General features: G+C 55.2%; 43 protein-coding genes. 30 read left to right on the top strand and 13 right to left on the bottom strand.

Annotated features, from left to right (window positions below; all coding sequences use genetic code 11):
- Nucleotides 1–276: 276 nt before the first annotated feature.
- Nucleotides 277–1,449, top strand: a complete 1,173-nt coding sequence (locus HY30_RS08960; RefSeq protein WP_034739285.1) for an acetyl-CoA C-acetyltransferase — start codon at nucleotides 277–279, stop codon at nucleotides 1,447–1,449.
- A gap of 629 nt (nucleotides 1,450–2,078) precedes the next feature.
- Here HY30_RS08960 and HY30_RS08955 read toward each other — a convergent pair.
- A complete protein-coding gene (locus tag HY30_RS08955) occupies nucleotides 2,079–2,924 on the bottom strand; it encodes an IclR family transcriptional regulator (protein ID WP_081812145.1) in 846 nt (281 codons plus the stop codon).
- Between the two features lie 600 nt (nucleotides 2,925–3,524).
- On the opposite strand from HY30_RS08955, the gene HY30_RS08950 reads away from it, so the two are divergent.
- From HY30_RS08950 to HY30_RS08860, 20 genes are all read left to right on the top strand, one after another.
- Nucleotides 3,525–4,742, top strand: a complete 1,218-nt coding sequence (locus tag HY30_RS08950; RefSeq protein WP_034739283.1) for a CaiB/BaiF CoA transferase family protein — start codon at nucleotides 3,525–3,527, stop codon at nucleotides 4,740–4,742.
- Between the two features lie 878 nt (nucleotides 4,743–5,620).
- Nucleotides 5,621–9,097, top strand: a complete 3,477-nt coding sequence (locus tag HY30_RS08945) for an indolepyruvate ferredoxin oxidoreductase family protein (RefSeq protein WP_051615198.1) — start codon at nucleotides 5,621–5,623, stop codon at nucleotides 9,095–9,097.
- A gap of 68 nt (nucleotides 9,098–9,165) precedes the next feature.
- Nucleotides 9,166–10,356, top strand: a complete 1,191-nt coding sequence (locus HY30_RS08940) for a CaiB/BaiF CoA transferase family protein (RefSeq protein ID WP_206741446.1) — start codon at nucleotides 9,166–9,168, stop codon at nucleotides 10,354–10,356.
- Between the two features lie 10 nt (nucleotides 10,357–10,366).
- A complete protein-coding gene (locus HY30_RS08935) occupies nucleotides 10,367–11,161 on the top strand; it encodes an enoyl-CoA hydratase/isomerase family protein (RefSeq protein ID WP_034739281.1) in 795 nt (264 codons plus the stop codon).
- A gap of 26 nt (nucleotides 11,162–11,187) precedes the next feature.
- A complete protein-coding gene (locus HY30_RS08930; RefSeq protein WP_051615196.1) occupies nucleotides 11,188–12,378 on the top strand; it encodes an acyl-CoA dehydrogenase family protein in 1,191 nt (396 codons plus the stop codon).
- Nucleotides 12,378–13,721 (top strand): MmgE/PrpD family protein, encoded by a 1,344-nt coding sequence (locus HY30_RS08925; protein ID WP_051615194.1) that lies wholly within the window; start codon nucleotides 12,378–12,380, stop codon nucleotides 13,719–13,721. The genes HY30_RS08930 and HY30_RS08925 overlap by 1 nt, the downstream gene beginning before the upstream one ends.
- Nucleotides 13,722–13,740: 19 nt before the next feature.
- On the top strand, nucleotides 13,741–14,706 hold the full coding sequence (locus tag HY30_RS08920) for a hydroxymethylglutaryl-CoA lyase (protein ID WP_034739277.1): 966 nt from the start codon (nucleotides 13,741–13,743) through the stop codon (nucleotides 14,704–14,706).
- A gap of 10 nt (nucleotides 14,707–14,716) precedes the next feature.
- Nucleotides 14,717–15,136: a hypothetical protein gene (locus HY30_RS19990; protein ID WP_155839286.1), complete on the top strand. Its 420-nt coding sequence runs from the start codon at nucleotides 14,717–14,719 to the stop codon at nucleotides 15,134–15,136.
- Nucleotides 15,137–15,557: 421 nt separating this feature from the next.
- A complete protein-coding gene (locus HY30_RS19225) occupies nucleotides 15,558–17,273 on the top strand; it encodes a TonB-dependent receptor plug domain-containing protein (RefSeq protein WP_241765682.1) in 1,716 nt (571 codons plus the stop codon).
- The gene (locus HY30_RS08910) at nucleotides 17,209–18,321 is read left to right on the top strand and encodes a TonB-dependent receptor domain-containing protein (RefSeq protein ID WP_162176917.1); all 1,113 of its coding nucleotides are present in this window, start codon (nucleotides 17,209–17,211) and stop codon (nucleotides 18,319–18,321) included. Before HY30_RS19225 ends, HY30_RS08910 begins: the two co-directional genes overlap by 65 nt.
- A 7-nt stretch (nucleotides 18,322–18,328) precedes the next feature.
- Nucleotides 18,329–18,745, top strand: a complete 417-nt coding sequence (locus HY30_RS20680; protein ID WP_034739273.1) for a Zn-ribbon domain-containing OB-fold protein — start codon at nucleotides 18,329–18,331, stop codon at nucleotides 18,743–18,745.
- 1 nt (nucleotide 18,746) lies between these two features.
- Nucleotides 18,747–19,973 carry an acyl-CoA dehydrogenase family protein gene (locus HY30_RS08900; RefSeq protein ID WP_051615189.1) on the top strand — a complete coding sequence of 409 codons (1,227 nt, stop codon included), beginning with the start codon at nucleotides 18,747–18,749 and terminating at the stop codon, nucleotides 19,971–19,973.
- 79 nt (nucleotides 19,974–20,052) lie between these two features.
- Entirely contained in the window at nucleotides 20,053–21,222 is a 1,170-nt protein-coding gene (locus HY30_RS08895; RefSeq protein WP_034739271.1) for an acetyl-CoA acetyltransferase, read from the top strand.
- A gap of 45 nt (nucleotides 21,223–21,267) precedes the next feature.
- Nucleotides 21,268–22,191 (top strand): SDR family oxidoreductase, encoded by a 924-nt coding sequence (locus HY30_RS08890; protein WP_034739269.1) that lies wholly within the window; start codon nucleotides 21,268–21,270, stop codon nucleotides 22,189–22,191.
- An 11-nt stretch (nucleotides 22,192–22,202) separates the two neighbouring features.
- The gene (locus HY30_RS08885) at nucleotides 22,203–23,057 is read left to right on the top strand and encodes a MaoC/PaaZ C-terminal domain-containing protein (RefSeq protein WP_034739267.1); all 855 of its coding nucleotides are present in this window, start codon (nucleotides 22,203–22,205) and stop codon (nucleotides 23,055–23,057) included.
- Nucleotides 23,058–25,169, top strand: a complete 2,112-nt coding sequence (locus HY30_RS08880; RefSeq protein WP_081812143.1) for an acetate--CoA ligase family protein — start codon at nucleotides 23,058–23,060, stop codon at nucleotides 25,167–25,169.
- Nucleotides 25,170–25,194: 25 nt separating this feature from the next.
- Nucleotides 25,195–25,929 carry a hypothetical protein gene (locus tag HY30_RS08875; protein ID WP_034739265.1) on the top strand — a complete coding sequence of 245 codons (735 nt, stop codon included), beginning with the start codon at nucleotides 25,195–25,197 and terminating at the stop codon, nucleotides 25,927–25,929.
- Nucleotides 25,930–26,143: 214 nt separating this feature from the next.
- A complete protein-coding gene (locus HY30_RS08870; protein WP_034739264.1) occupies nucleotides 26,144–27,472 on the top strand; it encodes an MFS transporter in 1,329 nt (442 codons plus the stop codon).
- 99 nt (nucleotides 27,473–27,571) lie between these two features.
- Nucleotides 27,572–28,534 carry an oxidoreductase gene (locus HY30_RS08865; RefSeq protein ID WP_034739261.1) on the top strand — a complete coding sequence of 321 codons (963 nt, stop codon included), beginning with the start codon at nucleotides 27,572–27,574 and terminating at the stop codon, nucleotides 28,532–28,534.
- Nucleotides 28,535–28,892: 358 nt separating this feature from the next.
- Nucleotides 28,893–29,597: a GntR family transcriptional regulator gene (locus tag HY30_RS08860; protein ID WP_081812142.1), complete on the top strand. Its 705-nt coding sequence runs from the start codon at nucleotides 28,893–28,895 to the stop codon at nucleotides 29,595–29,597.
- Between the two features lie 243 nt (nucleotides 29,598–29,840).
- Here HY30_RS08860 and HY30_RS08855 read toward each other — a convergent pair whose 3' ends face one another.
- Genes HY30_RS08855 through HY30_RS08840 form a run of 4 tightly spaced genes read right to left on the bottom strand, consistent with a single transcriptional unit; the run spans nucleotide 29,841 to nucleotide 33,344 of the window.
- Nucleotides 29,841–30,251, bottom strand: a complete 411-nt coding sequence (locus HY30_RS08855) for a Zn-ribbon domain-containing OB-fold protein (protein ID WP_051615186.1) — start codon at nucleotides 30,249–30,251, stop codon at nucleotides 29,841–29,843.
- Nucleotides 30,252–30,256: 5 nt separating this feature from the next.
- A complete protein-coding gene (locus HY30_RS08850; RefSeq protein ID WP_034739257.1) occupies nucleotides 30,257–31,381 on the bottom strand; it encodes a thiolase family protein in 1,125 nt (374 codons plus the stop codon).
- A 10-nt stretch (nucleotides 31,382–31,391) separates the two neighbouring features.
- Nucleotides 31,392–32,171, bottom strand: a complete 780-nt coding sequence (locus tag HY30_RS08845; protein WP_034739254.1) for an enoyl-CoA hydratase/isomerase family protein — start codon at nucleotides 32,169–32,171, stop codon at nucleotides 31,392–31,394.
- A gap of 3 nt (nucleotides 32,172–32,174) precedes the next feature.
- Nucleotides 32,175–33,344: an acyl-CoA dehydrogenase family protein gene (locus tag HY30_RS08840; protein ID WP_034739252.1), complete on the bottom strand. Its 1,170-nt coding sequence runs from the start codon at nucleotides 33,342–33,344 to the stop codon at nucleotides 32,175–32,177.
- Between the two features lie 276 nt (nucleotides 33,345–33,620).
- Between HY30_RS08840 and HY30_RS08835 the strand changes: the two genes are divergently transcribed.
- From HY30_RS08835 to HY30_RS20675, 4 genes are all read left to right on the top strand, one after another.
- Nucleotides 33,621–35,651 (top strand): acetoacetate--CoA ligase, encoded by a 2,031-nt coding sequence (locus HY30_RS08835; RefSeq protein ID WP_051615184.1) that lies wholly within the window; start codon nucleotides 33,621–33,623, stop codon nucleotides 35,649–35,651.
- Nucleotides 35,652–35,934: 283 nt separating this feature from the next.
- On the top strand, nucleotides 35,935–36,975 hold the full coding sequence (locus HY30_RS08830; protein ID WP_034739250.1) for an alcohol dehydrogenase catalytic domain-containing protein: 1,041 nt from the start codon (nucleotides 35,935–35,937) through the stop codon (nucleotides 36,973–36,975).
- Between the two features lie 713 nt (nucleotides 36,976–37,688).
- Nucleotides 37,689–39,500 carry a pyrroloquinoline quinone-dependent dehydrogenase gene (locus tag HY30_RS08820; RefSeq protein ID WP_051615182.1) on the top strand — a complete coding sequence of 604 codons (1,812 nt, stop codon included), beginning with the start codon at nucleotides 37,689–37,691 and terminating at the stop codon, nucleotides 39,498–39,500.
- A gap of 44 nt (nucleotides 39,501–39,544) precedes the next feature.
- Entirely contained in the window at nucleotides 39,545–40,015 is a 471-nt protein-coding gene (locus HY30_RS20675; RefSeq protein ID WP_081812141.1) for a c-type cytochrome, read from the top strand.
- 593 nt (nucleotides 40,016–40,608) lie between these two features.
- Here HY30_RS20675 and HY30_RS08815 read toward each other — a convergent pair.
- The 5 genes from HY30_RS08815 to HY30_RS08795 all read right to left on the bottom strand — a co-directional run bounded on the left by HY30_RS08815 (nucleotide 40,609) and on the right by HY30_RS08795 (nucleotide 46,118).
- Nucleotides 40,609–41,382 (bottom strand): class II aldolase/adducin family protein, encoded by a 774-nt coding sequence (locus HY30_RS08815; RefSeq protein ID WP_051615180.1) that lies wholly within the window; start codon nucleotides 41,380–41,382, stop codon nucleotides 40,609–40,611.
- The gene (locus HY30_RS08810) at nucleotides 41,379–42,533 is read right to left on the bottom strand and encodes an alpha-hydroxy acid oxidase (protein ID WP_081812139.1); all 1,155 of its coding nucleotides are present in this window, start codon (nucleotides 42,531–42,533) and stop codon (nucleotides 41,379–41,381) included. Before HY30_RS08810 ends, HY30_RS08815 begins: the two co-directional genes overlap by 4 nt.
- Before the next feature lie 380 nt (nucleotides 42,534–42,913).
- Nucleotides 42,914–43,969 carry a phosphotransferase family protein gene (locus HY30_RS08805; RefSeq protein WP_034739246.1) on the bottom strand — a complete coding sequence of 352 codons (1,056 nt, stop codon included), beginning with the start codon at nucleotides 43,967–43,969 and terminating at the stop codon, nucleotides 42,914–42,916.
- 11 nt (nucleotides 43,970–43,980) lie between these two features.
- Nucleotides 43,981–44,718, bottom strand: coding sequence for an SDR family NAD(P)-dependent oxidoreductase (locus tag HY30_RS08800; RefSeq protein WP_034739243.1), 738 nt, complete (start codon nucleotides 44,716–44,718; stop codon nucleotides 43,981–43,983).
- 89 nt (nucleotides 44,719–44,807) lie between these two features.
- Nucleotides 44,808–46,118, bottom strand: a complete 1,311-nt coding sequence (locus tag HY30_RS08795; RefSeq protein ID WP_206741444.1) for an acyl-CoA dehydrogenase family protein — start codon at nucleotides 46,116–46,118, stop codon at nucleotides 44,808–44,810.
- An 82-nt stretch (nucleotides 46,119–46,200) separates the two neighbouring features.
- On the opposite strand from HY30_RS08795, the gene HY30_RS08790 reads away from it, so the two are divergent.
- The 5 genes from HY30_RS08790 to HY30_RS19685 all read left to right on the top strand — a co-directional run bounded on the left by HY30_RS08790 (nucleotide 46,201) and on the right by HY30_RS19685 (nucleotide 51,498).
- Nucleotides 46,201–47,145 carry a LysR family transcriptional regulator gene (locus HY30_RS08790; protein ID WP_034739238.1) on the top strand — a complete coding sequence of 315 codons (945 nt, stop codon included), beginning with the start codon at nucleotides 46,201–46,203 and terminating at the stop codon, nucleotides 47,143–47,145.
- Nucleotides 47,114–48,607 carry an aromatic ring-hydroxylating oxygenase subunit alpha gene (locus HY30_RS08785; protein ID WP_206741443.1) on the top strand — a complete coding sequence of 498 codons (1,494 nt, stop codon included), beginning with the start codon at nucleotides 47,114–47,116 and terminating at the stop codon, nucleotides 48,605–48,607. The genes HY30_RS08790 and HY30_RS08785 overlap by 32 nt, the downstream gene beginning before the upstream one ends.
- Nucleotides 48,607–49,131, top strand: a complete 525-nt coding sequence (locus HY30_RS08780; protein ID WP_051615178.1) for an aromatic-ring-hydroxylating dioxygenase subunit beta — start codon at nucleotides 48,607–48,609, stop codon at nucleotides 49,129–49,131. The genes HY30_RS08785 and HY30_RS08780 overlap by 1 nt, the downstream gene beginning before the upstream one ends.
- Before the next feature lie 199 nt (nucleotides 49,132–49,330).
- A complete protein-coding gene (locus tag HY30_RS08775; RefSeq protein ID WP_051615176.1) occupies nucleotides 49,331–50,635 on the top strand; it encodes a cytochrome P450 in 1,305 nt (434 codons plus the stop codon).
- Between the two features lie 128 nt (nucleotides 50,636–50,763).
- The gene (locus tag HY30_RS19685; RefSeq protein WP_162176915.1) at nucleotides 50,764–51,498 is read left to right on the top strand and encodes an alpha/beta fold hydrolase; all 735 of its coding nucleotides are present in this window, start codon (nucleotides 50,764–50,766) and stop codon (nucleotides 51,496–51,498) included.
- A 153-nt stretch (nucleotides 51,499–51,651) separates the two neighbouring features.
- On the opposite strand, the gene HY30_RS08770 is transcribed toward HY30_RS19685, so the two are convergent.
- From HY30_RS08770 to HY30_RS08760, 3 genes are all read right to left on the bottom strand, one after another.
- Nucleotides 51,652–52,686 carry an MDR family NADP-dependent oxidoreductase gene (locus HY30_RS08770; RefSeq protein ID WP_034739233.1) on the bottom strand — a complete coding sequence of 345 codons (1,035 nt, stop codon included), beginning with the start codon at nucleotides 52,684–52,686 and terminating at the stop codon, nucleotides 51,652–51,654.
- Between the two features lie 120 nt (nucleotides 52,687–52,806).
- A complete protein-coding gene (locus HY30_RS08765; protein ID WP_034739232.1) occupies nucleotides 52,807–53,736 on the bottom strand; it encodes an electron transfer flavoprotein subunit alpha/FixB family protein in 930 nt (309 codons plus the stop codon).
- Nucleotides 53,736–54,319: electron transfer flavoprotein subunit beta/FixA family protein (locus tag HY30_RS08760; protein ID WP_034739230.1), on the bottom strand; the 584-nt coding region annotated here is incomplete at its 5' end. The genes HY30_RS08765 and HY30_RS08760, both read right to left, overlap by 1 nt.

Raw genomic sequence — 54,319 nt, 5'->3', positions numbered from 1 at the left:
TCGCCTCGAAAAAGCTGATCATGGCGGGCGCAAAACTTGCACCCGCCACGCTTGGCGATACATCAATACCGATGAAAGACATTGCGCGCTGCGGTCTGGACACATCGTAGTATGATTGCGCGCCGACATGAAAAAGTCAGTAGAAAGACAAATTCGGTCTGCAAATCAGCATTCAAACAGCGGGTGCGAACTCGCAAAATATCAGTTCAGCCGGGACGCATACAGTCGTGACGCCCGTAATAATTCAAACAACCATTTTTTGAAGGAGTAAGAGAGATGCCGGACGCCTATATAATTGAATCAGCAAGGACCGCAGGAGGTCGCCGCAATGGAGCGCTTTCGGGCTGGCATCCGGCGGACATGGCGAGCGAGGTCCTGAACGCGCTGATTGATCGTTCAGGTGTCGATCCCGCAGCAATCGAAGATGTCATCATGGGGTGCGTCAGCCAGGCGGGAGAGCAGTCGTCTGCGCTTGGCCGTAATGCGGTGCTTGCGTCAAGACTTCCCCAAAGTGTGCCGGCAGTCACGATAGATCGCCAGTGCGGATCGTCTCAGCAGGCGTTACAGTTTGCGGCGCAGGCTGTGATGTCCGGTACGCAGGACATGGTGATTGCCGCTGGCGTGGAAAGCATGTCGCGGGTGCCGATGAATTCGGCGATCGATTTGTTCGCGAAAGCGGGTATCGGAGATGGGCCCTGGAGCGAACGAATCCAGCGCAAATATGGCATCAAGGAATTCAGCCAGTTTCAGGGTGCGCAGATGATTGCAGAAAAATACGGGTTCACCAGAGACGACATGGACCGGTTTGCGCTGGAAAGCCATCGACGCGCAGCACGAGCAACGGAATCCGGCGCGTTCAACTCTGAAATTGTACCCTTGCAGGTAACGGGCAGCGATGGTCCGGTCCAGCATAATCGGGACGAGGGTATCCGCTACGACGCAGATCTCGAGCGTATGGGATCCGTCAGGACACTCATGGAAGGGGGAACCATCACTGCCGCGAATGCAAGTCAGATTTGCGATGGCGCCTCCGGCCTGCTGATTGCGAATGAAGCGGCCATCAAGATGCACGGATTAAAACCGAAGGCGCGCATCGTAAGCATGCTCGTTACGGCTGGCGATCCTGTCATTATGCTTGAAGAGCCCATCTTTGCAACGCAGAAGGCGCTGGCGCGCCGGAATCTATCCATGGCGGAGATCGACCTCTACGAGGTGAATGAAGCATTTGCCTCTGTGCCTATGGCATGGCTTGAAACGCTGGGCGCAGATCCTGAAAAATTGAATGTGAATGGTGGGGCGATCGCGCTGGGTCACCCGCTCGGCGCATCGGGGACCAAGCTCATGACCACGCTCGTTCACGCCCTTCATGCACGCGGTTTGCGTTATGGTCTGCAAACCATGTGTGAGGGTGGCGGTATGGCGAACGTGACGATCGTTGAGGCGATTTGAAGAATGCACGAAGCAGCGTCCGGGCTCGTCGAGCCTGAAAGTCGGGAGCGCGGGGAATCTTGACGCAACGTGTTCAAGAGTCCCGACTCTCGCGTTCGCCAGCCAGGAATGACAATGCGATGGCAGCTTCAGTACCCGACGCATCAGCTGAAGTCCGAACTCCGGACCACGCTTCGAGGACAGAGTGAGGCAAGACGGAATGAATATGGCAGGTGCGCGTTCTCTTGTGTGTCCGGCGTTCAATACTTCCGCCAGTCGATCTCCAGGCGAGCCCAGTCGCTGAAGGTCACACTTAGTATCCGAGCGGTTGGGGCCTGCCGACGTTCTGCCAGCAACGGTATCTGGAGACCATCAACCGCCGGATTTGTGGTACTTTCAGTTGTCTTGCCTGGTACAAAACTGAAATTGCCAATCGGCGTCGATCCTTCTGGTCGAACCAGAAGTTTCCATATCAGTGATAAAGATATCTCCTGAGCATAGCTATCCGTTAGCCGGCATCTCGCAACGCATGTCGAAATTTTGCATCGCGCAAAATTCAGATCGCGGGAAACGAATCGAGCGGGCACTTTAGTTCGGGACTGATTGACTCAGAGGCGACCAGCTGAGGGCGGTCCTGTTCGCCTTCCCGATCAGGAGACAACGGTGCCTAACGGACCGAGCAGTTCGGCAATTCTGCGGGCACCATCGGTAAGAATGCGCACGGCCTCTTTGGGGTCTGAGGTGTTCAGGAACTCGTCAGTTGATGCCATACCCAAGGCCGAGTGTGGATAGCCTTGCTCGTTAGGGCCCTGCAATTGCGGTATCACCACCGCGACCGAATTGAATCCCCTCGTCCAGCCTCCTCGGGAAATGGCGTAGCCCAAAGACCTGATTTCCTCAAATTCCTTGACGAGCGCCTTGCGATCCAGGGCTGAAGCATTGGGAACAGTCTTGAGGATATGATCTAGCAGCGCGATTGGATCACGCTGGTGTGCAAGCAGCACCTTGCCCGCCGCCGTAAAGGCTGCGGGCACTCTGAGGCCCGCCCTTGTGGAAGAGCGGGGACCCTGAACTGACTCTGCCTTCTCAATATAAAGTATATCTGTTCCCGAGAGCGTTGTGACGAAGACGCTGTTGCCTGTCTCTGAGTTGATGTCTCTTATCGTCGGTCTGGCTGCGCGCCGGAGCATGTGCCGGTCGATGACGACGGACCCGAGCTCCCAGAGCTTCAAGGTTGCCTTATATCGCCGCGTGTCATCTTCCTGTGCCACAAATCCCATCTCAAGGAGGGTATTCAGGAGGCGATGAATATTGCTTTTTCCGTAGCCCAGCTCTGAACTCAAAGCCGATACGCCCAATGGCGAATTTGATTCAGCGAGCGCAATCAAGACAGACAAGCCCTTAACCAGGGTTGTATCCATTCGCGTTGAAGCCGAAGACTCTTCATCTTCGGGTAGTGCTATATCCAAAGTCGCCGACAGCTTCGTTTTCACCATGTATTCAGAAATCCTTCGTCCTTTTATACGTAAACCCCGTCGATGAGTCCCTGCATTCTCAATTAGAACTGAGGCCGCTTTCAAACACGCACGTGATCTTCGGCGTATGAAGGGTTAAATCTTGCCCAAGGGTCGAGAGTAGCTCACATAGTCGAACACTATTCCATGATAGCGAACATCATGGGGCAATTCAACACAACGCTCAAGAAATCGCTTTTGTGTGGAAGACTTGGGTCGGATGCAAGTTAATTGCCCGGCAGTCCGGACGTCGTGGCTGCAATCATTCATGCCTGTTTGCGTTCCTGGCAGCAGGATTTCAATACATTGCAGGGTATTCATCTGGTTTCTTCATCATCGCTGGAGCTATGGAGGAGACATGCCCTCCAGGCCCCGGGGCGAACTGGGCGAGGGTGCGGCGGTGAGCCTTAGGTTTCCGGACGGGGGCGATCAAACCTGTGATTGGAACGGACCCAAGTTCCAAACTTGACCTGCGGAATGCCAATGGCCTCAAAGGAAATATTCGGAACTGTTTTCTAAATTGCAGAACACCTATTTGTGAGCTAACGTCATGAGCAGCACAGTTTTCAGGAAAGCGGCGAAATGGCCACAGACAAGCAAAATGCAAAAAATCTACCCCTGGCGGGTCTGAGAGTTATTGACCTCGGTCAAGTCTATCAGGGTCCGTACGCAACGTTTCTAATGGCAAAGGCTGGGGCAGAGGTCATAAAAGTCGAGTCGCCGGAAGGCGAATCCGCACGGTCGCGAGCGGAAATCAATGAAGGTGCGATGCTGCCTTTCGAGATGCTCAACGCAAACAAGAAGGGGATTACGCTCAATCTGAAGACGAGCCGCGGGCGTGAGCTCTTCATGCAACTCGTATCGGATGCGGATGTTGTTCTGGAAAATTTCGCCCCGGGTGTGATGGACAGGCTTGGAATCGGGTGGGAGGTTCTCCGGCAGGTCAATCCACGCCTCATCTACGCGACTGCGACTGGCTATGGAATCTCGGGTCGAGACAGAGATGGCCTGGCAATGGATCTGACGATACAAGCGGTTTCGGGAATTATGAGTGTTACAGGCATGCCTGACGGTCCTCCGATGAAAGCGGGGCCGGCCATTGCCGATTTTCTCGGGGGCACACATCTTTACGCTGGCGTCATGACGGCTCTTGTAGAGCGCGCGCGGACCGGTCACGGACGGCTTGTCGAGGTTGCTATGCAAGAGACGGTGTTTCCGACGCTCGCCTCGATACTCGGTATGTTTCATGGCAAGGACCCGTCCATGTCTCTAAGAACCGGAAACCGACATAGCGGTCTTGCAATTGCTCCGTATAATGTCTATCGTTCTTTGGACGGTTATGTCGCGATCATCTGCGTCAAGGAAAATCACTGGCGCGCATTGGCAAACCTGATGGAGCGGCCAGATCTGATAGACGATCCAAAATTTGCGACAAACGCAAGCCGTGTTTGCAACATGGACGAGACGGACGCGCTCATTGAAGCTTGGACTTCCCAGCAATCCATGGCTGACCTGTTTGAGAAGACGAAAAGCCACAAGGTCCCGAGCGCGCCGGTGCGGACGATAAGCGAGGTCCTAAATGATCCGCATATGCACGAGCGGGGGATGCTTGAATGGGTGGATCATCCGCGCCTTGGACGCGTGGTTCTGCCCAACAGTCCACTAAGATTCGATGAGACGGACAAGCTTGAAACCCGTTTTGCGCCAACACTAAGTGAGCACACGGAAGAAATACTGAATAGGCTATGTGGGGTATCGAACGCCGAGCTAATGGAACTCAAGGAGCGCGGCGTGGTCTAAGGAAGTTGTCCGCCTGAAGTCTTTGCGGAGGAGCTCCTTCCCGAGGGGGGGGGGCTTTGCGTTCGCACGAGCGCTGAGCTCTTCTCGCAGGGCGGCGGCGTGCTCGGTGACCTCGCCAAGCCCCCTTGTTCCTTGGTCAAGGACGCAGGACTTGCAACAATTGAACGGTCGTTATTGTCACCACGGATCGCGAACTGCCTGGCGTGCACTGTCATAGTTTCCAGGAGAGCCGTCGCACGACCTGAATGTGCTGTGGGGAGTGTTTGGCGGAGTTGTCATCGCGCAATCTCTTGCCTCAGAAACGTGCTGCACGCGTAATCAGGCGCTGCGGAATGATGCGAGGCGCATCCTGAGCGCTCAATGGCGGCAAAATGCCGGGCCGACAGTCCGACGCATAGGCAGCCTGAGCGGAGCGATTGCATGCGTCGATCGGTTGGTAATGGCACACTTGTTTGATCGGCCCTTTCAATTCTTGGGGTGAGTGATCGACGGCCCTGAGGCCAGAACCCCATTCACATCGGGTTACCGAGTTCCAGGCCAGATACTGTGCCCGGTAATCGGCGACAGACGATTCGGGGACATGCCGCTACCCGGGGTGAAGGCGTATGCAGCCTCCGGCAGGCATTGGATGCGGGAGGCCGCATCTTCCGGCGGTTGCGGGCCGTGCCAAAAAGGGACAGGGAATCATTCTTGCAATGTAGGACAGTTTCGTACAACATAATGGTACTATTCATATTTAATGGGAAACTTGGCGACAGCGCCTGCCCCGGAGTGAAAAGACATCTGCGGCCTGAATCAGAATAGCTTGATCGCTATTCGGGAGCGTTAGGTGTCGCGGATGAACTCGGGTCGGGGCGCAAGATCAGATAGGAAGATTCATGATAAATGCAGGCGCCCCCGGGCATGTGTCACTCGATGATAAATACAAGTCATCTGAAGGGCGGATCTATTTGACGGGTATTCAGGCTCTGGTGCGTTTGCCGTTGATCCAGCGTAGCCGGGACAAGGCCAACGGGTTGAATACGGGGGGATTCATATCGGGATATCGGGGCTCCCCCCTTGGTGGCTACGATCAGGCATTATGGGCTGCCAAGAAACTGTTGGAAGCCGAGAACATTCATTTTGAACCGGGCGTAAATGAAGAACTTGCGGCTACTGCGGTATGGGGCAGTCAGCAGGTAAACCTCTTTCCGGGGGCCAAAGTGGATGGTGTATTCGGAATCTGGTATGGCAAGGCGCCGGGTGTCGATCGATCACTTGATGCGTTAAAGCATGCGAATTCCGCCGGAACCAGTTCGTATGGTGGTGTTCTAGCAATTCTGGGGGACGATCACGGGGGCGTTTCGTCAACGCTCGTGAACCAGAGCGAACAAGTGATGATCGCGGCAATGATCCCGGTCATCAATCCTTCGAGTGTCCAGGAGTATGTGGATTTTGGTCTGATGGGCTTCGCCCTGTCCCGATATTCCGGCTGCTGGGTAGGTTTCAAGGCTGTGGCAGAAACTGTCGAGAGCAGCGCTTCGATTTCCGTCGACCCGGAAAGGGTGACAATTGTCCTGCCCACTGACTTCGTGCCTCCGGAGGGCGGCCTTGGTATTCGTTCACCCGATCCGACAGTCGAACAGGAGCGGCGGTTGGTGGGGGCTAAGTTGAAAGCTGTCGCTGCATTCGCGCGAGCAAACCCGTTTGACCGATCGGTCTGGAACTCGCCGGGGGCTCGATTGGGCGTCGTGACAACCGGCAAGGCGTATCTTGATGTTCGTCAGGCGATGTCTGATCTGGGTATTGATGAGGCCCGTGCGCGCGAACTCGGGATTTCGATTTACAAGGTCGGGATGACCTGGCCCTTGGAAACGGAGGGGATAAAGCGCTTTGTCGATGGTCTCGAGGAAGTGGTCGTGGTCGAGGAGAAGCGCTCCCTAATCGAAGACCAGCTGATGAAGGCGCTATGCAATCTCCCGCGCCGCCCGATCGTCGTTGGAAAGCTGGACGAACTGGGGCGCGAATTACTGCCCGAGACAGGCGAGCTTGATCCGCTGGCAATTGGACTGGTTCTGGCGGACCGAATTCTTCGGATTTCCGACGATGCGGCAGTACGAGCCGCCGCTGGTGTGCTGGCTGACTTGGCTCAGCCGACAAGCGGCCAGGTGGTCAGTCTGACACGCACGCCATTTTTCTGTTCAGGTTGTCCGCACAATACTTCCACAAATCTTCCGGAAGGCAGTCGTGCGGGAGCCGGAATCGGTTGCCATGGTATGGCAATGTTTGTCCCCGAGAAGCGGACATCGACAATAACCCAAATGGGGGGGGAGGGAGCGAACTGGATCGGCCAGGCGCCGTTCAGCGGTGATGAGCATATTTTCCAGAATCTGGGCGACGGAACCTACAACCATTCCGGTCTCCTGGCGGTTCGCGCTGCGGCTGCATCCAATGTAAACATCACCTACAAGATCTTATATAACGATGCCGTCGCAATGACGGGCGGGCAGCCTCACGATGCGCCCCTGACAGTTCCGCAGATTACGAGACAAGTATCCGCGGAGGGCGCAAAAAAAATATATATTGTAACAGATGAACCAGACAAATATGGTGCTGGCGCTGAATTTGCGCCCGGGACGGTTGTTCGGCATCGCGATGATCTTGATACGGTGCAAAAGGATCTGCGCGAAGTGCGGGGCTTGACCGTATTGATATACGATCAGACCTGCGCCGCTGAAAAGCGGCGCCGTCGGAAGCGCGGGCTATATCCCGACCCTCCCAAACGAATCTTTATCAACGACCGGGTCTGTGAAGGATGTGGAGACTGCTCAGTGAAGTCCAATTGTGTCGCAGTAAAGCCCTTGGAGACGGAGTATGGTCGAAAACGGCAAATCGACCAGTCGGACTGCAACAAGGACTATTCCTGTGCAAATGGATTCTGTCCCAGTTTTGTAACTGTGTTTGGCGGTGACCTTAGAAAGGCGCCTAAAGCGCAGGTCGGGCAGGGGGATGAACTCTTTGCCGAAATACCCTTCCCATCGATTCCAGTGCTGGATCAGAGCTACGACATCTTGATTACCGGTATTGGGGGCACTGGGGTCATTACGGTCGGCGCGTTGCTCGGAATGGCCGCTCACATGGACGGACTGGGCTGCTCTGTGCTCGACAATACCGGATTCGCCCAAAAAAATGGCGCTGTGATGAGTCATGTACGGCTTGGACCTGACCCGGAGGAGCTTCACTCCGTACGCATTGGCAGAGGTCGGGCCGATCTGCTGATTGGGTGTGACATTGTGGTGGCGGGAAGCCAGGCTGCGCTATCCTGCTACAATCCAGAGACGACGAGGGCGGTGGTAAACGAGCATCTCCAGCCCACGTCAGACTTTGTTCGAGACAATGACATGGATTTTCAAACGTCTCGCATGCGCCAGTCCCTTGCCCAGGCGATTGGAGGAAACGTCGATTTCGTGAATGCGACGGCCATTGCATCGGCGCTTATGGGGGACGCAATCGCAACCAATGTCTTCATGCTGGGGTACGCGTGGCAGAAAGGACTTGTGCCCCTCAGGCTTTCAGCGATCGAGCAGGCTATCGAGCTGAATGGAGTCGCAATCCAGGCCAACAAGGAGACTTTCGCATGGGGAAGGCTGGCTGCGCATGATCCTGAGAAAATATCGGCCCTGCTGAAGCCTTCGCTGGCACCTGAGCAAGACCTGAATTTGTCGACACAGGCCATGGTCGATCGACGGGCGCTTGAGCTTGAGGTCTACCAGGACAGAGCGTATGCGGATCGTTACAGGGCCTTGGCTGACGCGGCATGCGCCGCAGATCCCGAGGGGGCTTTCCAAGGGCAATTCTCAAGGTCAGTTGCCACGAACTTTTACAAGTTGATGGCTTACAAGGATGAGTACGAAGTGGCGCGTCTCTACAGTGCGCCGGAGTTCCGAGAAAAGTTGCGACAGCAATTTCAAGGCGATTTCAAGCTGAAGGTCCACCTGGCGCCACCCTTGTTCTCAAGGCGGGACAAGGCGACCGGTCAACTCAAGAAGAGAATGTTCGGGCCATGGATGTTCCGGGTATTTCCCCTGCTCGCGAAGCTCAAGATACTTCGTGGCACCTGGGCTGATCCATTCGGCCACACGGATGAGCGTCGGACTGAGCGCGCACTGGTCGATGAGTACGAGGCGCTCATCAAGAAGCTGCTTGCGAACCTGACGGATAACTATTCGGTATCATGCAAGCTTGCGGATGTACCATCACGGATACGGGGATATGGGCACGTCAAGGACGAGAGTATCCGCTTGGCACGCGAGCGCCAAAGAGAGTTGATTGTCGCGCTTGATAAGAAAGTCTCGTCAATCCACGCGGTTGCGTAATTGGCAAGTTCGGCTTGCATGTTTCGAGAATGGTCATTATTGTCAGACAAAATCGTCTAGATATATAGATGGATAATGACCGCCTGTCCGCGCGGAAAAAAATTCGGAGTGATAAGATGAGTTCCAATACCTATCCATTGTCAGGCATCGTTGTGATCGAGATTGGCGGAAGTCTGGCGGCCCCTTTCGCGGGCCAGATTCTGGGGGATCTTGGCGCCGAAGTTATCAAGGTTGAGCGTGCTCAGGGCGATGATGCGCGAAAATGGGGGCCACCATACACCGCCTTTCCATCGGCAAATCGGAACAAGAAGTCAGTCGTTCTGGACTTGAGGAAGAACTCCGATCGAGAAAGCCTGAGGCGGCTCGTGAGTGAAAGGGCAGATGTTGTTCTGCAAAATCTTCGACCCGGCCACTTGGACGAAATAGGGATGGGTGCGGAATACTTCAGGGATCTGAAGCCGGGCTTGGTCTTTTGCAATCTCGGCGCTTTCGGGAAGGACGGTCCCTTTGCGCGGCGGCCAGGATATGATCCGCTGATGCAGGCATTTGCCGGCATAATGAGTGTCGTCGGAGAAGAGGGGAGGCCACCCGTCCGCGTCGGACCGTCGATTGTGGATCTGGGTACCGGCATGTGGGCGGTTATCGGTATCTTGTGCGCCCTCATGCGAAAACGGGAGACAGGTGTCGGCGCGACCGTCGATGTTTCGTTGCTCGAGACGGCGATAACCTGGATGATGGGCTATGTGTCGCGCTATTCTGCAACAGGCGAGGTTGCCAAGCCTATGGGCACCGGGCAGGCGGGAATAGCTCCCTATCAGGCCTACGCAGCTTCTGATGGGAGGTATCTGATCGTCGCGGCCGGAAACGACTCATTGTTTCAAAAGCTTTGCGGAGTACTTGGGCAGTCCCAATGGGCGACAGATGCGCGATTTGTTTCCAATGGAGATAGATTTGCAAACCGACAAGAGCTGAATGATCTGATTGCAACCGAGATAAAAAAGGAAACCATGGAGCATTGGCTCACGGCGATTGATGCAGTGGGCGTGCCTTGTGCTCCCGTCAATAATGTCAAGGAAATGCTGGAAAGCGAACAAACGAAAGCGCTCGATATCATAAGGACAATACCCGGTGGGGGAGAGATAGAACACGTCATGCTGCCGCTAAGCTTTGATGGAACCAGGCCGGGCGGGCGTACTGGCCCCCCCACCCTTGGTCAGCATACGAGTGAGGTCCTTGCAGAGCCGACCAAGGTCGGTTGAGGGAGGGGGCATGGATATTCCCGACTATGAGACACTGCGGGTGGAGCGAATCGGTTCCCACGTAATGCTGGTCACCATGAATCGGCCTGACAGGCTAAATGCCATTGATATGACTATGACGCGTGAGCAGAATGACCTTCTGACTCGTCTGCAATTCGATCCCGACTGGGTCCGATGCGTTGTTTTGACTGGCGCCGGCCGCGCATTTTCAGCGGGTGGAGATCTCAAGGACAGAAATACCCAGAGTATCGAGGACTGGACGCTCCAGCACGAGATTGGGGAGCGAATGTTGATGATGCGTATAGAGAGCAAAATACCCTGGATAGCAGCGGTAAACGGGATATGCTATGCGGGAGGTCTTGAGACCGCCCTGAGTTGTGACTTTATTTATGCTTCGGAAGATGCGCGGTTTGCCCTGACAGAATGCAAGATCGGAATTATGCCGGGAGGTATGGGCACGCAGAACCTGCCCAGAGCTGTTGGTGAGCGCAGGGCAAAAGAACTGATTTTGGCTGCCGTTCCGTTCAGCGCAGAAGAGGCGTGCCGTTGGGGAATGATAAACCGGTTATGCCCTCAGACTGAGTTGATCAGTGAGGCGCTTGCGACGGCAAAGAAAATTGCAGAATGCGCTCCGCTCTCAGTGAGACAGGCGCGTAAATCAATCCATTTTGGCCTGCAGACTGATCTGGCGACCGGCTATCGATATGAGTTGGAAGCATATTACAGGCTGCTGGATACACAGGACCGACGTGAAGGGATAGCTGCTTTTAACGAAAAGCGGGTTCCCGAATTCAAAGGCCGTTGAAAATATATATATAGGGAGATGATCAATTGTTGGGGCATCGAGAACCAATAGAACTTACAATTACTTCCGGTGAGGATTATCGGGAGATCCGCGAAGCAATTCGTTCGTTGTGCACAAAGTTTCCTCTGGATTACTGGCTCAAGGTGGAGAAGGCGGAAGCCTACCCTCAAGCCTTCGTGGATGCGCTGACCGAGGCCGGGTGGCTGTCTGCCCTGATCCCCGAAGAATATGGAGGGGCAGGGCTTCCATTTCGTGCTGCGGGCGTTGTCCTCGAGGAGATCATGGCCTGCGGAGGCAACGCAGGAATGATCTTTGCCCAGATGTATACTATGGGTACTGTTCTGCGTCACGGGAGTGCTGAGCAAAAGCAGAAATACCTGCCCGAGATCGCCAAGGGGAATATACGTCTCCAAGCATTCGGAGTGACGGAGCCGACGAGCGGGAGCGATACCACCAGTCTGCGAACCAGCGCTGTTAGGGACGGCGACAGCTACGTCATAAATGGGCAAAAGATATGGACGTCGAGAGCGCGCCAATCTGACCTGATGCTTTTGCTTGCCAGGACCACGCCCAGGAGTGAAGTCGCAAAAAAAACCGATGGGCTTTCGGTCTTCCTTGTCGATATGCGAGCAGCTGTTGGAAACGGAATGACAATTCAGCCCCTCGATGCCTTCATCAATCACCAAACAAACGAAGTCTTTTTCGATAATCTGCGAATACCAGCTGACAGCCTCATCGGGGAAGAAGGAAAAGGTTTCAAGTATATACTGAGCGGCATGAACTCTGAGCGAATCCTGGCCTCTCATGTGCACATCGGATCCGGCCGCTGGTTTATCGAGACTGCTGTCAAATATGCCAAGGAACGTATCGTGTTTGACCGGCCAATCGGCCAAAATCAGGGGATTCAATTTCCCATCGCCGAAGCCTACGCAAATGTCGTGGCAGCGGACATGCTGACCCGCAAGGCAGTTGCTCTGTATGATGTGGGCAAGGAAACCGGCGAAGATGCGAATCTGGCCAGGTTGTTTTCAGCCGAGGCGAACTGGCAGGCTGCCGAGGCATGTTTCCAGACCCATGGCGGCTTTGCGGCGGCCAAAGAATTCCACGTCGAGCGTCGCTGGCGCGAAGCGCGATTGGGACGTATCGCACCCGTTTCTCATAATCTGGTATTGGCATACATTGCCGAGCACGTCTTGAAATTGCCGAGGTCGTATTGATGTCCGGGCTAACTCAGGATTTGGCTGAGCTGGTCGCGGAAAGTCGAAAATTTGTTCTTCCTTTGGATGCAATCGCGATCGCGAAGCGGGGATTTATCGACGCGATTGCTACGATGCTTTCTGGACGGAACGAAAAAGTCGTTCTCACACTCTGTGAGCTTCATGGACGACTGGAGAGGGGTGGTTCTTCGGTCCTCATGGGTCTGGCCAGCGCAGATGTGCAAAGTGCCGTCATGATCAATTCAGCTTCAGCTCACGCCCTGGATTTTGATGATGTTGCGCTACTGGGGCATCCAAGTGCGGTCCTGGTGCCTGCAGTTCTTGCCGAAGCCGACAGGCTTGGGCGATCCGGGGCCGAGGCGGTTGCAGCTTATGTTTCAGGATATCAGGTTTGGGCTGAGCTTTGTTGGAGAGAATCCGACCCCCTGCATGCGAAAGGTTGGCATCCTACGTCGATATTTGGAACAATCGGGGCGGCAGCGGCGGTGGCAAGCTTGCATGGATTCGATGCCGTGACGGCACGTAATGCCCTTGCAATTGCTGCAAGCTTTTCCAGCGGCCTTGCGGCAAATTTTGGCTCCATGGCCAAGCCCCTTCAGGTCGGGATGGCCGCATCTCGCGGTGTGTATGCAGCAAGGCTCGCCGGTGCCGGCATGACGGGATCGGAAGATGCTCTCGAACATTACGCAGGCTTGCTGGCGGCGATCTCGCCCCGTGGAAACACGGATCGAAATTCCCGCATTCGACCGCAGGAGCGGCTTTGGATCTCGGAACTCGGGCTTTCGATCAAGAAATATCCTATCTGCTATGCAACCCACAGGGCCATTGACGGATTGATCGAACTCACCCGAGCCAATGCGATTGCCAGCGATGACATCGGCCAAGTTCGCGTAATCTTCAGCCCTACACAGGCGGCGTTGCTACGCAATCATCGTCCAAAAACGGCGCTCGAAGCCGCGTTCAGTATTGAGTTTGCCGCAGCTGCCGCAATCACAGCCGGACACATCGGTTTTGAACAGATGACCGACTCATATGTCGGCCGGGCAGATGTCCAGGGATTGATTGAGAAAGTCGAAATTGAGACAATCGACACCCATTCCCCGAACGAATTGGGACTGGCCCTTACAGAAAGGGTAATAGTCGTGATGCATGACGGACGGGAATTCGATAGCGGGGAGATCCGTTTTGCCCGGGGAAATGCGCAACTTCCATTGTCGGATGAAGAACTCAGTCAAAAATTCCACATGTGTGCACAGGGTGTCGATTGGATCGATCCGGATGCGTTGCTGGGCAAGCTACAGAATCTCGAGAATTTGAGAGCGACGACAGATCTAACAAACTAGAAAAAATGAGATTCAGATAATGTCAGACCGTCCCCAAAAGGTATTTATCGTGGAGGAAGGCCCCCGTGAAGGATTTCAGTTTGAGAGGGGACCTATACTCACAGAAGACAAAATTCGCCTGATTGATGCGCTTTCGACCACCGGATTGCGTCAAATTCAAACGGTTTCCTTCGTGCCGGCGAAGAACGTTCCGGGCATGGCGGACGCGGAACAGGTTGTGGCGGGTTTCGAACGTGTACCGGGCGTAGAATACACTGCGCTGTGGCTGAATGAAACCGGCTTGCGACGCGCTGTTTCAACGGGAAAACTGGACATCCATGGACATATATCGCTGTGTCTTTCTGGCGAATTTTTACGGCGTAACCAAAACCGGACCATTACTGAAAACTATGAAAAGCAACGGGAGATCCTTCGCACCTATCGTGACATGGGAATTCGTGTACGGATGGGTGCGCTCATGGCCGCGTTTGGGTGCAACTTTGCGGGGGATATTGATCCCAAGAACGTGGTCGAGATGATCGGAGACCTTCTGAGGTTGAGCCAGGAGGCTAACGTTACATTGGACTATATCACATTGGCGGACACGATGGCGTGGGCCACGCCGTCATCGATCCGCAGGGTCGTGGGTGCAGTACGAAGCCGGTATCCGGACTTGCAACTATGCCTTCATCTCCACGATACGCGTGGTATGGCCCTGGCGAATGCCTGGGCCGGACTGGAATTGGGCATCGACAGATTTGACGCCGCCGTTGCCGGACTGGGTGGATGCCCCTTCGCCGAGCATAAGGGAGCGGCCGGGAATATCTGCACGGAGGATCTTGTATTCCTGTGTGAAGAAGCCGGCATCGAAACGGGTGTGGATCTGGAGAAGCTGGTAGAGGCAGCCTTGCTAGCAGAAGAAATTGTCGGGCATCCGCTCCCTGGTTCGATAAAAACGGGAGGATCACTAAATCCATATAGGGCGCGCTCGGGCATGAATTCTTGAGCTACAATCCGTGGATCGGCTGAAGGGCGATACTAATCATCATGGGCTCGCGAGAGAGCCATCAAGACGCTGGTTACAAGTCATCCTTTCCGACGATGGCAGGGCTATTCATTGGGACTGCATCATTCCTCCGGAGCATGGCGACGAACAAATCGGTCACGGCCGCCTCGAATGGCACAATTCAACTCAAAACTGCAGTCCAGGCATGCAAACAGCCAGAGTGTGTTTGAACCCAGTGATGCAGCCGAACGGTCTGGCCATAGGCAGTGTCCAGAATATCTTCAACCGTATCATGACGGAATGGTCCATACGGCCGCTTTCAAACCTCAGACTGGCAATGACGCGATCTCGAGATCAGCCGATAGGCTCGGTCAAGAATCCGAATTCGCCAAGTGAGTTTCAGGAAGCAATCCCGAAAGACATGGAATGATTGTCTGAAATACGAAAATCCCACTCATATCCAATCGTTGGAGCAGGGAAATGTCCGGCTATCCGATATCGCTGGTTTCGCTGCTGCGCAAGCAATTCTCTCGCAAGTCTCGTGTCAGAATAAATAGTCTGAGCCGACAAATGTCCTCACCTGCATTTGGAGATAAAAAATGTCCTACAAAAAGGTTGATAAAATTGCTCGACGCTATTAGCCTCCAGTATGGCCGATATGCTATGAATAGAAACACATTCCAATTGCCAGAAAAGTATTTCTAATATAGTAAAAGTAGTTTCAGGAGGTGTGTGCCTGAAAAAAAACGAAGAGTGGAATAGTCCACCATCGTGCCAAGGGAGGTCGAAAAGACATGAGGCGAGGAATTTCGTATAAGTTTTGGCTTGGCTGCGGAGCCGCTGTATTGACCATGGTCGGTGCGGCGAGCGCGCAAGAGACTGATATCGCGGGGGAAGTGACGGCAGAGCAGATCGGAACCAGTACCGATGATGGTGAAAATGCCAGTCGGGAACTGGACAAGGTCATCGTAACCGGTAGCCGCCTGCGTTCGGGCCTGGAGACGCCCGTTCCGGTGACGATGCGCAGTGCAGAGCAATTGCAGGCAGCGTCTCCCGGCCTTCTCAGTGAGGCTCTTCTCCAGCTCCCGGTGTTCAAGGGATCCTCTCGCGCATCCAACGGAACGCAGTCGTCGGCCCGGGACAATGGGGCCACTTTCCTTAACCTGAGAGGAATCGGAAAGGAGCGTACACTGGTCTTGCTTGATGGGCGACGCTTTGTCTCATCTAGTGAAGGCGGTGTTCCGGACGTCAATCTGTTTCCTGAGGGGCTTGTAAAGCGGGTCGAAATTGTCACCGGCGGGGCATCCGCAGCCTACGGATCCGACGCAGTATCTGGTGTTGTGAATTACATTCTGGACACGGACTATACTGGCTTGAAGTTCGAAGGGGAAGGGGGTATTTCCGGAGAAGATGATTCGGGTCTCTACAAGGCTACGTTGACCGGAGGGCAGGAGTTTGCCAACGGGAGTGGGCATATTCTCTTCAGTCTTGAGGCCTTCAATCAGGATGGCACAAACTGGGATGCGCGCGACTGGAATGCTGGGTGGGCGCTTGCGGCCAATGATTCTCCGCCGCCTTCGAGAGTCATCGCGGCACCGTATAATCTTCAGATGTCCAATGGGGGCGCCATTCTGTCCGGTCCCCTCGCTGGAACAATGTTCCTGCCCGGTGGAGCGACTGCGCCGTACGACCCCGGGACCAACCGCAGCTCAATCTATCAGGTCGGAGGGGACGGCAACAGGCTTCCCTACGATATTTCAGCTGGAGTTGAGCGAAAAGTCGCGTTTGCGCGAGGTGAGTACAATACGGGAGGCGTGACCCTTTATGCCGAAGGCACTGTAGCGGAAGTCGTAACCGGATATGATCTTCAGTACCCAAACTATTTTGGTGGTACGTCGTATACGATCTTTAATGACAACGCGTTTCTCTCAGATGCGGTCAAGGCGGATATGGCTACGGCCGGTATTGAATCGTTCCGCCTATCACGCGCGAATCAGGACTGGGGCTTCATGATTTCGGAGAACACCAGCCAGACTTGGCGCGTTATGGGCGGGTTCGATTGGGACCTGGGTGGGGATTGGGAGTTGGGCGGCTATGCAATGGGCGCCGAAAACAATCTGGTCGCGCGAACTAATGGCAATGCCATTACGCGCAATGCCATTGCTGCCGCAGATGCAGTCCTGGATCCGGTAACGGGTGAAATAGTCTGCCGTTCAACACTGGCCGGCTTTGATCCCGGCTGCGTGCCGATGAACCTGTTTGGCGAGGGATCTCCATCCCAAGCGTCGATTGATTACACAACAGGTGCTGCGGTCAAAGATCTCACCCTTGAGCAACAGATCGTTTCGCTGACGCTCCGAGGTTCTCCTTTCACACTTCCGGCCGGCGACGTGAATATCGCCACGGGGATCGAATATCGGAAAGAAACGGCGACTCAGACGGGAGACCCGATCTCGGCACGAATAGACACTGATGACGGCCTTCGGGGGGGCAATCAACCGATTGACGAGCGGCGTGCCTGGCGGCTTCCAGCTGTCGAATCCTCAGCCACTGCGGGGGACTTATGATGTCAAGGAATTCTTCGTCGAGGCCGATGCGCCTCTGGTGATCGACAAGACCTTGATGAAATCCCTGTCGCTCAATGGCGCAGTGCGTATTATTGAATATAGCACGGTCGGGGATGTCACGACGTGGAAGGCGGGAATTAGTTATGAGCCGTTCGACGACTTGCGGCTCCGCGCCACACGGTCCCGGGACATCAGGGCTGCCAATATTCAGGAACTGTTCACGGGGGTGCAGAATGCTCTGGCGGTCGTTCGTATCAATGGAGGTACGTCGAGTGCATTGGGGCAGCGGAGGGGCAATCCTGACCTAAATCCCGAAATTGCGGACACCGTCACCTATGGGTTGGCCTATCAACCTGCCTGGTTGCAGGGTTTTGGTGCGACGGTAGACTACTACAGCATTGATATTGAGGGTGCCATCCAGCAACTTTCGAATCAGCAGACGGTTGACCAGTGCGACAATGGTTCGCAGCTCGCATGTGCTCAGATCACCACCAATTCGTCAGGCTTGATTATTATCGATACCCCCTATCTCAATTTGGCGGGTCTCAAGGCAAGTGGTGTAGACTTGGAGCTGAATTATGCTGGTGATCTTGGATCAGGCAAGTTTGGCGCTACCGGCTTGGTAAGTTATCTGGATACGCTTGAGACGACAGTGCCAGGTGCGCCATCCGTGGACCGGGCGGGAGATATCGGAGCCAGTGGGACGCCTCATTGGTCCGGAAGCCTTCTTCTCAACTACAGCCAGGGGGCTTGGGATTTTTACCTCCAGGAGCGCTTCATCGGTTCGGGAAGTTATGACAATACTCTTCCGCCCAATTCGTTGGCTGACGATAAAGTCGATCCAGTCTTCTATACTGACATAACAGCGAAGTACGCCTTCGATGCAGGAATCGGAAAAGCGGAATTGTTCGGGACCGTCAATAATCTCTTCGATAAAGACCCTCCCATTGTGCCGTTCTCTCCTTACGGTGTGTACCGTTCCACAAATCCCGGCCTCTATGATGTTGTTGGCAGGTATTTCACGGTTGGCTTGAAACTGAGGTTTTAAGCAAGCGATGCAAAGCCAGTATGACAAACCCGTCCCACATATAGACGAAGAGAGCCGCCCATACTGGGCGGCTCTCAAGAGGGAAAAGCTAATATTGAAGCGATGTCTGGCGTGCTCCCGGCATCACTTCTATCCCAGGATACTCTGCCCACACTGCCACTCCTGCGAACTGAAATGGTCCGAAGCGTCCGGACTTGGGACAATCTATTCGTTCACGATAGCGCGCCGCGGAGCCGGCCCTGCCTTTTCTGCTGATGCCCCATATGCCGTTGCGATCGTGGAGCTCGATGAAGGGGTTCGGATGATGACAAATATCGTCATTGAAAATGTGGACATTCTGGCGATCGGGCAGCGTGTAGGGGTCATCTTTGAGCACGTTACAGAAGATGTGACTCTGCCAAAATTCAAATTGATTGGGAGTTGATGTGAAAATAGATCCAGATCACGTCGCGATTGCGGATTCCATCATTCGCTTTATCGACCGGGACGTCGTTTCGCTTGAGGAGAAGCATCACGCGCTACTGCGGGATGATCGTTCAATGTTCGATTCGGACGGACGTTATGTTCCCGAAATATTGTCCCTCAGGCGACAAGTCAGAATGCGCTCTGCCGAGCTTGGATTCTATACACTCTTTGGTTCTGAAAAACTGGGCGGCTCCGAGATGGGAGCGTGCGCCTATGCGCATATACAAGAAGTATTATATCGCAAGTATGGACCAAACAGGACTTTGATCCAGCATGTGGTCATACCGTCTCCCTTTACCAATGGGCTTTCCCCCGTTCTTTGCCAGCTGGCACCCGAAGTGTTCGAGCAGTATCGCGAGGGCGTGTCGAGTGGGGACAAAACCCTTTGCTTTGCTTTGAGCGAACCGGATGCGGGCTCGGATGTGATGGCAATGAAGACACGCGCTGTGAGAGATGGAGATGGCTGGATTATAAATGGCACCAAGCAGTGGATAACAAATTCGCCGTATGCGGATTACGCGATGGTGTTCGCGGTGACCGATCCTGAAAAAGTGGCGCAGCGCAGAGGCGGTATTACGGGATTTTTCGTAGACACACGGGCGGACGGCTTTTCGGTTCCGGGTATCACCAGAGTAATGGGACATCTCGGGGGCGAAACCGGCATCGTCGTCCTCGACAATGTTCGGGTCCGTGATGATCATCGGCTGGGCCCAGTCGACCGTGGCCTGGCAGTCGCCATTAGTGGCGTGAGCGCAGGACGTCTCGGATTGTCAGCATTATGTTTAGGCCTGGCGCGCTGGGCTCTGGACATGGCCACGGAGTATTCCAGGATCCGGAAGACATTCGGTGTCCCTATCTCGGAACATCAGGCGATTCAATTCATGCTTGCAGACAGTCTCATGGATATCTATGCGGCGAAATCAATGCTTCACGACTGCGCAGCCAGCATAGACGCGGGCGACAACGCAGTAGCCAAAACAAGTATGGTCAAAGCCTTTTGCACCGAGATGGTCGGACGAGTCATCGACAAGAGCATTCAGATACATGGCGGGATGGGCCTGACAAACGAGCTCCGTCTTGAGGAAGGCTACCGGCTCGCGCGGCAGGTTCGAATTCCCGATGGGACAGGCGAAATTCAGCGCCGCACAATTGCGCGCCAGTTATTGTCCGACCAAGTAATTCTCTAGCCGAATAAGCCTGCTGGCTGTCTCATGCCAGAATTATAAAAACTACGTATACGGAATCCATAAAGCCAAGGAAATTGTTGTGACAAAAAGAGAAGCTGTGATCATCGGAGTAGGCGATGTCCCATTGAAGGAGGGGAAGGTGCTGGAGCCGATGACGCCTCTTCAGGTGCAGGCGCTTGCAGCCCATAGCGCTTTGCACGACGCTGGGATCGAAATGCAAGATGTGGATGGGCTTTTGGTTGCGAACACCTGGGGTATACCTGGTGCTGGCCAGGTACCCACTATCACCATGGCCGAATATTTCGGTATCACACCGCGGTTCGTGGATGGAACAAGTATCGGAGGTGCGGCATTTGAAGCCCATGTCGGTCATGCCGCGCTTGCCCTGGAAGCGGGCCGATGCGAGGTGGCGCTGATTACATATGGGAGCACCCAAAAAAGCGAGCGCAGCCGGTCTCTGGCTGGCCGGCCAGCGTCGCTTACGATGCAGTATGAGACACCTTGGGGGATGCCGACGCCGATAGGCGGATATGCATTGTCTGCCATGCGTCACATGCATGAATTTGGAACGACATCGGAGCAACTAGCAGAAGTCGCCGTCAGTGCTCGAAAGTGGGCTTCGCTGAATCCCGACGCCATGATGCGGGGGCCGTTGTCAGTAGAGGATGTATTGAGTAGCAGGATGATTTCCGATCCGCTCCATCAACTAGATGCTTGTCTTGTGACCGATGGCGGCGGCGCCATTGTGATGACGACAGCTGATCATGCACGGGCGCTCGGAAAGACTCCTGTTTTTGTCCGGGGGTGTGGAGAGGCCAACACGCATCTTACCGTTTCGTCGATGCCGGATATGGCCCGGCTCACATCCGCACAGATTGCCGGGCAGCAAGCTTTCGAACGTGCTGGTGTTACGCATTCAGCGATCGACGTTGTCGAGGTGTACGACTCTTTTACAATCACTGTCCTGATGACTTTGGAGGCATTGGGATTTTGCCAAGCAGGTGAGGGGGGAGCATTCGTATCCAGCAGCAGGACCGCGCCCGGTGGCGCGTTTCCCATGAATACGAATGGGGGCGGACTGTCGTACGCCCATCCAGGCATGTACGGCATTTTTCTCCTGGTGGAGGCGGTCCGGCAACTGCGGGGAGAATGTGGTCCGAGGCAGGTCAAGGATGCAGTGAATGCGCTCGTTCACGGCACGGGCGGTACGCTATCGAGCGGCGCAACCTGTATCCTTTCCTTGAAATGATTCAGGGCAAGCCAATCAACATCAACACGAAAGAGGAGCCAATTGGTGGCTAAATCCAGAAGCGTAGAAGGCAAAGTGGCCGTTGTAACCGGCGCGGGACGGGGTATCGGCAGGGGCATCGCTCTCGAACTTGCGGCCGAGGGGGCGATGGTCGTGGTCAATGATCTCGGTGGATCGGTTGGAGGGCAGGGGGCGGACGAAACTTTGGCTCAACAAGTCGTTGATGAGATCAAGGACGCTGGCGGTGTCGCCGTTGCCAATACAGACTCTGTCTCCAATCCCGATAGTGCGCATCAGATTGTGACCTGCGCGATGGACACGTTCGGAAGTATCGACATTGTGGTCAATAACGCGGGCATCCTGCGGGATCGTTTTTTCTTCAATATGTCGATTGAGGAATGGACAGCCGTAATTGATGTGCATCTGAACGGAACATTTTATGTCTCGCGTGCCGCTGCCGGACATTTCAAAAATCAGGGTTCAGGATCGTATGTGCATATGACATCGACCTCGGGCTTGCTGGGGAATTTTGGTCAGGCCAATTACGGTGCGGCCAAACTGGGCATTGTGGCACTTTCTCGAGCAATAGCATTTGACATGCGGCGAAACAACGTTCGCTCGAACTGCATCGCACCGTTCGCGTGGAGTCGCATGGGAGCCACAATAAAGGCGGAAACGCCCGAGAAGCAGGCTTGGCTTGACAAGGCAAAGGCGGCTTTGGATGCGACGAAAATTGCTCCTATTGCTGTGGCGCTAGCGAGTGAGGCGGCTGGAGAGGTCACGGGCCAGGTGTTCGCGGTGCGCGGCAATGAAGTATTCCTGATGAGCCAGCCTCGCCCCGTTCGCGGCATGCACAGGGAGGAACGATGGACATCGGATGACGTATCCAACCGGGTGTTCCCTGCAATGAAAAGTGCGTTCACCCCACTGGAGAATTCGGCGGAAGTGTTCTGTTGGGATCCAATTTAGAGGAGTCAGAAATGCCGATTGACTATGACAGGTTGATGGCTTGGAAGCCTGACGATGTGGTCCAGAGTTACTCGTCGCGTGATACAATGCTGTATGCACTGGGGCTTGGGCTGGGTAGCGATCCGACCGACCGCAACGAGTTGAGGTTTACATATGAGGAGGGCCTTCAGGTCCTTCCAACCTTCCCAGTAGTTTTGGGTACTCCAAGCACCTGGTGGCGGGAGACCGGGATGGTCGACTGGCAACATGTTGTTCATGGCGAGCAGCATTTGAAATTGCACGCTCGCTTTAAGCCGGAAGGTGAGGTGATCGGGAGTACCCGTGTCGTTGACATTATCGACAAGGGGCCGGGGCGAGGTGCTCTCTTGTATACGGAGCGAAGTGTCAGAGATGCGCAAACCGGCGAGCTTCTGGCAACGGCTACATCAACGTCATTTGCGAGAAAGGACGGTGGGTTTGGTGGTGCGTCTGGTCCAACGAAAGAGGTGCATTTGCTTCCGGATCGCGCGGCGGATTTTGTTTTTGAGCACCGAACATCTCCTCGTGCAGCGCTGATCTATCGATTGTCTGGTGACTATAATCCCCTTCATGCCGATCCTGATGTGGCGGAGACCGCAGGATTTCGCCAGCCGATACTGCATGGGTTGTGTACGTATGGAGTGGCAGCCTGGGCGATTGTTTCTGAGATTTGCGAGGGGATCCCGGGCAGACTTAAGTCCATTGGGGTGAGGTTTTCGTCTCCGGTTTATCCTGGGGAAACGCTTCAAACGCAGATGTGGGTCGACAAGTCAGTCGTCTCGTTCCGGACAAGGGTTATCGAGCGAGACGTCGTTGTCCTCAACAATGGTCATGCGGAGATTATCTGAATGAGTTCGAGTGAAATGCGAGGCGCTGCCTCATCATTAACGCCCCTGTTTGAGCCAGAAAGTGTCGCAATCATTGGAGCATCAAATGATCCGAACAGAATCGGTGGCAGACCGCTACACTACCTTTTGAGGTCCGGATATGTGGGGAAAATTTATCCCATAAATCCCAATAGAAAGGTGGTCCAGGAGATCCCGGCCTATCCATGTATATCGGGGGTGCCGGGATCGGTTGACCTGGTGATGATTGTTTTGCCCGCCAGTGAAGTGATTGATGAATTGGAGAAATGCGCAAAGCTGGGCGTGAAAGTGGCGGTAATATTATCATCTGGATTTGCAGAGCTCGGTGAAGAAGGCGCCGTCCAGCAGTCCCGTTTGTCAGAGATCGGAAGAGCATACGGAATACGTATCCTGGGGCCGAATTGCTTGGGGGTCTTTAATTCGTCGATAGGTTTCTTTGCGACATTCACAGCTGCCTTCCATCACCAGTCCGCAGTTCCTGGGCCGCTCGCCATCGTCAGCCAAAGTGGCGCTTGCGGGGGACATCTTGCTTATCTCTGTGGGCAACGCGGAATTGGAATACACTATTGGGTAACGACGGGAAATGAAGCTGACATTGATGTATCGGAATCCCTCTTGTGGCTCGCTCAATCCCCGAAGGTGAAGGTTATCCTAGTATATGCCGAAGCAATACGTAACGGTGACCTTTTTGTCGAAGCGCTTGAGACGGCTCGTCGAAATGGCAAGTCAGTCATCATGCTTAAAGTTGGTCGCTCGGTCGCCGGCGCGCGGGCTGCAGCTTCGCACACGGGCGCTCTTGCAGGAGAAGACGCTGTATATGATGCAGTATTGAGGCAGTTTGGCGTATGGCGTGCCGAAAGCGTGGAGGAGATGCTGGATGTAGCCTATGCGTGCCTCGGGAACAGATTTCCCGCGTCGCGTCGAATTGGCCTTGTGAGTGCGTCAGGTGGAATCGGCGTTCAAATGGCAGATAAGGCTGAAAGACTGGGAATGGATGTGGCTGTGATGCCTGAAGCTGTCCAGAAGAAGATGAAGGCTCTCATACCATTCATCGCGCCGGCCAATCCCGTGGACGTGACGGCCCAGGTCATCAATGATATGTCGCTGTTTCAGCAGTGCCTCGATCTCACTCTGGATCGGGGAAACTATGATTCGGTCATCGTGTTCTTGTCGAGCGGACCGGCATCGGCCGCAATGCGCGATCAACTGTTGTCCATTTTTAAACCCCTTCGCATCCGGTACCCAGAACAAGTAATCGTCCTCTCAATGGCCGCTCCCAGAGACACTGTAGAGGCATTTGAGAAATTGGGTTTGATCGTATTTGAAGACACGGACCGGGCACTAAATGCCATGGCGGCATTGGCATATTTTGCCGAGAGTTTTGGCGACACAGTCAGCAAGGAGATCGATAATGCGTCGCTCCCGGAAAAGTGCGAATTTCCCAGCGTGCTGAACGAGCATGTGGCCAAATCCATTCTTGCGAACGCAGGTATTCATCCTTGGCCAGAAGTATTGGCGCTGGATTCTGATGAGGTCGGCAGGGCTGCTGAACACTTCGCGCGACCAGTCGCTCTGAAGATAGTTTCACCAGACATTCAGCATAAGACAGAAGTACAGGGCGTGGCGCTGGGTTTAACCAGTCCGGCCGACGCGGCGGCCCGGGCTTCTGAGATGCTGAATCATGTTCGCAAAGTGCGCCCGGACGCGAAGATAGAGGGGTTTCTGGTTTCACCTATGCGAGGTGACGCCTTGGAGATTAGCTGTGGTTCGTTTCGAGACCCGGTGTTCGGCCCTGTTGTGATGTTCGGGTTGGGAGGCATCTTCGTTGAAGTCTTGAAAGACGTCGCATTCCGGCGAGCGCCATTTGATGAGGCAGAGGCGCACCGGCTCATCGATAGCATTCGGGGTCGATCAATGCTTGACGGAGTGAGGGGTGGGGCAGCTGTCAATCTGCAATCAGTCGCACGCACTCTCGCTGCACTTTCCAAATTTGCATATGTGAACCGGGAACAGGTTAGCGAGATTGATATCAATCCGCTTTCCGCCGCGAGCGATGGAGCATACGCGTTGGATGCTCTGATCGTCCGGGGGTAGTTGGAAACTGGTATGGAGAGAGAAGATGGTTGTTTTTGGAACGGAAGAGAACTTCAAGACGAACCGTCGTCCGATTAGTGTCGGCGATGATACCTACTACAAGTCTGAATGGATGGAAGCCGGAGACGATCCGATCTTGTCGCCGACGATCTTCATGATCGAGCAGCCGGCAAATACGACGCTCGTGGCGCACTTTCACAGGCAGAACCAGTTCCAACTCTTCGTGGATGGATCCGGAAGCATTGGTCGCTATGGCATTGAGGCTGTTACTGTGCACTACGCGGGGGCCTATACGCCCTATGGCCCTCTTTTGTCGGGACCTGACGGGCTGAAATACCTTACCATACGGCCTGTTCGTGAAAGCGGCGGCTTTGCTGTGCCTGATGAGGTCGCAAGCATGAGGCGAGGGCCGAAGGCGCATGCGCAAGCAGGTCCTATTACCGTGATGTCGTCAGAAGAGCTCCTGACCCTGACAGCGGCACGCGAGGATACCCTGATTCCAACATCCAGTGACGGAATGGGTATAGCGGTTCACACCCTGCCGGCCCATGCTCCGTTTGCAGCTCCCGACATGGACAATTCTCAAGGCGTGTTTGTCGTGGTCCTGGCCGGTTCCATCGTAGCCGATGATAAAAATCTGCAGAAATGGGAGAGCCTGTTCATCACGCCGGGCGAACCTGTTCTGTGGGCAGTGGCGGGAAATACTGGGGCGCAGGTCGCCCTACTTCTGTGCCCGGAACTGCATGAGGCTTACCGCTAGTTTTGGCCAATGCGCGGGAAAGTCGGTCCGCTTGATTCAGACCATGGTGAAAAATCGTTCCTAAGACACCTCAGACGTCATGTGATGGAAGGCCAGAACTGGTAGGGCGACGGAGCGGAAATGTCCTGACCTATATATCTGCGATGCCCAGAAGGGCATTCGCCAAATTCCAGAGCCAGCCTTTGGCTGGTGACAACAGAGAAAGATATCAGAGATGACGCGTACAATAGGCATGGCGGCACCGAAGGACAAACTCTATGATCCGCATCGGGATGCTCTGTATCGAAAAGTGGCGTTTCGACTGATGCCGCTACTGATCATATGCTACATGGCCAACGTCATTGATCGAACAAATGTTGGTATCGCCCAGGTCCACATGAGTACCGATTTGAACTTCTCCAACACTGTCTACGGGTTCGCGGTGGGGATATTCTATCTCGGGTACATATTGTTCGAGATTCCCAGCAATTTGTTGCTGGACAAGATGGGGGTACGCAAAACATTGCTTCGCATCATGGTTCTCTGGGGTGCGATGTCTGCCTGCACAATGTTGGTCCGAACCCCCTTGGAATTTTATATCGTGCGTTTTCTTCTCGGATTGGCTGAGGCGGGATTTTGGCCCGGCATGCTCCTTTACCTTACATATTGGTTTCCGTCAGGCCGGCGGACACAGATGATCTCGATATTCATGATGGCTATACCGATTTCGGCGACCGTTGGCCCGACGCTTTCAGGCTGGATTATCCATGAGATGGAGGGGGTAGTAAATATGCATGGATGGCAATGGATGTTCGTGCTGGAGGGTATACCCGCCGTCATATTGGGCGTAGTCGCATTCCTGTATCTCGATGACCGGCCAAGTGACGCCAACTGGCTTTCCAGTGAAGAAAAATCTTTGATTGAAGAAGATCTTCAGGCGGAACAGTCAACCAAAGTTCATGGCGAGACCTATGGCTTGGTTCAAATGCTGCTCGATTATCGGGTCTGGGTTCTGGGTGCAATTACATTAGGCACCTATGCCTTATCGAACGCCATTACATTCTGGAGCCCGATCATAATTCAGGAGTCGGGCGTAGAATCGATCGTGAGCATCGGGCTGCTTACATCAGTTGCTCCATTTGTCGGAGCGTTTGTTATGCTGGCTGTGGCGCGCAGTTCGGATCGCTTGCGGGAGAGACGTTGGCATTTCTCCATTGCCATGTTTTGCGCCTCCGCTGCTCTCATTTCATTGTCGATATTTTATAGCAGTCCACTGATCGTTATTGCGGCCATCACCGTGGCGACCGCGGGATTTTACGCTGGAGCAAGCGTCTTTAGCGGAATACCTGCCATCTACCTGTCGAATCGTACACGAGCGGGTGGGATAGCGATGGTGACCACAATTGGTGCGATGGCGGCCATGCTGTCTCCAATCATGATGGGATGGATAAGAACGTCCACAGGAAGCTTTAGCCTGGGGCTTCAAATCAGTGCGGGGGTGGTATTCACTGCGGGTGTAGTCTTGTTGCTGGCCGTTCCCGCACGCTCATTGAGAGAAAGTTGAGGACGGATTATCGGGACGTTCAGGATCACGAGCATTTCAGGTATTGCTGTCAGGCTTGAGCGCATGCCCAACAATAAGAAGTGAAAGGACACTGTGGCGATGAGCGCAGACCCGCTAATTTCCTCTGCATTTGGCTTTTCTAGCACTGCTAGGGAAGTCGTTGCAGGACGTCAGCTTGACGGACTGACGGCGATCATAACAGGTGGTGCGTCAGGAATTGGTCTAGAAACGGCAAGGACGTTGGCCGAGGTCGGTGTAAAGGTTGTTATTGCTGCACGGAATCGCCGCCTCGCGGAGCGGGCTGTGAGTGACTTGCAGAATACGGCCCAAATTGAACCCTGTTGGGAAATGCTTGATCTCTCCAGCTTGAGTTCGGTGAGAGCTTTCGTCGACCGTTGGGATCGGAAGCCCCTGCATATCCTGATCAACAATGCGGGAGTTATGGCTTGTCCGTTATCCTACACGCAAGACGGGTTTGAAATGCAGATCGGGACTAATCATTTCGGCCATTACTTGCTCTCGATTCTCCTCCGCCCCGCTTTGGAAAGGGGGGCGGAGCAATACGGCAAGCCGTCCCGGCTTGTATCAGTATCGTCAGGCGGGCACAGACGATCGCCTGTAGATTTTGGCGATCCGAACTTTTTGCGGCGAGCGTACGATCCCTGGATCGCCTATGGTCAATCCAAGACAGCGAATGCCCTGTTTGCATTGGGATTTGATCACAGGTTTCGCAGTGCGGGTATAAGGGCCTTTTCTGTATCTCCAGGCTCCATTCTGACCCCGCTGCAAAGGCATATGACGAAGGAAGAGCTGATCGCCAGGGGGGCAATCGACGAAACGGGACGTCCCAGAGCTGGGTTGAAGTCGCCACAGCAGGGCGCAGCCACTTCAGTGTGGGCTGCTGTCGGAGACGAGTTAGAAGGCGTCGGAGGGGAATATCTCGAGGACTGCGCGCAAGCTCCGCCATTCTCGGATGCGTTTCCACGAGGGGTCCGGGATTATGCAAGTGATCCTGAAATTGCAGACAGGCTATGGGATCTTTCCGCATTATCGGTTTTTTGATTGAGCCCTCCTGGCGGCGAAAAGCCTGCCGCCATCACCCAATTTTGCCGGTTTGAGGCGAGGCGGGGTGACAGGCGTGTCTCCCGGAATAATTAAGAGAGAGTGTGGGACATAGATTTCTGTGGGACATAGATTTCCATGCTCAAATCACACCTCGCTACAGCGACGTGGTGCCTTACTTCAGATTCCAAGAACCTCGTGACAGCACAGGGCGCTGCCAACAATATTGTCTATCATTTTAAGCATAATTGAATGTATATGCTGCACAAGCTGATTGTTTATTGCTGACCTTGGCAAGGTCGGAACAAAGGACTTGCGATGAATTTGCGGCAGCAGAGACGCATGACGAGTAGAAATTATGAATGAAACCAATTCACGAAAAAAGGTGCCCATTAGCCCACAGCTGAGTTCAGCTGATCAGGTGGCAGAAGAAGTCGTTCGGCGTTTGTACTCAGGCCGATATGTTGCGGGACAGAAGTTAATTGAAGCAGATTTGGTTGAGGAGCTTCATGTCAGCCGGGGCACAATCAGGGAAGCGTTACGGCGCCTGAGCGCTGAAGGTGTGGTATCCCTGACGCTACACAGGGGCGCTTATATCAGGGCTTTTTCCAAGAATGACGTTCAGAATATTCTGAACGTCATTGAAGTTCTTTTAGGGCTGGCAGCAAGAACAGCTGCCAAGAAAACGCATTCCGCGCGTGACAAGAAACAATTGGAGGCATACCTCCTGGCCATATTAGAGCCCCAGAAAAATTACTATGATGTGGTCAGGGTGCAAAACGCGTTCTACCGGTTCCTGATTTCCAGCAGCGAGAATGAGGAATTGGAACGCGTGCTCCCAAGCTTGAATTTCCATTTCCTGAGGCCAGCCTACCTGGTTCACTCTCCGCGCGTATATCCCGAGCGATTGAAAGAATTTGAACTGATCGCGACCGCCGTGCTTTCCGGCGATGCCAAGCGGGCGGAACAGACGGCACGAAATCATGTAATCGCCATCGCGAGATCGTTGAGAGAGCTCCCGGATGAAGCCTTCTCAGGCTCCACAGGAATAACCAAAACATGATTCGTTTCGGCCTTTCCAAGCGACTTGGGTTTGGGCGCTTCCAAAATAGTCCCTGTCCTTCTCGCCAGACGAGAATCTACCTGCAGCGGACGGCACAGTTTTCCGGAAGACGGTCCGTAACCGGCGTTCTGCTTCAGGAGCGTCCGGCGAAACGAGAAGCGGTGAGAATAAAAAAGGTCGCGCCAAAAGCAGCGCGACCTGTAAGGGAGGAAAAGGTCGATGTCTGAGACTGGAGCGACCGCTTTAAAGTTTCGGTTGACGTGAAAAAACAGGAATTCTGAGATTTCCCATGTCTTGAAACCGTACAAACAGGGGCAGATTGATTGTCAGTGCAGTGTCTGGATCAGGTTCTACGATGTTCGAGATCATCCGTGGTCCTTCTTCCAGCTGGACGAGGGCCACAGTGTAAGGAAGGCGATCTGCAAACGCGGGGTGAAATGCCCGGTGGTATATGACCCAGCTAATCAGCTGAGCCTTGCCGCTTGCCATTCTCCATTCGAGATCAGCCGCCAGGCAATTGGGGCATTCCGTGCGAGCTGGGAGAAACGAGTGCGCGCAGCTGTTGCAGGCCATGTATCTAAGCTGACTCTTTTCGGCGGCTTCCCAGAAGGGTAGCGCATGTTCCGGAATGGCTGGTATCGGAAAATCGGTCATGCTGTTTATCCTCCGATTATGAGAGTGCCATGCGTTTGCATGATACCCCCTTGGCTGCTGACAATGCAGGTGTTCGCCTTCCTGGCTTGAAGATTGGCATTTCCGCGAACCTGCCGCACACCTTCCAATACCAATTGCATTCCAGGCATGCCGGTTTCAGACAGCAATCCTCCCGCAGTATTCATGGGGAGATCCCCATCGATCTCGATGCGCCCCTCTTCGACGAAGGCCCCTCCCTGTCCTTTCTTGCAAAACCCGTAGTCTTCCAGGGTCATTATCGGAACGATCGAAAAACAATCATAGAGCTGCGCGACGTCTATGTCTTCAGGAGCAAGTCCTGCCGCCGAGAAGGCCGTGGTCGCCGATACGGTGGCACAGGTAGTTGTCAGATCCTGGCGAAGGCGCACGTCCCACGAGGATTGTCCAAGCCCAAATCCCAGGATCGGTACAGGCGCCCTTACCGCAAGCTGCATTGCACGTTCAGCGCTCATCAAAACAATTGCAGCGCCGCCATCGCTGACAAGTGCGCAATCGCTGCGCCGGAACGGATCTACAATATAGGGCTCATTAAGATAATCAGCCATGGATAGTGGTTTGCGCAATTGGGCAGAAGGATTTGCGGCGCCATGACGACGCGCAGCAATGGGAACGGCGCCTAATTGCCGAGGCGTGGTGCCATATTGCTCCATATGCCGTCGCGCGATCATGGCATAGGCTGCGGGCACGCCGACATATCCGAACAGTCCATCCGTGCCCGTAGAGCTTCTGTAGACTTCCGAACTGCCCGTTCTGGGATTGTCGGCAAAACAGATAACGACGATATCACAAAGTCGCGCTTCAATAGCCAGGGAGGCATAGGAAATCATTCCAATCACTGCCGCACCGCCCTGATCCCAAGACATGCCGAGTTTGGGCTGCAGGCCCAAGGCCTCTGCTACGATTTGGCCCGTCATGAGTTGCGGGGCGGACGTAGAGGGCTTCACCAACAATGCGTCCACCATGGTCTTGTCGACATTCGCGTCGGCGAGCGCATTTCGCGTGGCTTCGACAATCAGAGATGTTGCCGACCGTCCTGACAGCGCGCCGAATGCTGTATGTCCTATGCCTGCAATGACGGTTCTGCCCCTCATGACGAATATCCTATCGCGATTTGAAATGTGGAGGACGTTTCTCCGAAAAGGCTGCCGCTCCTTCCCGGGAGTCATCCGTCTGCGAGAGCAACTTTCCGATCAATTGTTCAAATCGTAAGCCGACTGCCAGCGGAACGTCGCGCGAGCGCAGCGCTAGTTCCTTCGAGGCCTGCACAGCGAGCGGCGCGTTCACCGCAATACGCCGCGCGTACTCCCTAGCCGCCGGCAAGACGTCAGCAGATGTCGGAACGACCTTGTTGATCAAGCCCCAGCGTTCAGCTGTCTGGGCCGAAATTCCGTCGCCGGTCAGCAGCATTTCCATCGCAATGGGGTAGGGAAGCTGACTGATAATCCGCTGTGTGCCCCCGTTCGCTGCGATGACCCCGCGCTTGACTTCGGAAACACTGAATGTCGCGCTTTCGCACGCAACCCGGATGTCCGTTGCAAGCATCAAGGTCACGCCTCCGCCGAGACAATAGCCGTTAATTGCGGAAATGACGGGTTTCCACACTTCCAGTCCGCGATTCAGCAACTGGTCGACCTGGGTTCGCCACACGTCACTCCACGGACGTGCCTTGGTCAAGTACGTCTTAATATCGGCGCCGGAGGTAAACGATTTGTCGCCTGCTCCGGTAATGATTGCCACCCGGATATCGTCGTCATCACGCACGCGGGTCCATGCATTTGACAGGCCCTGATAGTGTTCTTCATCCATGGCGTTCATGCGCTCTGGACGATTGATGGTAATGACGGCGATACCCTCATCATTGAGTTCGAAGTCGATGGCCATGGTCTATGCCTTTGTTCCAAGCAGGTGACGCGCTACGACCATTCGATGAACTTCGGAAGGTCCTTCGCCAATTCTTTTTATCCGAAGTTCACGATGCCAACGCTCAAGAGGCAATTCGTGCGTAACGCCCATGCCGCCAAAGATCTGTATACAGCGATCCACAACCCGTCCGGCGGTTTCCGTTCCCGTCACTTTGGCAATGGAGCTTTCGACCTGAAAGGGTTTTCCCATATCGAGTGCCCAGGCGGCCTGATAAACAAGCATTCTGGCAGCCTGAAGTTCCATTTCACTGTCCGCAATCATCCATTGGATGGCTTGTTTTTCTGCCAGTGTGGAGCCGAATACGGTTCGCGATTTTGCCCAGTCGATTGCAAGTTCCAGAGCATACTGTGCGGTCCCGATACAATTGGCCGTATAGGGAATTCGATTTATACCAAGAAAGCGCGATAGTATCTTGAAACCCTCGCCTTCTTCGCCAATGCGCTTGGAACTTGGAATTCTGCAGTCCGTGAAGAAAACTTCCCATGGGGAATACGACCGTATCACGTCGATTTCCCGGAAGCTGACGCCCGGATTGTCGCTGTCGACAATAAAGGCTGAAATGCCGCCCCGATCTCCCGGCTTACCGGTCCTGGCGAACACGATGCCCCAATCGCTTATTCCTGCCGCAGTTATCCAGGTTTTGGTGCCATTCAGAATATAGTCGTCACCATCACGGATGGCTCGCGCTTGAATCGCGCGCGCTGGATCCGATCCTCCCGAAGGCTCGCTGATTGCAAAATACCCTTTCCTGTCACCTTTGACGCTTGGAATTCCATATTCATTTATCTGTTCGGCCGTACCGGCCCAGATAATCTCAGGGGGATCCATTCCGAACGCACCCGCTGCCCAGACATATGAACCCATTCTGCACCGGGCGGCCTCTTCTGCAACGACGGCGTAGCCGAGCGCATTCAATCCGGCTCCTCCATATTGTTCAGGCGTGCCAAGTGCCCACAATCCCATCGCCCTGGCCTTGTCCTGGAGAGGGTTCAAAAGGTGAGGGGGGAGCTTGTATGCATCGTGCTCGACCTGGTCTTCAGCCGTTCGGACATCTTCCGCCATGAATCGCCGAACATTGTCCCGAAGCAACCGGTATTCCTCTGGCATTTCCCAGGCGCCGAACGCATTCATACTGGCTTCCTCTAAGTTTTTTGGTTAGGTATTCCCAAATGTGGAATAGCGTTCTAAACGCTAGCGTTTTAGCCGTCGATGTGTCAAGATGCAGACAGGGGAATTGTAACTTCGATAGGGGATCACTGCGGAATCCGTTGGCCAAGTACTTCTGGAGCCGATGATCTGAATGTAGCTGAGGAGATCGACAGGCCGAACGTCATGAATGAACAAATCAGGCAGAGAGTTCCAGTTTTGTCGGGGCACAAAAGTAATAACTATTAGCAGGATATTCAGATGACTGACCGTGTAGGCAATGGGAATGTAACGTCAGGTGTGAGGGAGGGAGACCGGCTCTGGTCCCCCTCGGCTGAAAGAGTTGAAGCAGCCGAGCTGACAAGGTTCATGCGGTGGCTCGCACTGGAACGCGGCTATTCCTTCCCCGACTACAACGCACTTTGGACTTGGTCGGTTGACGACCTTGAAGGATTCTGGAGCGCAATTTGGGAATATTTTGACATAATCTCTGACGAACGTCCCGAGAGTGTCGTGATCGGTGAAGGCATATTCGATGCAAAGTGGTTCGTCGGGACACACACTAACTATGCCGAGCATGTCTTGAGGCACGAAGCAAAGGCTGAACCCGGCGAAACGGCTCTTTGCCACTCAAGTGAAATCAGACCGATCGCGCAAATGAGCTGGCAGGATCTCGGTGGACGGGTCCGGAAACTCGCGACAAAAATGCGCGCAATGGGCATCATCCCGGGTGATCGGATCGTGTCATATATGCCCAATACGCCCGAAGCGGTCATCGCAATGCTCGCCACAGTTGCAATTGGCGCGGTATGGTCATCGGCCGCTCCGGAATTCGGCCACAAGACGGTTGTGGACCGGTTCAGTCAAATTGAACCAAAGCTCGCGTTCGTGTCCGATGGATATAGCTTCAACGGGAAGGTGTTTGATCGCCGAGACGACGTCTCGGCGATCGTGAATGCCCTTGATCACCTCAAACATGTTGTGTGGTTCGACTATATGGGTTTCGGATGCGCTCTGTCGACCGATGCCGAAATCATTTCCTTCGATGCGATGATTGAGGGCCCCCCGGTCATGCGGGAGACTTTCCAATATGAACGTGTTCCAGCAGATCATCCGCTTTGGGTATTGTATTCTTCAGGGACGACAGGATTGCCAAAAGCGATTGTCCACGGCCACGCAGGCATGATTGCCGAGCACCTTAAGGTCATGGCGCTTCATTGCAATCTTGGTCCCTCAAAGCGCATGTTCTTCTACACTACGACAGGCTGGATGATGTGGAACTCGGTGATCTCTGCACTGATCACAGGTGCCTCGGCAGTCCTTTATGATGGTAGTCCGGTTCACGGTGGAGTTGACATGCTGTGGCGGCTGGCCTCCGATACTAGGACGACCTGCTTTGGCGCAAGTCCGACACTTGTCGACAATATGAAAAAGGCAGGTGTCAGGCCGGGTAAATCTTTTGATCTGTCGGCAATGGACATGGTGCTTCTTGGCGGTGCGCCTGCCACTCCGGAAACCTTTCAGTGGTTCTACGAAAATGTAGCCGAAGATTTCTGGGTGAATTCACAATCGGGGGGCACTGACCTGTGCAGCGGATTGGCTGTCGGTCTCCCCATACAACCAGTTTACGCCGGCGAAATCCAGTGTCGTGGTCTAGGGATCGCGATGGAGGTCTGGAACGAAGGTGGTCGTTCAATTCTGGACGAAGTAGGTGAGTTGGTCGTCACGCGGCCATTTCCTACAGCGCCACTCGGCTTCTGGGGGGACGATAGTCGCTCTCGATATTATGAAAGTTACTTCGGTACGTTTCCAGGCATTTGGCGACATGGCGACCTTGCCAAAATAAATTGCCGGGGAGGTGTCTATGTATATGGACGGTCGGATTCCACGCTCAATCGGTTTGGCGTGCGCATAGGCACTGCTGAGATCTACCGGGTGCTGGAGCGGGTTTCGGGCGTGAAAGATAGTCTCATCATTTGTGTGGAGACTGATGGTGGAGGCTTTTATATGCCTCTCTTCGTCTCATTGGATGCCAATACGACTTTGACCGACGCGTTGAGGAAAGAAATCGTCTCACGGTTACGAGTCGATGCCAGTCCCCGGCACGTGCCAGATGAAATTCATGCTGTCCCCGAAATTCCCTACACGCTGACTGGAAAGAAAATGGAAATTCCGATCCGCAAGTTGGTCATGGGAATGGATGTCGACAAAGCCGCAAGTCGTGATGCAATGGCCAAGCCTGCCGCACTGGACTGGTTTATTGAATTCGTGAGACAGCGTGCAGGCCGATGACCAGTTGCAGACAGATCACGCGGTGCGCTTGCAGCGAGCGATCGCCATCATCTGTGTCGGTGAGAGCCCTTTGCGAATCCGTTCGGAAGTAATGTCACTTGCGGACGTCTGCGTAGCTACTGGCAAACCTTCGATACGACCTGGTCCGCACAAGACGCCCAACCGTTCCGACGATTGCGTTACGACCGTTAACAGTGCTAATAAAAGACAACAAAAATGTAGGACAATAAAGGTCCTTGGTGACCGCAGACTATAGGCGAGACTGCCTTGAGGGAGAACAGCTTTGAAAGCTTTGGTTTATCGTGGTGCATATACGATAGAATTGGAAGACGTGTCGGATCCGAGCTTGATTGACGATCAGGACGTCATTGTAAAAGTCGAACTTTGCGCGATCTGCGGCAGTGATCTTCATATTTTTCACGGAGAAGGATTTGTTCCGGGCACAGGGTATTGCGTCGGTCACGAAGCAGTCGGAGAAATTGTTGAAATTGGCCGCGGCGTATTCAATCGCAAGGTCGGTGATCGCGTCATGATCTCTGCGGCTCCGGGGTGTGGGGCATGTTTGCGCTGTGTGAGGGGAGACACCAGAAACTGTCTTGATGGCAAGCAGAACGTTTTTGGTGTCGGGACGGGACTGGGGGGATGCCAAGCTCAGGGTGTGCGTGTGCCCGCAGGCGATTTCAATACGGCACTGATTCCGGAGGGTGTGAGTTTGGTTCAGGCGCTCATGTTGACGGATGCCCTGCCAACCGCCTGGTTCGGCTGCAAAAGCGCTGACGTAAGTCCTGGCGGTACGGTCGCAATCATTGGGGCGGGACCCATCGGGCAACTCGCAGTGCTTTGCAGTTTTGTGCTCGGAGCGAGTCGCGTCTTCGTGGTAGAACCAAATCCGGATCGGCGACTCTTTGCCGAGCAGATCGGAGCACAGGCGTTTGCGCCCGACGACGCCGTGGCGCTTATCGAAGAGGCGACGAAAGGGCTAATGGTAGATTCTGTAATCGAGATCGTTGGAACAGAACAAACGATCAAGCTCGCCATCAGGCTCGCACGCAGAATGGGGTCTGTTGCGGCCATTGGGGGAAGCCGGCTTAAGCATGTGGCCTTCCCGAATCGATATGCCTTTAGCAAGGGTTTGACATTTAGAGTGGGTACGACGTCAGTGCCGCTTTACTGGCCCGAGCTGATACCCTTGGTACAAGCAAAGCGCTTGACGCCGGAAAGCGTTGTTACACATCGGATGTCGCTTGATCAGGGGGCGGTCGCTTATCGTCAGCTTGATGGGAAACTTGATCGGATACTGAAGTCGGTTCTGTCATTAAGCTGAATATCTGAGCGCTTGGATGTGGGTGTATTACCTCCCACGATCTGCCTCCGAAAATGACGTCCGAGGCCGGAGTCACACGGCCTGAAGAGCCGACCGAATGCGCATTCAATGCCGCTATCACTGAACAGTTCAGGCTGCAATGAAGGAGCCAGCACTGGTTCTTGCGCCTCGCTGATACGAGGGGAATCTGGAAGTTTTGGCATGGAGACTGTTGCACGGTAAATCATGCAAGGCGAGATCGGGAGAAAAAGTGGGTTGTCACCGGCTCAGGGACACAATGAACATCTCCGGCCACACAATTTTTGGACTGCCTTTACCCAGGCGTGTCAGGTGATTCTGCTTTATGGCGCTGGCGACATGATAACCGGCGCGGCTAGAGCACGCTCTGGTACGCACGTTCCGAAACTGCCGCTGGCGGGCATGGAGAGAATGCGTGTTTCGCTCGAAGGGATGTGGATCCAGTCGACCTGGCTCAAATGCAAATCCGTCAGCGCGTTTGCGACGAGATAGGTGTTTCCAATTATGTCGGACCTGGCCCGCGGATCCGAGAGTCCCGTCGGCATGGACTCGGATGTGGCGCCATCGACTCCTTGACGTACGACAAGATCGTCGTACAAAAAAGGGTGGGGGTAGGCGTCACTTTGCTGCTGCCTTCCACACATAATTAATTGGCTAGGCTGGCCTTGAGACCGGCTCGCAGAAGGAGGAAGACAATGAAGGTTTCAGCCTGCGCCGCCCTGGCACTCATCTCGATTTTAGCTCCCTTTGAGGGCGCCCGCGCGCAGGCTCCTTCCGACTGTCCATATTATGTCTGCGCCGGCGAAGCCGATGCTTATGCTGGCAGCATCGCACGCCAGCGGGAGCGCCTGCTGTCGCAACTGACGCCGGTCACGGACGCTATGCTGGAGGAGCCGTCTCCGGGCGATTGGCTTAACTGGCGGAGGACGCAGAATGGCTGGGGGTTCAGTCCGCTTGAACAAGTTAATCGAGACACTGCGTCTGAGTTACAACTGGCGTGGTCGTGGTCCATGGAAGCTGGACCCAATGTCTCGACACCCATCATCCACGACGGCGTGCTGTTCGTTCAGAATTTTGGCGATCGGGTGCAAGCCCTCGATGCGGCTACGGGCGACCTGCTGTGGGACAATAACCGCGCGACTCGCAAGGATAGCGGTCGATTTCGCGGCAAGAAATCCATGGCGATTTACGAGGACAAGCTCATCATCGCCACGGAAGATGAACATCTGGTGGCTTTGAATGTGCGCACTGGCAAGGTTGTATGGGACCAGCCTGTAGCATCGGCAGAACAGAACTACCATTTCTCCGGAGGCCCGATCGTGGCGAACGGTAAAATCGTCGCGGGCTTGAGCGGCTGCGTTCGCAACCAGCCAGGCGGATGTTATATCGCCGGCTATGAAGCAGAAACCGGACATGAGCTATGGCGCTTCTATACAGTTGCAAAGCCGGGAGAGCCCGGAGGCGAGAGCTGGGCGGGACTGCCACTGGAGGAGCGTCGCGGCGGGTCAGTCTGGATGCCGGGCACTTACGATCCCGAGCTGAATCTCGTCTTCTACGGGACTGGGCAGGCAACACCCTATAACGCAGTTCAAAGGGGAACGGAAACTGGCGGTTCTCAGACAGGTTTGCTATTTACGAACTCCACCCTGGCGCTCAATCCAGACACGGGAAAGCTTGCCTGGTTTTATCAGCATCTTCCCAACGACACCTGGGATCTCGACTACGCGTTTGAGCGCCTTGTCATTCCACTGACCGTCGACGGAGAAAAACGAAAGGCTGTGGCTACGATCGGCAAACTGGGAATCGTCGAACTTCTTGATGCCGCGACGGGAGAGTTTCTTGCGGCGAATGATCTAGGCATCCAGAATATCATCAAATCGATCGACCCGGGAACGGGGGAGAAATTCATCGACGAAAGCAGATGGCCTCAGTCGCTGGACTCCAAACTGTCTTATTGTCCGGGACCTGGTGGAGCGCGCAATTGGCCGGCAACATCCTACGATCCCCGCACCGAGATGCTGTACGTGCCAATGAATGAGCATTGCGCGGTCGCGGTCGCGGCGCCATTGGAGCCGGGGGAAAAGTATAACGGTGGAGCGGGAAGCACCTACATCTTCTCGCCGACGCCGAATAGCGATGGAAGGATTGGCAGGTTCGAAGCCTACAGTTTTTCCGCGATGAAGAGCCAGTGGCGCTATAGGGAGCGAGCGCCACAGGGGGCAGGGGCACTCGCAACAGCTGGCGGCATTGTCTTCGGCGGATCCCTGGATCGGCGGTTTCGCGCTATGCAGAGCGAGACCGGTGACGTGCTCTGGGAGACGAGGCTTTCGGCGGCAGTCAACTCGCTGCCCGTAACATACGAGGCGAATGGCAAGCAGTTTGTCGCCGTGATGACTGGGTCGGGAACCACGTTTGAAGGGGCATTCGCTGGAATGCTGCCGGAAGTTCGCAATCCTCCCACAGCAAGCGCCACACTGTGGGTCTTTTCAGTTGGGGAAAATCAATAGTGTGCAGCACAGGAATCGTTCTGAACCGACATGAGAATGAATTGATGGGAAATATTTTTCGGGGATTCGACAGCTTCACGCGCACTTATCGACAGCGATCCGCGATGGCATTGGGCATGATCTGTGGTATCGTCCTGTCGGTTGCTGCCCACGCTGATCCCTTGCCGACGGAAAGTCCTGATACAGTTGTCTCGTACACCGTGGAGCAAGCAGGCCGTGGACGTAACATATTTCGAGAATCATGTTCCCAATGTCATGGTGATAGCCTCAACAATGGCGAATTCGGCCCGCCGCTTACGGGAGGGAATTTTCGGCAGCACTGGCGCGGAAAGCCTATTCTCGATCTCTACGAGAGAGTACTACACACCATGCCCCCAGCAGCCCCGAACTCGTTGGGCGAAGATGCTTACCGGGATGTCATCGCGTATATTCTACAGGCCAACAGGGTTCGGTCTGATGGCTCCGAAATGCCGGATTCCAGGGAGGGTATGCATGCGCAAATCATTCCTCAATAGTGCGGACGAACACAAAGACCGAATGTGCTCACCTTCTACAGGAACGAAGCAGGCCTGATGGCCTGCAAAGGGGGCGAACGGGTTCTGCCGTGGCTTCGGCATATGGTGTGGTGAACTCGCCTTAACATGTCAGGACATGACTGCCGGGGTCGCTCGAATCGTGTCTGTTCAAGGTTCAACATTGATTCCTGAAAGCATCAGGCACAGGAGACGCGATCTGAAACATAAGCTCGGAGTTTCGATCGTGTGAATGTCTTCAATTCAGATGGCAACCAGGTCACCCGTGCGTTCTGTCATCGCTCCGAGATCAAGCCGATCCCGCACTTTAGAGCGATGGCCAAAGTCCTATTAAGATCCCTGCAAACGTCGCGCTAACGCATGGATTACGGACAGTGGAGCCGAGATTCTCGACCGGATCACGCATGCGGAATTCTCCAGGTCGTTTCTGCTTCGGGGCTCGATAACGTCAGAGCCGGTGAATGTCGTACGCGTCGTTGAGCCTGTGAAAGAGATCAGGGCTACTGTAAAATCCGCTCGTCAATTCGGTCGCGGAATTCAACTGACGAGGTGAAAATGGGCAGATGCCAAGGGACTCAATCGAGCAGGTCCGGCTGTTCGCCAGCAAGTTTCTCGAAGAGCATCTCGAAGACAACCCGCCCTGCATAGGGAGATCCATTAACTTCGGCGGTGCGGCGCGCAGTTGCGGGATCGATTGGCTGTGGTTTTCCGGCGGCTTCGGCCAATAGTTGCACGCGACAGACATCATCCATGGAGATGAACCACCAGGCTGCTTCTTCGACGCTCTGTCCCACAGTCAGAAGGCCATGGCTCTTGAGGATCGCTGCCTTGGCGCCCCCGAGGGTTCTGGCAATCCGCTCGCTCTCATCGATTTCAAACACCGGTCCGGCGTAGGAGTCGAAAAGGACATGATCCTCATAGAACGCGCAAGCATCCTGAGTCAGTGGATCGATCAGCTTGCCGAGGGTCGAGAAAGCGCGGCCATAGACTGAATGCATGTGCACCGCGGCCACCACGTCCGGCCGCATTCTGTGGATGACAGAGTGTATGGCAAAGGCCGCCGGAGCGAGCGGACGTTCCCCTTCGAGGACCTCACCATTCTCGTGGACGAGCAGGAGCCAGGAGGCCCGCATATGACTTAAAGGAACTCCTATCGGATTGACCCAGAAGCAGTCAGGGCGCCCCGGATCCCGGGCGGTGACATGACCGGCCAGACCACGGTCAAAACCGTTATGCGCGAAGGCTCGGCACGCGCCGGCAAGGCGTTGTTTGCGGTGCGCGCGTTCGTCGGCAATCGAACGGACCGGTGGGGTTGGGGTCAGCGACAGGTTGAACTCCGGTGGACTCATTGCGCGCGCTCCTGGCATATGCGGACCAGTAAGTCGGGATCCAGTCCGGTCGCTTTTTGACAGCCCAGCATGGCAAGGTCGCGGTGTAGCTCGTCTTTCAGGAGCCGGGCTGCATGCCGCACGCCGTTCGTTCGCGCCAGTGCCATGGCGTAGTAGAAAGGCCGGCCGACAAAAATCAGCCGTGCACCTAGCGCCATTGCCTTGAGAATATCTGAGCCACGCCGGATTCCACCGTCCATCATCATCGGAATGTCTGGCGCAGCCGCCACCATTCCAGGCAATGCTTCCAGCGCGGTCGCGGCGCTGTCGAGCTGCCGGCCTCCATGATTGGACGCAATGATTCCGTCGATACCTTCCTGTCGTGCGCGCTCGGCATCTGCGGGGTGCAAGAGACCCTTGAGGACGAGATGGCCCGGCCATAGGGCTCTGACGGCAGCGACATCATCCCAGCCTAGTTGCGCGCGTTGGCGGGAGACGGGTGAGCCACCCATGAGCGGGCCTCCACGCTTGGGTCCTAAGTTCTCGTAGTGGGGCACCCCATCGCTCAGCAGTGTTCGCATGAGCACGTCGAGAAGCCATCTGGGATGACGAATGCCGTCAAGGGCGAGGCGAATGGACGGACGCAAGGGCAATGAAAAGCCGAGGCGTTCATAGTGACTGCGGTTGCTCATCACCGGTACGTCCACGGTCACGACCAGGACTTTGAAACCGGCCGCCCAGACACGGCGAACAAGCGCTGCGGCTCTTGTCCTGTCGGCCGGCATATATGCCTGAAACCAAGGCGCTCCGCCCAGAGGCGGAATAGCCTCCATAGGTGTTGACGAGGCGCCGCTAAGCAGCATGGGCAGACCTTCCGCCGCAGCTCCAGCCGCCAAAACCTGGTCTCCGCGAAAACAGCCTAGCGCTGCGCCGCCCATAGGGGCGATGCCGAAGGGGGCAGCATAGGTGTGCCCGAATATGGTGGTGGTCAGGTCAGGGACCAGAGCGCCGGCGAGCACCCGCGGACGAAAGGCCCAGCAATCAAAGGACTCGAGATTGCGTCTGGAAGCCCTGTCGTCCTCGATCCCTGTGCCGACATATCCGAACACTGAGCGCGGAAGACGATTGCGTGCCCGGTGCTCGAAATCACCTAACGACCTAATGGCTGACATCGAAACCCTAACATTTTGTGAGTCGCTGCAGTGTGGCTGGCGGTTTCATGAGACCTTTAGTGAGGCAGCTCAGCGACCATAGGCAATTCTTGAATCCGGTGTGATACACCTCAATATTCCTTGCGATATGATGCGGAGACTCCCTGGTCGACAATTGGCCAATAATTCCATTATTTAGAAAAGAATTCCATTATCAATAAGCTTTTGTAAATGGAAACACGGCTAGACGTCAAGTGTCTGCATTGAAAATTCTTAAATGCACTCTGCTGTCATTCCGCTTGCGGGATGTGCCGAGGGGGTGAGCACACGTCCTGTTCGGATCCACATAAAATCTGCGTATTACGTTCAGTCCGCTGAGGAGACTGGCGACAAGCCGTGATTCACAGCCAGACGCGGCGTTGCGACCAGACAAGTCCGCGCTGCATCAGTGCGACTGCGGCAGCGTGAAGTTGATCACCCGTTTCGCGTGGGGCCTTCCCGGTACATGCGCGAGCGTGGGTTCCTTCAAGGATGATTCCGAGTTTGAAACACGCCAGAACGACATACCAATTGAAACCCGAGAGGTCCCGGTCCGACTGGTCTGCATAGTGCGCGATCAGTTCATCAACTTGCGGAAATCCGTCCCAGGGTTCAACTTGCAAGACTGGAAGTTCGGGAGCGTAGCCGCGCCATGTGGCGACAATCCAGGCAAGATCCAGCAACGGATCACCTATCGTCGACAATTCCCAGTCCACGATCGCTGCGAGTTTCGGGCTGTCATACCGGTACATGACATTCGCCAACTGGTAGTCGCCATGCAGTATGCCGGGCTGATAGCCTGAAGGGATATGGGTTGACAGGTATTCGGACAATGGCTCGACACCTTCCAGGCTCTCAGGGCCTGGCCACCCCGCTTGGCGTGCGTATGACGAAAGTTGCTCCTGCCATCGAGAGACTTGCCGTTCGAGAAAGTTCTCAGGCCTCCCAAATCCCTCTAGCCCCACGGCGAGATAGTCTAGGCGAGCCAGCGCAGCGGCGCCGTCCACCAGCGAAAAGCCCATGCGTCGCCGCATGGCCGGATCGGACCGGTGCGGTTCCGGCATGCCGTTCACGGCATTGAAGCCCGAGATGGGTTCCATGAGGTAGAAGCAGGCACCGAGTACGCTTTCGTCGCTGCAAGTCGCCATGAGCGCAGGGTGGGGAACGTCACTGCCCGCGAGCGCGGCAAGAACCTGCGCCTCCCGCATCATTGTCTTGTTGGCTTCGGGCCTTGGGTTCAGAGAGGGGCGCCGCAAAACATACTGCCTGTCCAGACGCTGAAATCGGGTGATCAGGTTTTGAGTGCCGCCTGCAAGAAGAGTTACGTCTTCGATCGGTCCGCTGCCGAGGCCGCGTGAATCCATCCATTCGGCAAGCCGATCAATCTGGATGCCCGTCTTGTCTGTTTGTGTGTCCATTCTGTCAGCACTCAGAGCAACATGCCGCCGTCGGCCAATAGCGTCTGGCCAACAATGTAGCCACCCATCGGCGAGGCAAGAAAGAGGGCGATGGCCGCCATTTCCTCGGGCGTACCAAACCGCCCCAGGGGAATGTTGGATTTCGCTGCTTCGGCTCGCGATTCGTTTTCAGTCGTTACACGCGTCATGCGCGTTGGCACAAACCCGGGCGCGATGCCGTTCACGCGAATCCCGTCAGCGGCCCAGGCCTGGCCAAGAGTGCGGGTAAGCCCCAGCGCGCCGGCTTTGGAAGCATTATAGGCAGGGTTGCCGCGCGTGGCGTGGAAGGCGGCCGATGAGCTTACAATGATAAGTGAACCGCCGTTCTGGGCAAGCTGTTCGCGGAACTTCATCGCGCAGCTCATCAAGCTGGTCAGGTTGACGTCAAGTACGCGCCTGAAACCATCGATCTCGAATTCCTTGCGTCCGTAGAGGACGAGGCCCTGGCAAAGGACAAGAATGTCCAGTTTTGAGAAAGGGGGTGCATAGGCCTCGACCTTGTCGGACTGGCTGACGTCCATGCACGCATAGTGGAGGCCCTTGAGATCGGATGTCGCTTCGTCATCATAGTCTGTCGCGGACGGCCGCGTGCCCCAGACAAAGACGTCTGCGCCTTTCGAACGGAACGCCTGGGCAGTTGCATTCCCAATGCCGCTCGTGCCGCCGACAACCAGGGCCGTCTTGCCTTCAAAATCTATCGTATAATCCATGCTGGATCACTCCTTTCGTCTGCACCGCTCCGGAGGCGGAAGCGGATGCCTATACCGGCACGACACCGGCGCGTGTTGCATCAATCGTTTCAGTCAGCAGGATATTTGAGGTCTGCCTGCGCTTTGGCCCTGTGGTGGATATATTCAGGGAACTGATCCTGCGATGGCTCGACATCGCGCAGCATTTCCTTGGCCACGGTGAGTTTGTGGACTTCGGTCGGGCCATCCGCAAGACCGATCATGTAGCTATTCATGAGATGGTATGAAAACGGCATTTCGGTCGACAGGCCCAGGGATCCGTGCAGGTGGAGGGCAGTCGACGAAACATCATGCAGGACTTTGGGCATCATGACTTTTACAGCAGCAATATTCTGTTTGATCGCTTTCCAGTCTTTCGATTCGTCCGCCAGCCAGGCTGCCTCGAGTGTCAGAAGCCTGAACTGGCGAAGTTGTATCCAGCAATCTGCCAGCCTTTCCTGAACCATCTGCTTTTCCGACAGGCGTTCGCCTTTGGTAAAGCGTGACGCCACGCGCTGGCATGTCAGATCGAGGCATTTTGTTGCCTCGGCAAGGGCCCGCATCGCATGGTGCAAGCGGCCGCCGCCCAGCCGAACCTGGGCCACGGCAAAGGCATCACCGTTCTCTCCGAGCATATGGTCTTTGGGGACGCGCACATCATTGAATCTCAGGTGCGCATGTTCGGGTTCGGCTTGGCCGAAATAGGTGTAATCGCGCACAAACTCAATGCCCGGTGTATCAGCGGGAACGATGAACATGGACATGCTTCGATAGGGATTTTTCGCGTCGGGGTCTGTCACCGCCATGACAATGAAAAAGGCTGCAAAGCGCGCATTGGATGCAAACCACTTTTCCCCGCTGATGACCCATTCGTCACCCTCGGCAACCGCCCGTGTCTTCAGCAGGAGAGGATCTGAACCGCCGTGAGGCTCGGTCATTGCGAAGCAGGACACGATATCATTGTTCAGGAGAGGGCTTAAGAAGCGTTCCTTCTGCTCCGGCGTGCCGTAATGTGCCAGAATTTCGGAATTTCCGGTATCCGGCGCCTGGGCGCCGAATACGATCGGGCCGAACCGGGAACGTCCGAATTGTTCGTTCATAAGTGCCAGCTTGAGCTGACCATAGCCCTTTCCGCCGAGTTCTGACCCCAGATGACACGCCCAAAGCCCGCGCTCTTTGACCTGCTCCTGCAGGGGCCGAACAAATCGTTTGAAACGCGCGTCGTGGATATTCCATTGGCTGCCAAGGATTGAATCCAATGGTTCGACTTCGGAATCGACAAATTTTCTGATCCAATCCAGTTCTGATTGGAAATCCGGGTCAGTTTGAAACGACCACATGGCTTCTCTCCTATTTCGGCGCAACATCGGGCAGGGTGCCATTATGGTGATGGCCGAGTCGAATCGGAAATCGCTTCACAATCAATCCAGAATGCTTATAGATGTGCCCAATTGAACCTGACGTATGGGCGTGCAAGTGGACCTTAAGGCATCCCCATTTCGGGCATTCCTGAAAATTGCCGAGGTAGGGTCTTTCACCAAGGCGGCGAATGCGCTGAACGTCTCGCAGCCAGCCTTGTCGGCCAGTATCCGGGAAATGGAGCGCCAGCTCGGGTTTGATCTCTTTGATCGTACAAGCCGCCGGGTTGATCTTACCAAGGAGGGGCGCGCATTTATTGCCAACGCCCGGAGAATCGTACTCGAAACCGAGTGGCTGCATCAGAAGGCTGAGGAGATCCGGACCAACGCGTTGAGACTGGCGGTCCAGCCTCACTCCGTATTCTTTCCTGTGCGCACGCGGCTGACGGACACGTTTCTGCAAGCGCATGCGCAAGCGAACGTAGAGATTCTCGCCCTCGGCCATGTGCGGATATTCGATGCGTTGCGCGAGGATGACATTGACCTGGCAGTCGTTATCGAACCGCAATCAAGTGAGATGGACGGACCGGGACGGGACGAGGACCTCGAGCGATTGGTCATTCGCAGCCGACCGGTGAAGCTCCTGGTACCGGAAGAGCAATCGCTGAGCTCCGCGAAGGCGCTCCATGGCGCCGATCTGATGGGGGTTCCCGTCGCAACCATCAACAGGCTTCACGGGGTCGCCCTCGCTGAAACAGTAGCGCGAGCGCTGGTGGGTGCCGGGGCTGAGCTGGTGCGGCCGCCCGAAGCGGACGTGTTTTCGCTCGTGAGGCACGCATGGCTTACGCGCACTATTTGTGTTGACCTCGGCTGGTTCGACATCGAGCCCTGGTGCGGATACCTGGCCGGAAAAGGCCGCCTGGCGTCGAAGCCGATCCCCGGGCTCGGCCTCGCGACGCAGCTGACCGTGCTGAGGCGCCGGCGCGAGCAACGTCCAGCGGCATTGCTGTTCTGGGAGCATGCGCGGCAATATCAAATTGACCGCGGTTGAGAGGCGATACCTGCTCCAAGGCCGTCAATCTGAAAACAATTTGCATAAAGCGCATGTTTTAGTTAGCCTGTTCTCAACGATTTGGCGGTGCCGCGCACAGCGTGGTGCGCGGAGAGAGGTACGGTACCTGCGAGTGCCCGGCCTGAAGCGATTAGGGAGAAGAAGTATGGTGACGTTGCTGAAGGCAGTTCCTGAAAAGACCGGTACGTGGGTTGTTGAGGATCGGAACAAGGGCGTTTTCAAAGTCGCTCGCGAAGCCTTTGTAAGTGAGGAGGTTCTTGAAAAGGAGCGCGAGCGCATTTTCGAAAATTGCTGGCTCTATCTGGGCCACGCGTCCGAACTAAAACAAGCCAACGATTATCTGACCAGGAATGTTGCCGGGCGCGAACTCATCTTCAATCGCGACCGGAAGGGCACTTACAACGCGTTCTTTAATGTATGCCCTCACAGGGGTGCCATGGTGGCCCGGGAAAAGTGCGGCAGCGCACTCGGCTTCAAGTGTTTCTATCATGGTTGGGCATTCAACAATAATGGCAAGTTTGCCACGCGAATGGGGGAGGGGTTCTACCCGGAAGACTTTGGCAAGGACGGGTCGGTCGATCTCGTTCGGGTGCCGAGGCTCGAAGAGTATCGCGGTTTCTATTTTGTGAATTTCGATGAGCGGGCTGTCAGCGTGGAAGAGTACCTGGCTGATTCGAAGGAGATCATTGATCTCGTGGCCGATCAGTCGCCAAATGGCATGGAAGTCGTCGGGGGCGGGCAGGAATACAGTATCAATGCCAACTGGAAGCTCCTGATGGAAAACAGCTATGATGGCTATCATGCTGAAGACACGCACGCGACCTATTTTGACTACCTGTCTGACTATATTGGCGGCGCCGCCAATGACGATCTGTCAGCGGCCAAAGTGGAGTCGCGCGCTATTGACCTGAAGAACGGTCACGCGGTGATTGAAGGCAAGGCTCCTTGGGGGCGTCCTATTGCAAGAACCATCCCGGCCTGGGGAGAAGAAGGCGCAGCGGACATTCGCGTGATGCGGGAAGAGCTTGAGCAGCGCCTTGGGGCCGAGAAAGCGCACAGGATCGCCGACGCCGACCGTAACATGGGCATTTTCCCCAATCTCGTGATCAATGATATCATGGCCATCACGATCAGAACTTTCTATCCGGTTTCATCCGGTCTCATTCACGTCAACGCATGGGCGCTGGCGCCGATCGGTGAGCCGAGAACTCATAGAAAACGCCGGCTCGACAATTTCCTCGAATTCCTGGGACCAGGCGGGTTCGCGACGCCGGATGATGTGGAAGCGCTGGAGAGTGCGCATCGCGGGTACGGGAATGCGAAGTACGCGCCCTGGAACGATATCTCCAGAGGGCTCCTCAAAGACAAGCCGACGAATTTCGATGAGGAACAGATGCGCTGTTTCTGGCGGGAATGGGCACGCCGGATGGAGGATCAATAATGAGCAAAGTGATGACAAAGGAAGGCTCAATTTCAGTAGAGCCTGTACTGAGCCGCAGCGAATACGAGGATTTTCTCTATCACGAGGCTGCGCTGCTGGATGGCTGGCAGCTTGACGAATGGTTTGCTCTTTTCATCGAGGGGGCAAGCTATGAAGTTCCCACTGCGGGCGCTCCGGATGACGCAGATTCGGCCGAAGCGCTTTTCTACATTGCGGATGACTATTTCCGTCTGGGTCACCGCGTAAAGCGTTTGAACAGCAAGCAGGCGCACTCCGAATGGCCGCGTTCCAAGACGCTGCATACCGTCACCAATGTCCGCATCCTCGGTGCAGACGCTGACGGCGTGAAGGTCACGTCGTATTTCGTGACTTATCGTACCAAAAACAATGTGACCCATACTTTTGTCGGCCGTCATTATTACGTGCTTCGTAAAATTGAGGGTCAAGTTCGCATCGTTTCGAAACGCAGCATGCTCGACATAGACAATCTGCGACCTCAGGGGCGCGTGAGTATCATAGTCTAATACAGGTGCGCTCGCTACGTCATGGGCATACGCCTGTTGTTCAGTCGGGGATCGCGAGTGTGTTGCCGCAGTCCAGCAGACTTCTTTTTCGCGATCCGGGGTCGGTATTGTCGGCAGGAGGCTGAGCGATCAGCGCCCTTTGTTGTTGACCGCTGTGCGTCCTCCGCGACCAGGGAAGTGCGCAGAAGGGGAGTGTAATATGCTTGGAACATCGGAGCCAAATTCGGTCCGTATCCCGAATGACAAGGTCTCAACTCTGGTCGACCCGCAAGCATATGCGGATGGCAAGATTTTGGACACCTACAAGTGGCTTCGGAAACACAATCCGCTCGGCCTTGCGGTTGCTGAGGGTTTCGATCATTTCTGGGTCGTCACGCGGGCGGTAGACATTCGCTATATCAGTCTGAAGAACGACCTTTTCCATTCAGGGGACACTCAATTCTCTTTCATGGACAAGGGGAGCGACGAACGTATTCGCGAAATCACCGGTGGTAGTCCCCACCTCGTCCATTCTCTCGTGTCGATGGACCCGCCGGACCACGTGAAGTATCGCTTTATTGCGCAAAGCTATTTCATGCCGCAATCCGTACGGAAACTGGAAGATCGGGTAAGGGAGATCGCACGCGAATTCGCCGACAAGATGCTTTCGACCGGAGGAGAATGTGACTTTCTGACGGAAGTCGCATTGAATTACCCGCTTCGGGTCATAATGAGCATTTTCGGCGTACCCGTGGAGGATGAGCCGATAATGCTGAAATTGACGCAGGAGCTGTTCGGCGCTCAAGATCCAGAAGTCTCCGGCGCAGGCAAGGTGCTCAGCGCAGAAGAACAGGCTGAATACCTTAGCAAGACCGTCGAAGGGTTTCACGCGTACTTTCGAAATCTCAGCAAGGACCGGCGCGCCAATCCACGTGATGACCTAAGTAGCGTGATTGCCAACGCAAAGGTCGACGGAAAGCCGATCCCGGAACACGCCGAGATGGGCTACTATATTACCGTGGCAACCGCAGGACACGATACGACGTCCACATCGACAGCAATTGCCATGTCGCAATTGGCGGGAAATCCTGATCAGTTTCAAAAGGTAAAGGCTGATCCGTCTTTGATTCCGCAGCTCGTTGATGAAGCCATTCGCTGGGCAACGCCAATCAAGAGCTTTATGAGATCCGCAGTTGAAGATGTAGAGGTTGCCGGGAGGCATCTGTCCAAAGGCGACTGGATTATGCTTTGTTACGGTTCCGGCAACAGGGATGAGGCAGTGTATGACGATCCGGACGCCTTCCGCGTTGACCGGACGCCCAATCCTCATGTGTCATTCGGTTCCGGTCCGCATATCTGTCTCGGCATGCATCTCGCGAAACTCGAAATGCGCGTTCTTTTTGAAGAACTTCTTCCGAGACTGAAATCAGTGGAACTAAACGGGACGCCCAGGATGATACCCTCTCTTTTCATCACCGGACCGAAAGCAATCCCGATAAAGTTCGTTGCCGAGTCCGGCGTTTAGCAGAGACCAGGTGCTGGACGTCCCCCGGTTTCGTGAACACCGCAAAAGCGGATTCTGTCAGGACTTGGTGAAGGCAATGACAGACGCCAAGGACGGCTGACAACCTGTCATTCAACGAGGTGCTCAATTTGACATTTCTGCTGGTACACGGTGCATGGCATGGGGCCTGGTGCTGGGATCCATTGGTCGAGGCCCTCGACAGGCGCGGATCGGCGGCCGTTTCTATCACGTTACCCGGCCATGGTCCGGAGGATCGCCCGGGCTGGGATATATCGCTTGGACGCTACGCTGCGGCCGTGAACGAAGCGGCAGCAAAGCTCGACGGCGAGGTTCATGTCGTGGGGCATTCAATGGGAGGAGCGATTATCTCTGCTGCTGCGGAGGCAGAACCAAATCATTATTCCTCATTGATTTATGTCGCGGCATTTTTGCTCCGCTCTGGTGAACGTATCATCGGGGAGGCGCGAAAGCACGGCAACAATGATATGAGTGAGGCCGCCACAATAGATTTGTTACGAGGGCGATCATCTTTGAAATACGAGCACATAGAAAAGTATTTATACAATACCTGCTCATCAGATGACATTAAGATTGCCGCCACGCATTTAGTTGCCCAATCATTGCGACCGCTCCTGGGAAAGGTCAGACATAGCCCGGATCGGTGGGGGCGGTTACCGCGTCACTATATTCACTGTACGCAAGACAATGCGATCCCTCTCAGTCATCAAGAACTGATGGTTGACAGGTTGCCATGCACTAGCGTTGCCTATCTGGATTGTGATCACTCGCCGTTTCTTTCGCAGCCCGATATTTTGGCAGATTCACTAATCAGTACAAAATCCGTAGCACGTGGTTCGCGCTGATCTTCTTCATTGAAAACACCTTTCCGCTCTCACTCGGGGATCGAAGAAGACGTCTCTCTCAATTGGCCAGGAACACGAATCCGGCAGGTGCTCGCAGACTTTTTGTCCGTTTTCCGGACGAAGCGGTCCGACTGATCGGTCTTGATGTCACATTCAAAGGCGCACGTTGAGCTTGCCGTACCGATTACCTCTCAGGGTTCCATTGATGAGCGTATCCGGAAGTTTTTCGAATCCCTCCACAATTGTTGTTGGAGCCTTGATCTTTCCCGCTTTCAATAGCGCCGCCAATTCTCCCTCCGCGCGCAATCGCTGGCAATAGTAGTCAAATACGAGAAGAAACCTTGGATGCAAGTTGCGATCGTCGCAAATCTTGCGAAGGGTCGGCGTCATTGCCTTGCCAAGATCTACAGGCGCATCGAGGGTCGCGCTGTCATATGTCGAGACGTTGCCGTAATGATACCATCTGGCTCCGGGTTTCATCAACGGTATCGTTGACTGCGTCACGATGCCCCCAACCGCGTCGGAGAAGAAATCGACGCCATCCGGGCAATTGAGTGCCAAATCTGTCGCCGGATCGTTGCCTTTATAGTCCACAGCAGCGTCAAATCCGAGTTCCTCAACGAGCCACCGACACTTTTCGGAACCTCCACCAAAACCAATGACGCGACAACCTGCGAGCTTTGCGAGTTGACCGATAATAGCACCGCATGCGCCTGTTGCGCCGCCCACAACCACAGTTTCTCCTGCGTTCAAGCGACCAACCTCCTGGAGGCCAAAATATGCCGTCAGGCCGGTCACGCCGAGGATTCCGATCAACTCTTCATCGCTATAGCCAAGCGAACATTTATAGACATACTCAGAGCGCTCATAACTATTGACGATCGCATAATCCTGCCAGCCCAGGTCGCCGTGAATCACATCTCCAATGCGAAAGCGCCGATCGCGGGATGCGACGACTTCGCCGATTGCGAAGCCTGCCATTACGTCACCGGGGTCCAGTTTTGGGCGATAGTTTTGCATAACAAAGTAAGTGCGATTAGCCGGATCCGTCGATACAAGGCGATTTCGCACAAGCACTTGACCCTGCTTCGGGTCAATGATGGGAATTTCGCGGTACGAGAAATTTTCTGCAACCAGTTGACCGGTCACCGGACGAGCATAGATCCATTGTCTGTTGGTCTCAGTCATTTTCTATCCCTGTAGTCGATGTTCCGGTTCGGTGATTTACGTTAGCGCGGTCGTTGGCGGTTGCTTCATGGTCGCGCTGGGTTAGGGGGCAGAATTCGAAATGCGTTGTGTATCAGGCGCCTAGAGGGCGTCGGTCAGTTCCGGAACGGCGTTGAAGAGGTCTGCCACGAGACCGTAATCGGCGACCTGGAAGATCGGGGCTTCCTCGTCCTTGTTGATCGCGACGATGATCTTGGAATCCTTCATGCCGGCGAGGTGCTGGATCGCGCCGGAAATGCCGACGGCGATGTAGAGCTCGGGCGCAACGATCTTGCCGGTCTGGCCGACCTGGTAGTCGTTGGGCGCGTAGCCCGCATCGACGGCGGCGCGCGAGGCACCGACAGCGGCGCCGAGCTTGTCAGCGAGCGGCACGATGAGGCGGTTGAACTCTTCGGACGAGCCGAGGGCGCGGCCGCCGGAGACGACGCGCTTGGCACCGGTGAGTTCGGGGCGATCCGATTTCACCATTTCTTCGGACACGAATTCAGACTTGAACGGGCCGGACGGCGCCGCAGCATCCTCGATCGAGGCCGAGCCGTCATTGCCGGCGGCCGGGAAAGCCGTGCCGCGCACGGTGATGACTTTCTTGGCGTCGGCGGACTTGACCGTCATGATCGCGTTGCCCGCATAGATCGGACGCACGAACGTGCTCTGGTCGATAACGTCGATGATTTCGGAGAGCTGCATGACGTCAAGCTTGGCGGCGATGCGCGGCGCAATGTTCTTGCCGGTGGTCGACGCGGCGATGAAGACGGCGTCATAGTTCGCCATCAGCGGCACGACGAGGGCTTCCATGGCTTCGGCAGTCTGCTTGCGCAGGCTTTCGCCTTCGGCCTTCAGCACCTTGCGCACGCCGGACACCTTGGCGGCTTCCGGGGCCACGGCGCCGGCATTTTCGCCCGCGACGAGGATGTCGACGTCGCCGCCGAATTTAGCGGCCGCGGTGACGACCTTGTGGGTCGCGTCCGACAGGCCGCCATGGTGATGCTCAGCAATTACGAGAACGGCCATTATACAGCTCCTGCAGTCTTGAGTTTGGCGACCAGCGCGGCGACGTCCTCGACCTTTTCACCGGCCTGGCGCACGGGCGGCTCGGTGACAGTGACGACGGTGAGGCGCGGCGAGATGTCGACGCCGTAGTCTTCCGGCGATTTCTCGTCGATCGGCTTCTTCTTCGCCTTCATGATGTTCGGCAGCGAGGCGTAGCGCGGCTCGTTGAGGCGCAGGTCGACCGTCACGACGGCCGGCATGGCCAGCGAGACGGTCTGCAGGCCGCCATCGACTTCGCGGGTGACCTTCAGCTTGTCGCCGTCTTTTTCGAGCTTGTAGGCGAAGGTGCCCTGCGGCCAGTCGAGCAGCGCCGCCAGCATCTGGCCGGTCTGGTTGCTATCGTCATCGATGGCCTGCTTGCCGAGGATGACCAGTTCCGGGCTCTCTTCGGCCACCACTTTGGCGAGCAGCTTGGCAACGGCCAGCGGCTCGACGGTGGCGTCGGTCTTGATCAGGATGCCGCGGTCAGCGCCCATGGCGAGCGATGTGCGCAGGGTTTCCTGGGCCTGCTGGGGGCCGATGGAGACAACCACGATCTCGGTGA

Source organism: Hyphomonas chukchiensis (assembly GCF_000682695.1).
In the GTDB taxonomy this organism is placed as follows: domain Bacteria; phylum Pseudomonadota; class Alphaproteobacteria; order Caulobacterales; family Hyphomonadaceae; genus Hyphomonas; species Hyphomonas chukchiensis.
This window is presented reverse-complemented; position numbering and strand designations above follow the sequence as displayed.

Excerpts from the sequence above, each read along its gene's own strand:
- HY30_RS08945 (WP_051615198.1), top strand. The coding sequence starts at position 5,621 with ATGATAAATGCAGGCGCCCCCGGGCATGTGTCACTCGATGATAAATAC.
- HY30_RS08805 (WP_034739246.1), bottom strand. The coding sequence starts at position 43,969 with ATGGACACACAAACAGACAAGACGGGCATCCAGATTGATCGGCTTGCC.
- HY30_RS08940 (WP_206741446.1), top strand. The coding sequence starts at position 9,166 with ATGGATAATGACCGCCTGTCCGCGCGGAAAAAAATTCGGAGTGATAAG.
- HY30_RS08800 (WP_034739243.1), bottom strand. The coding sequence starts at position 44,718 with ATGGATTATACGATAGATTTTGAAGGCAAGACGGCCCTGGTTGTCGGC.
- HY30_RS08925 (WP_051615194.1), top strand. The coding sequence starts at position 12,378 with ATGTCCGGGCTAACTCAGGATTTGGCTGAGCTGGTCGCGGAAAGTCGA.
- HY30_RS08790 (WP_034739238.1), top strand. The coding sequence starts at position 46,201 with ATGGGCGTGCAAGTGGACCTTAAGGCATCCCCATTTCGGGCATTCCTG.
- HY30_RS08785 (WP_206741443.1), top strand. The coding sequence starts at position 47,114 with ATGCGCGGCAATATCAAATTGACCGCGGTTGAGAGGCGATACCTGCTC.
- HY30_RS19225 (WP_241765682.1), top strand. The coding sequence starts at position 15,558 with ATGGTCGGTGCGGCGAGCGCGCAAGAGACTGATATCGCGGGGGAAGTG.
- HY30_RS08775 (WP_051615176.1), top strand. The coding sequence starts at position 49,331 with ATGCTTGGAACATCGGAGCCAAATTCGGTCCGTATCCCGAATGACAAG.
- HY30_RS08860 (WP_081812142.1), top strand. The coding sequence starts at position 28,893 with ATGAATGAAACCAATTCACGAAAAAAGGTGCCCATTAGCCCACAGCTG.
- HY30_RS08870 (WP_034739264.1), top strand. The coding sequence starts at position 26,144 with ATGACGCGTACAATAGGCATGGCGGCACCGAAGGACAAACTCTATGAT.
- HY30_RS08850 (WP_034739257.1), bottom strand. The coding sequence starts at position 31,381 with ATGAGGGGCAGAACCGTCATTGCAGGCATAGGACATACAGCATTCGGC.
- HY30_RS08875 (WP_034739265.1), top strand. The coding sequence starts at position 25,195 with ATGGTTGTTTTTGGAACGGAAGAGAACTTCAAGACGAACCGTCGTCCG.
- HY30_RS08810 (WP_081812139.1), bottom strand. The coding sequence starts at position 42,533 with ATGTCAGCCATTAGGTCGTTAGGTGATTTCGAGCACCGGGCACGCAAT.
- HY30_RS20675 (WP_081812141.1), top strand. The coding sequence starts at position 39,545 with ATGGGAAATATTTTTCGGGGATTCGACAGCTTCACGCGCACTTATCGA.
- HY30_RS08885 (WP_034739267.1), top strand. The coding sequence starts at position 22,203 with ATGCCGATTGACTATGACAGGTTGATGGCTTGGAAGCCTGACGATGTG.
- HY30_RS08950 (WP_034739283.1), top strand. The coding sequence starts at position 3,525 with ATGGCCACAGACAAGCAAAATGCAAAAAATCTACCCCTGGCGGGTCTG.
- HY30_RS08820 (WP_051615182.1), top strand. The coding sequence starts at position 37,689 with ATGAAGGTTTCAGCCTGCGCCGCCCTGGCACTCATCTCGATTTTAGCT.
- HY30_RS08865 (WP_034739261.1), top strand. The coding sequence starts at position 27,572 with ATGAGCGCAGACCCGCTAATTTCCTCTGCATTTGGCTTTTCTAGCACT.
- HY30_RS08770 (WP_034739233.1), bottom strand. The coding sequence starts at position 52,686 with ATGACTGAGACCAACAGACAATGGATCTATGCTCGTCCGGTGACCGGT.
- HY30_RS08840 (WP_034739252.1), bottom strand. The coding sequence starts at position 33,344 with ATGAATGCGTTCGGCGCCTGGGAAATGCCAGAGGAATACCGGTTGCTT.
- HY30_RS08960 (WP_034739285.1), top strand. The coding sequence starts at position 277 with ATGCCGGACGCCTATATAATTGAATCAGCAAGGACCGCAGGAGGTCGC.
- HY30_RS08920 (WP_034739277.1), top strand. The coding sequence starts at position 13,741 with ATGTCAGACCGTCCCCAAAAGGTATTTATCGTGGAGGAAGGCCCCCGT.
- HY30_RS08845 (WP_034739254.1), bottom strand. The coding sequence starts at position 32,171 with ATGGCCATCGACTTCGAACTCAATGATGAGGGTATCGCCGTCATTACC.
- HY30_RS08780 (WP_051615178.1), top strand. The coding sequence starts at position 48,607 with ATGAGCAAAGTGATGACAAAGGAAGGCTCAATTTCAGTAGAGCCTGTA.
- HY30_RS08880 (WP_081812143.1), top strand. The coding sequence starts at position 23,058 with ATGAGTTCGAGTGAAATGCGAGGCGCTGCCTCATCATTAACGCCCCTG.
- HY30_RS08835 (WP_051615184.1), top strand. The coding sequence starts at position 33,621 with ATGACTGACCGTGTAGGCAATGGGAATGTAACGTCAGGTGTGAGGGAG.
- HY30_RS08815 (WP_051615180.1), bottom strand. The coding sequence starts at position 41,382 with ATGAGTCCACCGGAGTTCAACCTGTCGCTGACCCCAACCCCACCGGTC.
- HY30_RS20680 (WP_034739273.1), top strand. The coding sequence starts at position 18,329 with ATGCAAAGCCAGTATGACAAACCCGTCCCACATATAGACGAAGAGAGC.
- HY30_RS08955 (WP_081812145.1), bottom strand. The coding sequence starts at position 2,924 with ATGGTGAAAACGAAGCTGTCGGCGACTTTGGATATAGCACTACCCGAA.
- HY30_RS08855 (WP_051615186.1), bottom strand. The coding sequence starts at position 30,251 with ATGACCGATTTTCCGATACCAGCCATTCCGGAACATGCGCTACCCTTC.
- HY30_RS08765 (WP_034739232.1), bottom strand. The coding sequence starts at position 53,736 with ATGGCCGTTCTCGTAATTGCTGAGCATCACCATGGCGGCCTGTCGGAC.
- HY30_RS08935 (WP_034739281.1), top strand. The coding sequence starts at position 10,367 with ATGGATATTCCCGACTATGAGACACTGCGGGTGGAGCGAATCGGTTCC.
- HY30_RS08795 (WP_206741444.1), bottom strand. The coding sequence starts at position 46,118 with ATGGCACCCTGCCCGATGTTGCGCCGAAATAGGAGAGAAGCCATGTGG.